The 57671-nt window shown below is 35.9% G+C and carries 51 protein-coding genes and 3 pseudogenes (1 of these 54 running past the window's edge); 44 read left to right on the top strand and 10 right to left on the bottom strand.

Going from position 1 to position 57671, the window contains the following annotated elements:
- The 11 genes from CBF30_RS11890 to CBF30_RS03110 all read left to right on the top strand — a co-directional run.
- Window positions 1-490 carry the 3' portion of a PTS sugar transporter subunit IIB gene (locus CBF30_RS11890; RefSeq protein WP_245974992.1) on the top strand. Its footprint begins 2 nt before the window's first position, so 490 of the gene's 492 nt are visible here — the last part of the coding sequence; the start codon is cut by the window's left edge — 1 of its three bases falls inside, at window position 1; its stop codon occupies window positions 488-490.
- Window positions 491-518: 28 nt separating this feature from the next.
- The gene (locus CBF30_RS03155; RefSeq protein WP_126822681.1) at window positions 519-1340 is read left to right on the top strand and encodes a PTS mannose/fructose/sorbose/N-acetylgalactosamine transporter subunit IIC; all 822 of its coding nucleotides are present in this window, start codon (window positions 519-521) and stop codon (window positions 1338-1340) included.
- A 12-nt stretch (window positions 1341-1352) separates the two neighbouring features.
- Entirely contained in the window at window positions 1353-2180 is an 828-nt protein-coding gene (locus CBF30_RS03150; protein ID WP_126822679.1) for a PTS system mannose/fructose/sorbose family transporter subunit IID, read from the top strand.
- Window positions 2181-2205: 25 nt separating this feature from the next.
- Window positions 2206-3870: a glycoside hydrolase family 13 protein gene (locus tag CBF30_RS03145; RefSeq protein ID WP_126822677.1), complete on the top strand. Its 1665-nt coding sequence runs from the start codon at window positions 2206-2208 to the stop codon at window positions 3868-3870.
- A gap of 133 nt (window positions 3871-4003) precedes the next feature.
- A complete protein-coding gene (locus CBF30_RS03140) occupies window positions 4004-4204 on the top strand; it encodes a CsbD family protein (RefSeq protein ID WP_126822675.1) in 201 nt (66 codons plus the stop codon).
- A 25-nt stretch (window positions 4205-4229) separates the two neighbouring features.
- Window positions 4230-4481, top strand: coding sequence for a GlsB/YeaQ/YmgE family stress response membrane protein (locus CBF30_RS03135; protein ID WP_126822673.1), 252 nt, complete (start codon window positions 4230-4232; stop codon window positions 4479-4481).
- Window positions 4482-4612: 131 nt separating this feature from the next.
- The gene (locus tag CBF30_RS03130; protein ID WP_170168918.1) at window positions 4613-5053 is read left to right on the top strand and encodes a CopY/TcrY family copper transport repressor; all 441 of its coding nucleotides are present in this window, start codon (window positions 4613-4615) and stop codon (window positions 5051-5053) included.
- Window positions 5054-5076: 23 nt separating this feature from the next.
- Window positions 5077-5289, top strand: a complete 213-nt coding sequence (locus tag CBF30_RS03125; RefSeq protein ID WP_126822669.1) for a heavy-metal-associated domain-containing protein — start codon at window positions 5077-5079, stop codon at window positions 5287-5289.
- 3 nt (window positions 5290-5292) lie between these two features.
- Window positions 5293-7488 carry a heavy metal translocating P-type ATPase gene (locus CBF30_RS03120; RefSeq protein WP_126822668.1) on the top strand — a complete coding sequence of 732 codons (2196 nt, stop codon included), beginning with the start codon at window positions 5293-5295 and terminating at the stop codon, window positions 7486-7488.
- A gap of 104 nt (window positions 7489-7592) precedes the next feature.
- The gene (locus CBF30_RS03115; protein WP_126822666.1) at window positions 7593-8327 is read left to right on the top strand and encodes a MerR family transcriptional regulator; all 735 of its coding nucleotides are present in this window, start codon (window positions 7593-7595) and stop codon (window positions 8325-8327) included.
- Window positions 8328-8413: 86 nt separating this feature from the next.
- Window positions 8414-8755 carry a heavy metal-binding domain-containing protein gene (locus tag CBF30_RS03110; RefSeq protein WP_126822664.1) on the top strand — a complete coding sequence of 114 codons (342 nt, stop codon included), beginning with the start codon at window positions 8414-8416 and terminating at the stop codon, window positions 8753-8755.
- Between the two features lie 35 nt (window positions 8756-8790).
- Here the strand turns inward: CBF30_RS03110 and hisC are convergent, their stop codons facing one another.
- The gene (gene hisC, locus CBF30_RS03105; RefSeq protein ID WP_126822662.1) at window positions 8791-9849 is read right to left on the bottom strand and encodes a histidinol-phosphate transaminase; all 1059 of its coding nucleotides are present in this window, start codon (window positions 9847-9849) and stop codon (window positions 8791-8793) included.
- A gap of 142 nt (window positions 9850-9991) precedes the next feature.
- Here hisC and CBF30_RS03100 point away from each other — a divergent pair, with 142 nt between their 5' ends.
- Window positions 9992-11173, top strand: a complete 1182-nt coding sequence (locus CBF30_RS03100) for a pyridoxal phosphate-dependent aminotransferase (protein ID WP_126822660.1) — start codon at window positions 9992-9994, stop codon at window positions 11171-11173.
- 51 nt (window positions 11174-11224) lie between these two features.
- On the opposite strand, the gene lexA is transcribed toward CBF30_RS03100, so the two are convergent.
- The gene (gene lexA, locus CBF30_RS03095; protein ID WP_126822658.1) at window positions 11225-11845 is read right to left on the bottom strand and encodes a transcriptional repressor LexA; all 621 of its coding nucleotides are present in this window, start codon (window positions 11843-11845) and stop codon (window positions 11225-11227) included.
- A gap of 139 nt (window positions 11846-11984) precedes the next feature.
- On the opposite strand from lexA, the gene CBF30_RS03090 reads away from it, so the two are divergent.
- From CBF30_RS03090 to lepB, 4 genes are all read left to right on the top strand, one after another.
- Entirely contained in the window at window positions 11985-12227 is a 243-nt protein-coding gene (locus tag CBF30_RS03090; protein WP_126822656.1) for a DUF896 family protein, read from the top strand.
- Between the two features lie 105 nt (window positions 12228-12332).
- Window positions 12333-14327 (top strand): transketolase, encoded by a 1995-nt coding sequence (tkt, locus tag CBF30_RS03085; protein WP_126822654.1) that lies wholly within the window; start codon window positions 12333-12335, stop codon window positions 14325-14327.
- 100 nt (window positions 14328-14427) lie between these two features.
- On the top strand, window positions 14428-16572 hold the full coding sequence (locus CBF30_RS03080) for a DUF5057 domain-containing protein (protein WP_126822652.1): 2145 nt from the start codon (window positions 14428-14430) through the stop codon (window positions 16570-16572).
- A 95-nt stretch (window positions 16573-16667) separates the two neighbouring features.
- Window positions 16668-17210, top strand: coding sequence for a signal peptidase I (gene lepB, locus CBF30_RS03075; RefSeq protein ID WP_126822650.1), 543 nt, complete (start codon window positions 16668-16670; stop codon window positions 17208-17210).
- An 80-nt stretch (window positions 17211-17290) separates the two neighbouring features.
- Here the strand turns inward: lepB and CBF30_RS03070 are convergent, their stop codons facing one another.
- Entirely contained in the window at window positions 17291-18913 is a 1623-nt protein-coding gene (locus CBF30_RS03070) for a peptide ABC transporter substrate-binding protein (RefSeq protein ID WP_170168917.1), read from the bottom strand.
- A gap of 210 nt (window positions 18914-19123) precedes the next feature.
- Between CBF30_RS03070 and CBF30_RS03065 the strand changes: the two genes are divergently transcribed.
- From CBF30_RS03065 to CBF30_RS03035, 6 genes and pseudogenes are all read left to right on the top strand, one after another.
- Complete coding sequence (locus CBF30_RS03065; protein ID WP_126822647.1) at window positions 19124-19459, top strand: metal-sulfur cluster assembly factor; 336 nt, start codon at window positions 19124-19126, stop codon at window positions 19457-19459.
- A 169-nt stretch (window positions 19460-19628) separates the two neighbouring features.
- Window positions 19629-19808, top strand: a pseudogene (locus CBF30_RS12120) (tyrosine-type recombinase/integrase); the annotation flags it as partial.
- Window positions 19809-20187: 379 nt separating this feature from the next.
- Window positions 20188-21201 (top strand): hypothetical protein, encoded by a 1014-nt coding sequence (locus CBF30_RS03055; RefSeq protein WP_126822644.1) that lies wholly within the window; start codon window positions 20188-20190, stop codon window positions 21199-21201.
- A gap of 470 nt (window positions 21202-21671) precedes the next feature.
- Window positions 21672-22853, top strand: coding sequence for a protein kinase family protein (locus CBF30_RS03045; RefSeq protein WP_126822642.1), 1182 nt, complete (start codon window positions 21672-21674; stop codon window positions 22851-22853).
- Between the two features lie 145 nt (window positions 22854-22998).
- A pseudogene (locus CBF30_RS03040) lies at window positions 22999-23181 on the top strand (metal-sulfur cluster assembly factor); the annotation flags it as partial.
- 332 nt (window positions 23182-23513) lie between these two features.
- Entirely contained in the window at window positions 23514-26225 is a 2712-nt protein-coding gene (locus tag CBF30_RS03035) for an ATP-dependent DNA helicase (RefSeq protein ID WP_170168916.1), read from the top strand.
- 61 nt (window positions 26226-26286) lie between these two features.
- Here the strand turns inward: CBF30_RS03035 and CBF30_RS03030 are convergent, their stop codons facing one another.
- A complete protein-coding gene (locus tag CBF30_RS03030; RefSeq protein WP_245974991.1) occupies window positions 26287-26766 on the bottom strand; it encodes an ASCH domain-containing protein in 480 nt (159 codons plus the stop codon).
- 194 nt (window positions 26767-26960) lie between these two features.
- Here CBF30_RS03030 and CBF30_RS03025 point away from each other — a divergent pair, with 194 nt between their 5' ends.
- Window positions 26961-27656 (top strand): CPBP family intramembrane glutamic endopeptidase, encoded by a 696-nt coding sequence (locus CBF30_RS03025; RefSeq protein ID WP_126822640.1) that lies wholly within the window; start codon window positions 26961-26963, stop codon window positions 27654-27656.
- Between the two features lie 126 nt (window positions 27657-27782).
- On the opposite strand, the gene CBF30_RS03020 is transcribed toward CBF30_RS03025, so the two are convergent.
- Genes CBF30_RS03020 through CBF30_RS03010 form a run of 3 tightly spaced genes read right to left on the bottom strand, consistent with a single transcriptional unit; the run spans window position 27783 to window position 30269 of the window.
- Window positions 27783-28991, bottom strand: a complete 1209-nt coding sequence (locus CBF30_RS03020) for a hypothetical protein (RefSeq protein WP_126822638.1) — start codon at window positions 28989-28991, stop codon at window positions 27783-27785.
- An 11-nt stretch (window positions 28992-29002) separates the two neighbouring features.
- Window positions 29003-29890 (bottom strand): ATP-binding cassette domain-containing protein, encoded by an 888-nt coding sequence (locus tag CBF30_RS03015; protein WP_126822635.1) that lies wholly within the window; start codon window positions 29888-29890, stop codon window positions 29003-29005.
- Complete coding sequence (locus CBF30_RS03010; RefSeq protein ID WP_126822633.1) at window positions 29877-30269, bottom strand: GntR family transcriptional regulator; 393 nt, start codon at window positions 30267-30269, stop codon at window positions 29877-29879. The genes CBF30_RS03015 and CBF30_RS03010 overlap by 14 nt, the downstream gene beginning before the upstream one ends.
- A 205-nt stretch (window positions 30270-30474) precedes the next feature.
- Here CBF30_RS03010 and CBF30_RS03005 point away from each other — a divergent pair, with 205 nt between their 5' ends.
- The 9 genes from CBF30_RS03005 (at window position 30475) to CBF30_RS02965 (ending at window position 39933) form a co-directional block, all read left to right on the top strand.
- Window positions 30475-31881: an NCS2 family permease gene (locus tag CBF30_RS03005; protein ID WP_126822631.1), complete on the top strand. Its 1407-nt coding sequence runs from the start codon at window positions 30475-30477 to the stop codon at window positions 31879-31881.
- A gap of 136 nt (window positions 31882-32017) precedes the next feature.
- Window positions 32018-32653 (top strand): TetR/AcrR family transcriptional regulator, encoded by a 636-nt coding sequence (locus CBF30_RS03000; RefSeq protein ID WP_126822629.1) that lies wholly within the window; start codon window positions 32018-32020, stop codon window positions 32651-32653.
- A gap of 150 nt (window positions 32654-32803) precedes the next feature.
- Entirely contained in the window at window positions 32804-33889 is a 1086-nt protein-coding gene (locus tag CBF30_RS02995; RefSeq protein ID WP_126822627.1) for an ABC transporter permease, read from the top strand.
- Between the two features lie 2 nt (window positions 33890-33891).
- Window positions 33892-34566 (top strand): ABC transporter ATP-binding protein, encoded by a 675-nt coding sequence (locus tag CBF30_RS02990; RefSeq protein WP_126822625.1) that lies wholly within the window; start codon window positions 33892-33894, stop codon window positions 34564-34566.
- 361 nt (window positions 34567-34927) lie between these two features.
- A complete protein-coding gene (locus CBF30_RS02985) occupies window positions 34928-35857 on the top strand; it encodes a phosphate/phosphite/phosphonate ABC transporter substrate-binding protein (RefSeq protein WP_126822623.1) in 930 nt (309 codons plus the stop codon).
- Window positions 35858-35970: 113 nt separating this feature from the next.
- Window positions 35971-36759, top strand: a complete 789-nt coding sequence (gene phnC, locus CBF30_RS02980; RefSeq protein ID WP_126822622.1) for a phosphonate ABC transporter ATP-binding protein — start codon at window positions 35971-35973, stop codon at window positions 36757-36759.
- Window positions 36756-37538 carry a phosphonate ABC transporter, permease protein PhnE gene (gene phnE, locus CBF30_RS02975; RefSeq protein ID WP_126822620.1) on the top strand — a complete coding sequence of 261 codons (783 nt, stop codon included), beginning with the start codon at window positions 36756-36758 and terminating at the stop codon, window positions 37536-37538. Before phnC ends, phnE (CBF30_RS02975) begins: the two co-directional genes overlap by 4 nt.
- Window positions 37535-38341 carry a phosphonate ABC transporter, permease protein PhnE gene (gene phnE / locus CBF30_RS02970; protein ID WP_126822618.1) on the top strand — a complete coding sequence of 269 codons (807 nt, stop codon included), beginning with the start codon at window positions 37535-37537 and terminating at the stop codon, window positions 38339-38341. The genes phnE (CBF30_RS02975) and phnE (CBF30_RS02970) overlap by 4 nt, the downstream gene beginning before the upstream one ends.
- Before the next feature lie 14 nt (window positions 38342-38355).
- Window positions 38356-39933, top strand: coding sequence for a bifunctional metallophosphatase/5'-nucleotidase (locus tag CBF30_RS02965; RefSeq protein ID WP_126822616.1), 1578 nt, complete (start codon window positions 38356-38358; stop codon window positions 39931-39933).
- 83 nt (window positions 39934-40016) lie between these two features.
- Here CBF30_RS02965 and CBF30_RS02960 read toward each other — a convergent pair whose 3' ends face one another.
- The gene (locus CBF30_RS02960) at window positions 40017-40409 is read right to left on the bottom strand and encodes a helix-turn-helix domain-containing protein (protein ID WP_126822614.1); all 393 of its coding nucleotides are present in this window, start codon (window positions 40407-40409) and stop codon (window positions 40017-40019) included.
- 208 nt (window positions 40410-40617) lie between these two features.
- Here CBF30_RS02960 and CBF30_RS02955 point away from each other — a divergent pair, with 208 nt between their 5' ends.
- From CBF30_RS02955 to asnS, 7 genes are all read left to right on the top strand, one after another.
- The gene (locus CBF30_RS02955; RefSeq protein ID WP_126822612.1) at window positions 40618-41445 is read left to right on the top strand and encodes an NUDIX domain-containing protein; all 828 of its coding nucleotides are present in this window, start codon (window positions 40618-40620) and stop codon (window positions 41443-41445) included.
- Window positions 41446-41454: 9 nt separating this feature from the next.
- Window positions 41455-42585 carry an AAA family ATPase gene (locus CBF30_RS02950; protein WP_126822609.1) on the top strand — a complete coding sequence of 377 codons (1131 nt, stop codon included), beginning with the start codon at window positions 41455-41457 and terminating at the stop codon, window positions 42583-42585.
- On the top strand, window positions 42582-43307 hold the full coding sequence (gene pnuC, locus CBF30_RS02945; RefSeq protein WP_126822607.1) for a nicotinamide riboside transporter PnuC: 726 nt from the start codon (window positions 42582-42584) through the stop codon (window positions 43305-43307). Before CBF30_RS02950 ends, pnuC begins: the two co-directional genes overlap by 4 nt.
- 277 nt (window positions 43308-43584) lie before the next feature.
- Window positions 43585-46365 (top strand): helicase C-terminal domain-containing protein, encoded by a 2781-nt coding sequence (locus CBF30_RS02940; protein WP_170168915.1) that lies wholly within the window; start codon window positions 43585-43587, stop codon window positions 46363-46365.
- 82 nt (window positions 46366-46447) lie between these two features.
- Window positions 46448-46924, top strand: a complete 477-nt coding sequence (locus CBF30_RS02935) for a cell wall elongation regulator TseB-like domain-containing protein (RefSeq protein WP_126822603.1) — start codon at window positions 46448-46450, stop codon at window positions 46922-46924.
- Window positions 46925-46941: 17 nt separating this feature from the next.
- On the top strand, window positions 46942-48138 hold the full coding sequence (locus tag CBF30_RS02930; protein WP_126822601.1) for a pyridoxal phosphate-dependent aminotransferase: 1197 nt from the start codon (window positions 46942-46944) through the stop codon (window positions 48136-48138).
- 33 nt (window positions 48139-48171) lie between these two features.
- The gene (asnS, locus tag CBF30_RS02925) at window positions 48172-49470 is read left to right on the top strand and encodes an asparagine--tRNA ligase (RefSeq protein WP_126822599.1); all 1299 of its coding nucleotides are present in this window, start codon (window positions 48172-48174) and stop codon (window positions 49468-49470) included.
- A 49-nt stretch (window positions 49471-49519) separates the two neighbouring features.
- Here the strand turns inward: asnS and CBF30_RS02920 are convergent, their stop codons facing one another.
- Window positions 49520-50449, bottom strand: coding sequence for a dipeptidase (locus CBF30_RS02920; protein WP_126822596.1), 930 nt, complete (start codon window positions 50447-50449; stop codon window positions 49520-49522).
- A gap of 153 nt (window positions 50450-50602) precedes the next feature.
- Here CBF30_RS02920 and CBF30_RS02915 point away from each other — a divergent pair, with 153 nt between their 5' ends.
- Both CBF30_RS02915 and CBF30_RS02910 read left to right on the top strand, forming a co-directional pair.
- A complete protein-coding gene (locus tag CBF30_RS02915) occupies window positions 50603-51550 on the top strand; it encodes a LysR family transcriptional regulator (protein ID WP_126822594.1) in 948 nt (315 codons plus the stop codon).
- Window positions 51551-51577: 27 nt separating this feature from the next.
- The gene (locus CBF30_RS02910) at window positions 51578-52504 is read left to right on the top strand and encodes a manganese-dependent inorganic pyrophosphatase (protein ID WP_126822592.1); all 927 of its coding nucleotides are present in this window, start codon (window positions 51578-51580) and stop codon (window positions 52502-52504) included.
- A 118-nt stretch (window positions 52505-52622) separates the two neighbouring features.
- Here CBF30_RS02910 and CBF30_RS02905 read toward each other — a convergent pair whose 3' ends face one another.
- Window positions 52623-53567 (bottom strand): ROK family protein, encoded by a 945-nt coding sequence (locus CBF30_RS02905; protein WP_126822590.1) that lies wholly within the window; start codon window positions 53565-53567, stop codon window positions 52623-52625.
- Between the two features lie 211 nt (window positions 53568-53778).
- Here CBF30_RS02905 and CBF30_RS02900 point away from each other — a divergent pair, with 211 nt between their 5' ends.
- The 3 genes and pseudogenes from CBF30_RS02900 to CBF30_RS11865 all read left to right on the top strand — a co-directional run bounded on the left by CBF30_RS02900 (window position 53779) and on the right by CBF30_RS11865 (window position 57555).
- Window positions 53779-54423, top strand: a complete 645-nt coding sequence (locus tag CBF30_RS02900) for a GntR family transcriptional regulator (protein ID WP_126822588.1) — start codon at window positions 53779-53781, stop codon at window positions 54421-54423.
- Window positions 54424-54610: 187 nt separating this feature from the next.
- A complete protein-coding gene (locus CBF30_RS02895) occupies window positions 54611-55804 on the top strand; it encodes a quaternary amine ABC transporter ATP-binding protein (protein WP_126822586.1) in 1194 nt (397 codons plus the stop codon).
- Window positions 55797-57555, top strand: a pseudogene (locus CBF30_RS11865) (ABC transporter permease/substrate binding protein). The gene CBF30_RS02895 and the pseudogene CBF30_RS11865 overlap by 8 nt, the downstream one beginning before the upstream one ends.
- The last annotated feature ends 116 nt before the right edge of the window (window positions 57556-57671 follow it).

Below are 57671 nucleotides of genomic sequence, written 5' to 3'. Positions count from 1 at the left end.
GATTAAAGCACTAAGAGTAGACGAAAGATTGATTCACGGACAAATTGCGATGGTATGGTCAAAAGAATTGGGGATTGATGGCATTGTAGTAGCAAATGATGAAACTGCCGCAAATGAAACTCAACAAATGGCTTTGAAGATGGCTGTTCCAAGTGGAATTAAGGTGATTATTAAGACAGTTGCAGGGGCGATTGAGCTCGTTCAGGACCCTCGAGCAGAAAAAATGAAACTGTTAATCTTGGTAAGAACTGTACATGACGCTGTCTCAATTGCTAAAAGTGTATCCAATATTTTATATATGAACATTGGAAATGTTGGGAAAGCTGTTCAAGCTAACAAGACAACCTTTACTCAATTTGTAATGTTAACCGACGAGGAAATCGCTAGCCTTAAAGAATTAGTACAACTTTATCCAGAAACTGCCTTACAAAATGTTCCTGGAGACAAGCGTGAATTAGCTAGTAGTAGCCTTAAAAAAATGAATTTGTAATGAAATGACAGGTTAGGAGGAAAAAAGTATGCTATATCAAGCGTTAATTGTTGCTCTTATCGTATTTATCACAGTAGGAGGGCAAGAGCTACTCGGGTTTACAATGCTCGGCAGACCAATTGTGATTGGTCCATTAGTTGGTCTTGCGTTAGGTGACATTCAAACTGGCTTATTGATTGGGGCTTCTCTTGAAACAATCTTTATGGGCGTCGTTAATATTGGTGGGGCGAGTTCAGCAGAGCCAGGTCTAGCAACAGCTCTTGCAGTTGCCTTTGCCATCCATTTACACGGGGGATTAGGGATTGCTTTACCGATTGCCATCCCACTTGGAATTATTGGACTACAAATCAAAACGTTGTTATACGTTGGTGTTGTAGGACCATTTGCAAGCAAATTTGATTCTTTAGCTAGCCAAGGAGATCAAAAAGGCATCACTCGACTTCACTTTGGACTTTGGACACTACAATGGTTCATCTATGCGTTGATTCCATTCTTTGCGATTTTGGTTGGTTCCTCTGCTACACAAAAACTTTTAGAAATGATTCCAACAGTCATCACAAATGGACTAACTGTTGCAGGAAATCTATTGCCCGCAGTCGGCATGGCAATGTTAATGAAAATATTATGGGAAAATAACATTTCTGTCTTTTATTTCTTAGGATTTTTAATTGTTGCGTATTTCAAAGTACCCTTGATTGCAATCGCGGTTCTAGCAATCATTATTGCAGTTCTAACCGCTCAACGTGATTATCAGCTAAAAAAAATGAACCAAGATATTATGCAACGTCCTGCTCTAACAGATAATTCAGGCAGTCAAGAAGAATTAGAAGAAGACGATTTCTTTAGTTAGGAGATAAAAACAATGGCAAATAAACAAAATGATTTAAGCAAACAAGAAAAGAAATTACTAAAACAAATGTATTGGCGCTCCTTTACCCTCTTCTCGGCAGTAACGCCTGCAAAACAAGGGGCATCAGGTTTTGAATATACAATGCTACCTTTTATCAACGCTTTTTACAAAGAGGATGAAGCAAGAAAAGAAGCGATGGTCCGTCAAATGTCGTATTTCAATTCCAATGTTGCACTAGCTCCATTTGTAATGGGTATCACTGCATCAATGGAAAAAGAAAACAGTCTAAAACCTGGCTTTAATGCCGATTCAATCAACGCCATCAAAACAAGTCTGATGGGACCATTAGCAGGAATTGGGGACTCAGTTTTTTGGGGAGTGTTAAGAGTGATAGCAGCAGGAATTGCTGTTAGTTTAGCGAAGTCAGGAAATATTTTTGCTCCACTTGTTTTCTTACTCCTTTTCAATGTACCCATTCAAATGATTCGTTGGTACGGTGGTCGTTTAGGCTACACCTTGGGCTCTTCTTATATATCAAAATTATACGAAAATGGGTTAATTAACATTTTGACAAAAGCTGCAAGTATTGTGGGGTTAACCATGGTTGGTGCAATGACTGCACAAATGGTAATTTTTAAAGTAAAGTGGAACATGGTAGTCGCAGGGAAAACGATTCTCAAGACTCAGAATATGCTTGACCAAATTTTTATTGGCTTAGTTCCACTACTTATTACATTGTTTTGTTTTTACTTGCTCAAAAAGAAAAATGTTTCAATTAACTATTTAATTTTTGGCATTATCCTCATTGGGATTGTTCTTTCAATGTTAGGAATTGCCTAAATATCAAGCTGAAAGGAGAAGAATCATGACAGAAAAATGGTGGAAAAATGCAGTAATCTATCAAATTTATCCCAAAAGTTTTGCAGATAGCAATCAAGATGGCATTGGGGATTTAGAAGGGATCATTGAGAAACTACCTTATTTAAAAAAACTCGGGGTTGACGCACTATGGATTAGTCCAGTTTATCTCTCCCCACAAGTTGATAACGGATATGACATTACGGATTATCGCAAAATTGATCCTATTTTTGGGGATAATGAAACGATGTATCGGCTAATAGCAAAAGCTCATTCAGTTGGAATCAAAATCATTATGGACTTTGTTGCAAATCATACTTCTGACCAAGCATTATGGTTTAAAGAAAGTCGCAAATCAAAAGAGAACTTTTTTAGCGATTTTTATATCTGGAAAGACGCGTTACCAGACGGAAGTGCTCCTAACAACTGGGGCTCCAACTTCGGTGGCTCTGCGTGGACGTGGGATGACATGCGACAACAATATTATTTGCATTATTATGCCAAAGAACAACCTGACTTAAATTGGGAAAACCCAAGAGTTCGCCAATATATTTATGACATGATGCGTTTTTGGAAAGCGAAAGGAGTAGATGGCTGGCGGATGGATGTTATCACCTCTATTTCAAAAGATTTAGACTTTCCAAATAATCCCCAAAGTTACAGCACTTCAAACCAACAAAATGGGCCAAGAATGCACGAATTTATCCACGAAATGCACAAAGAAGTTTTGGCTCCTTTTGGTATGATGAGTGTAGGTGAGTCGCCTGCATCGACTTCTAAGGATGCTCCGCTACTAGTCGATCCACAGCGCGAAGAGCTAGATATGATTTTTACTTTTGAGCACATGCATGTTGACCGTAAAAAAAATGATATCAATGGGCGTTGGGCCTTACAAAAAATGGACTTAGTGGAGTTGAAACGAATTCTTTCAAATTGGCAAGTTGACTTAGAAGGAAAAGGTTGGAATGCACTGTACTTTGAAAATCATGACCGGGCACGTGTGATTTCAAGATTTGGTAACGACACTAATTATCGCTACTCTTGTGCAACAGCTTTTGCTACGATTCTTCACGGGATGAAAGGTACTCCTTTTATCTACCAAGGAGAAGAAATCGGCATGACCAACCCAAAATTTGAGCTATCTGACTATGTTGATATTGAGTTAAAAGGAAACTACGAAGAAGTGGTTAAGAAAAATAAAACACTATCAGAAGAAGAATTCTTAAAAGCCGTTCATAAAGTCAGCCGTGATAATGCTCGGACTCCAATGCAGTGGTCGTCTGGGCCCCATGCTGGATTTTCGACAGTCAAACCATGGTTTAAGGTTAATCCTAATTACAAAAAAATAAATGTTGAGACAGACTTATCTAGCAATCAGTCTATTTTTAACTATTATCAAAAACTAATTCAACTTAGACACAATGAACAATTATTGTTGGATGGAAACTATACATTACTTCTTGAAAAGGATCCTAATTTATTTCTCTATAAAAGAGAGAGCCAACAATCAGCTTGGTATGTCCTGGCCAATTTAAGTGATACACCGCAAGAGATGCCTGAAATCATTCAAAAAGAAAAAGCTGAGAGTCAATTTGTCATAAAAAACAACCCAAATCGGACCAATTTAAAAGATGCGTTAGCACCTTATGAAGCCTTCATCGTATCTATCTAGCTTTATGCAAATCAGCATGAGAGAAAACTTTTATCATTTAGTTTTCTCTTTTTTAATTGGATAAGGTATATTATTTCTATTTTTTTGCTTTTCATGTCATAATAAGAGTATAGGAAAAAGGGAGGAATGCAAAATGACAAACAAAGATGAATTAAAGGGAAAAGTAAAAGAAGGATTCGGAAAAGTTTCCGGAGATGATTCTAAAGAATTAGAAGGCAAAGCTCAAGGCTTATTTGGAAAAGCAAAAGATAAAGTAAGCGAAGTAGCAGACGACGTTGCTAAAAAAGTGAACGAAACAGTTGACGATATTAAAAATAAAAAAGAAGACAAATAGATTCTAATTACAAGGGGAGTTGTGTATGTTACATTTAATTTGGGTTTTAATCATAGGTGCAGTGATCGGAATTATCGCTGGAGCTATCACGAAACAAGACTTACCGGCTGGTTGGATTGGCAATATTGTTGGTGGGTTAGTTGGTTCATGGTTAGGTGAAAAATTACTTGGTTCGTGGGGACCACATATTGCTGGTATGGCTCTTATTCCATCTATTATCGGCGCGGTTATTTTAGTTATCCTTGTTTCTTGGTTCTTTAAATCGAGAGCAAAATAATTACATAAATGTATTAAAAAAACAGGAAGCTTTTATGCTCCCTGTTTTTTTAATACATTTATGTTGACTTTTTTTGATTACGGTTGTAATCTTTATATATGGATTACAGTTGTAAACGAAGAGGTGAACCTATGAAAAATGAAAGAATTTCCATCAGCGATGCGGAATGGAAAGTGATGCGGACGCTTTGGACAAATCCGAACATCACTAGTCAACAACTAATCAACTTGCTAAGCTTATCAACCAATTGGAAAGCAGCAACCATTAAGACTCTATTAGGTCGTTTAGTCAAAAAAAACTTTGTCGTGGCAACCAAATCTGGAAGTAAATATACTTATATGACAACTATTAAAGAATCGGAGACGATTAGGGAAGTAGGGGAAGAATTTTTAGCTCATATTTGTCGCAAGCAAGTAGGCAAAACAATTGTTGATTGGATTCAACGCTCTGAACTCTCCTTTAACGATATTGAGGAGATTCAACAGGCTTTAACAGAAAAAAAGGCTGATGCGGTTGAGGAAGTGATGTGTCACTGTGAACCAGGGCAATGTCACTGCTGCAAATGGTCTTAAAGTCAAAGAAAGGATTTTGAAAAATGAAAAAGAAAATAAATGTAACCATTCCCAGTATCAGTTGTAAACACTGCGTACAGACGATTGAGCAGGAGTTAAAACAGTTAGAAACAGTCAAAATTCGTATCAATCTTAAGAAAAAAACGGCTAAAATTGAATTCGATGATTCCAAATTGTCAACGACTGATATTTTAGCAGCTATCGAACATAGTGGTTATACTGCAAAGGAGGTTTAAACTATGAAAACAAATGAACAGTTTGTTTTAACAGGAATGTCTTGTACAAACTGTGCGGCGCGTATTGAAAAAGAACTGAACCAACAAGCAGGCGTTGAAAATGCAACCGTCAACTTTGCTACTGAAAAAGCAAGTGTTGTTTTTGATCAGACGATAATCAATGAAAAAGAACTGGTTAATGCTGTAAAACGCATAGGCTACGGAGCCGTAATAGACTCTAAAGAGTATCAAGCGACGATTCAAAAAAAACAGGAGCATGACGCAAGGAAAATGACCATTGCACTAATATTAAGCACTGTACTAACCTTTCCGATGGTCCTTAGTATGTTTGCTATGTTGTTAGGTTTTCATTTCGCTTGGGTGATGTTTTTACACCAACCATGGGTCCAATTGCTCCTAGCAACGCCTGTGCAGTTCATCATCGGCTTTAGATTTTATAAAAATGCATTTCATGCATTAAAAAATAAAGCGCCTAATATGGACGTTTTAGTTGCAATCGGAACTTCTGCTGCTTATTTTTTAAGTATATATAATGGATTTTTTTCCAATAATACTTCCGTTCTTTATTTTGAAAGTAGCGCAGTGATCATTACCTTAATTTTACTGGGAAAGTGGTTAGAGCATAAGGCAAAAAGAAAAACAAGTGACGCAATCCGGCAATTGATGGCCTTAAAAGTCAATACTGCTGTACTAGTAAAGAACGGAAAAGAAACGGAAACGCCCATTTCTAATCTAAAAATCGGAGATGTTATCCGGATAAAGCCAGGGGGACAAATTCCTGTAGATGGAATTTTACTTAGAGGCCAAGGAACAATTAATGAGAGTATGCTAACCGGAGAAAGCATGCCTGTTGATAAGAAAGAACAAGAAGCGTTGTATTGCGGGACGCTCAACACTACCGGTAGCTTCCTAATGAAGGTTACTCAGCTCGGAGAAGAGACCGTACTCTCCAAAATTATCCATACTGTCGAAGAAGCTCAAACTAGAAAAGCACCCATCCAGGATATTGCAGATAAGATCTCTCGATATTTCGTTCCTGTAGTTCTATTCATTGCTGGAATCGTATTTATCTTGACAAGTATCTACACCCGTAATTACGAACTTGCAGCGATACATAGCGTTTCAGTCCTTGTTATTGCTTGTCCCTGTGCACTTGGACTAGCAACTCCCACTGCGATTATGGTAGGAACCGGATTAGGGGCTAAAAGAGGAATCTTAATTCGCGGAGGAGACAAGTTACAAGAGCTTGCTTCCATTTCTAGTGTGGTGCTAGACAAAACTGGGACGATTACAGAAGGCAACCCCAAAGTGACAGATTTTTCTGCGGAAGTAGCTATTCCAGAAAAAAATATTCTTCGAATTATAGGAGCTCTTGAAAAGCAATCCGAACATCCGCTTGCTAATGCAATCACAAAGTATACTGATTCTAAGGTAATGGACTATCCTGCTGTGAATAATTTTCAGGCAGAGATTGGCTTTGGTGTCCATGGAATAATTGAACAGCATGACTATTATGTTGGTTCCGTTCAATATGCACGCCAGAAAATAGCGCTTGACTTGAAAAAAATCGAGGAAATTAACCATTTGGAAGCTAGTGGAAAAACGGTGATGCTTTTATTTGACAACGATTATGTGTTAGCACAAATTTCTGTTGCCGATACAATCAAAAGCACCTCCAAATCAGCCATTAATAAGCTCCAAAAAATGGGGATTGACGTATATATGTTAAGCGGGGATACTCAGACTGTCGCTCGTACTATAGGTGAGAAAGTAGGATTAGATAGCCAGCATGTTTTTGCAGGCGTACGCCCCAATGAAAAAGCCGATTTTATCCGTAGCCACCAGACACCAAAAAAGGCGATGGCGATGGTAGGAGATGGAATCAATGATGCACCTGCTTTAGCAACAGCTGCGATTGGAGTAGCAATGGGAAACGGAGCAGATGTTGCTATTGAAACTGCTGATGTGACAATAATGAATGGCGATTTGGAGCAACTCCTAGTGGTGATTCAATTAGCTCAACACACAATGAGAAAAATTAAGCAAAACTTATTTTGGGCATTTTTTTACAATCTTATTGGTATTCCTTTTGCAGCATTGGGATTTTTGAGTCCGATTATTGCAGGGGCAGCTATGGCATTTAGCTCAGTTAGCGTATTACTCAACTCTTTAAGTTTGAATAGAATGAAAGTAAAATAATTTGTGTGAAAACCTGCAGACAAAAATAGAGTGGACTACCACTCTATTTTTGTCTTGACTGTGTGGTAACCCGACACTATACAATTGCTTTAGGAGGTCAAATAATGAAATTATTAAGCACTGGAGAGCTAGCCACATTGTTTTCCCTGTCTAAATATACGATTCGACATTATATTGAAATTGAGTTACTCATTCCTCATCAAAAAAATAAAAATGGCTATTATTGTTTTGATGAAGAAAATATTTACACACTCTATCAGATTATCGTCTTTAGAAATATTGGGTATTCTCTCAACGAAATCAAACGTATTTTAACACATGATACACTCGTGGACGCACTAGAAACAGCTAAAACCAATTTACAACAAAAAATTGACGAATTATTTGCAATAAAATCAACAGTCAATAACATTTTGGAAGCTCAAAAAAGCTATAAATTAAACGAGGTTGTTTATTTTGAGCGGACGACACGCTATTTTAAAACTTTGCCAAGTATCGCCCTTGAAAATGGTCAAGTAAATCTACTGAAAGCAGCAAAAGCAAAGATAACACCGCTAGATGAAGTATTTTATGTCACATCAAAAACACTGCCACATATCCCGTGCTTAGAATGTGAAGAAGAAGAGAGTGCGTTTGATTTTCCAAAAGGAACCTATGCTTGTAAAAGCTTTCTGGTCAAAGATGAAGCATGTATTTCGGAAAATGTTGCGCTCTTTTTATCTGATATGCTGCTTACAGTCAACGGTCTAAGTCAAAATGAACTACTTCTTTACGAAAATATTCCTTGCTCATTAGCCTATAATAATGAGACAGTTTTTTCCATGGAAATTAAATTGTGAACGGTCCTGTCACAGAAGTAAAGCAATTTGGCGCACTTGGTTTATTTGAAAATGACGAAAAAAAATAGAGAAGAGGCTTTTTCAACATGAAAATTGTGACAACTGAAACAATAGCTACACAAAAAATTTCCGAAATCAAGGGGGCAATTTTTAGCGAACAAGTAATTTCAGTCAATATTGTGAAAGATGCTTTAAGTGGAATTAAGGGTATTTTTGGAGGGAAGTCACACGCTTACTCCGCCGAATATAAAAAAGCAAGAGAGCTCGCTTTGATTGAATTAAAGGATGAAGCAAAAAAATTAGCAGCTAATGCGATTGTAGATGTTCAGCTACATTTTAATCAGTTTATAAACTCTGATATTATGCTGATTGTAGTCACAGCAAGTGGTACAGCTGCCGTAATTGCCCAAAATCAGCCTAACATTTAGCCCCCACAACTTTTTTAGCTGTAGGGGCTTACTTTTTATTTAGCTAAAAACTGCTCTAATATTTGAGTGACTCTTAGCATCTCCTGATCCGTCCCAATCGAAATCCTGAAAAATTGTTCTAAGCGCTTATTTGTAGGGAAAAAGCGAACAAAAACATGTTGCTCGTTCAGAAATTCAAATAATGCTTGCATATCAGCTTTGGGATGTGTCGTCAAAACAAAATTCGTCTTAGATGGAAGGACGACAAAACCTAACTGATTGAGCTTATGAGCAAATAGCTCTCTTGTATGTTGAATTTTTTGATTGATTTCTAGGTAGTACGTCTGGCTTTCAACCGCACTAACAGACAGTTCCTCGGATAGTGTGTCGACAGAGTAGGGATTGAACGAAGATTTGATGGACTCTAAAACCTGAATAAGATTTGGGTTACTTATGGCATAGCCAATCCTAAGACCCGCCAATGAGCGAGATTTGGAAAAGGTATGGACCACAACTAAATTCGGATACTTTTCAATTAAGGGGATAACAGAGACGCCACCAAAATCAATATAGGCCTCATCAATGATAACCACGCTATCTGAGTTATTTTTTAATAATGTTTCGATTGTGGGGCTCTCCTCATAAATTCCAGTTGGAGCATTAGGATTGGGAATTAAAATCCCCCCATTAAATCGATTATAGTCTTCAAAGTTGATACGAAAATCTTGCTTGAGAGGAACTTCTTGATAAGGAATATGAAACAAATCTGCCCAAACTTTATAAAAGCCATATGTGATATCAGGAAACAGAATAGGCTCTTTACTATTAAAAAAAGCTAACATACAAAAGGCTAGGATCTCATCTGAGCCATTCCCAATTACGAATTGATTACTCTGTAAGTGGTATTTTTTCGCTAGCGCTTCTTTTAACTTTTGATTGCTAATGGAAGAATAACGACTCAATGATTTTCCATCAAAATGTTTCAATGTATCCAAGACAGCAGGAGATGGGGGATAGGCATTCTCATTTGTGTTAATTTTTATCATGTCAGAAAAATTTGGCTGTTCGCCAGGCACGTAAGGCGAAATTGATCGAATTCCTTTCACTTGCATCACTCCTCAAATATGAATACTCTTACTATAAATAAATTTTCAGAAAATAACAAGAATTTACAAAATATTTTTAATTATTTCCCAAAAAGATGGAGCAATGAACAATTTTTATGCTAATATAGAAATCATCAAGGAGGGGAAGTATATGAAACATACGCTTTCACAAAAGTTCAATCGCCAAGTCGATCAAATTTCTGTCTCACTTATTCGGAAGTTTGATGAGCAAGTTACAAATATTGATGGCATTATCAAATTAACCCTAGGAGAACCAGATTTTAATACCCCTGAACATGTAAAACAAGCTGGTATTCAGGCCATTGAGGAAAATTATTCGCACTATAGCGGGATGTCAGGATTAATGGATGTTCGGGTAGCTGCTAGTGAATTTTTCGCAAAAAAATATGGCTTACATTACAAACCCGAAAGTGAAATTCTAGTTACAATTGGGGCAACAGAGGCAATCTCCGCTTCGTTATTGTCTATTTTAGAGGCAGGGGATAAAGTTTTGATGCCTGCTCCGATTTATCCAGGTTATGAACCCATCATTACTTTGGCAAATGCCAAACCAATATATATTGATACATCAAAAAATGATTTTGTGCTAACACCAGAAATGATTGATCAAGCAATGGTAGAGCATGGGGACGAGGTAAAAGCGATTATCTTGAATTATCCAAGTAATCCAACGGGTGTCACTTATACGAGGGAAGAAGTCCAGAAAATTGCTGAAAGTTTGAAAAAATATGACATTTTTGTGATAAGCGATGAAATATATAGTGAACTAACTTACGGTGGAGACCATGTCTCAATTGCAGAATTTATTCCTGAACAAACCATTTTGATTAATGGCTTATCCAAATCACACGCGATGACTGGCTGGAGATTAGGCTTTATTTTATCAAATGAGGCGTTCATTAAAGAACTAATGAAAGTTCACCAATATTTGGTCACTGCAGCCTCAACTGTTTCACAAAAAGCAGCAGTGAAAGCTTTGACACAAGGGATAGATGATGGTCTTGAGATGAGAGCTGAATATCAAATAAGGCGCGACTATGTTTATCAAAAAATGAACGACCTAGGCTTTTCAATTGCTCGTCCAAATGGGGCATTTTATATATTTGGAAAAATTCCAAAAGGCTTTAATCAAAATTCAATGGAATTTTGTGTCGATTTAGCTCAAAAACAAGCATTGGCTCTAATACCTGGAATTGCTTTTGGACCAGAAGCGGAAGGATACGTTCGTGTTAGCTATGCTGCTAGTATGGAAAACTTAGAAAAAGCCATGGAACGCCTTAGCAACTACATGAAAGCACATCCAGCACAATAAAAAATGAAATCATCCTCTTATCACAAGAGAGTGATTTCATTTTTTCTAAGTTTATAGATGACTACGATAAAGCCCAACAACTTTACCTAAAATCGAAACAGAAGTCAAAATGATCGGTTCCATCGTATCGTTTTCTGGCTGCAAGCGAATGCGGTTGTTTTCTTTAAAGAAACGTTTACAAGTTGCTTCATCCTCATCGGTCATCGCAATCACAATCTCTCCATTAGAAGCACTAGACTGCTTCCTCACAATCACGTAATCTCCGTCTAAAATTCCGGCATTAATCATACTTTCACCACGGATTGTCAGCATAAATAAAGAGTTTTCTTCATATTTTAAATGCGGTGGCAATGGAAAAAAATCGGAAGCTTCTTCCACTGCTAAAATAGGCTCACCAGCCGTTACAGTCCCAAGCATCGGGATGAGTTCAGATTTGACTCCAATTAGTTCTAACCCTTGTGCGGTAAGCTCGATTGCTCTTGGTTTTGTCGGATCTCTTTGAATAAGGCCTTTTTTCTCTAAACGAGATAAATGCCCATGAACAGTAGATGTAGAAGAAAGGTTAACAGCTAAGCCAATTTCTCTAACAGTGGGCGGATAGCCTCTTTTTTCTACTTCTTCATGAATATATCTTAAAACTTCTATTTGTCTGGATTCTTGCGGTTTGACCATCACTTTGCACCTCACAATTTCTCTATTAACGAAATTGTACCATACAAATGAAGCGAATTCAAACAAATGTTCGCATTTTATTTAGTTGAAAAAAATAGAAAGATACGCTACTATAAAAAGAAAAAGCTGGAGGACAATTATGTTATCTAAAGAAAAAATTGCTCGCATTAACGAATTATCCAAAAAATCAAAGGAAGAGAGTCTAACCTTATCTGAACAAAAAGAACAAAAAGAGTTGCGAGCAGAATATCTGTCAGAATTTAGAAGAGGCATGCGTAATCATATTGAGGGAGCCAAAATTGTTGATCCTGAGGGAAAAGATGTTACACCAGAAAAATTAAAACAGATTCAAAAAGAAAAAGGGTTACATGGACGTAAATAATCTTTTAAGATGAGTTGAATTCTCGATTAAAACGGTTGCAATTGTAACCTATTACAAGTAAAATATAATTAAGGTAAAAATTACCTAAAAGGGAGGACGATTATTTTGTTTGATAAAACAGACCAACTAGCAGTAAATACTATCCGCACGCTTAGCTTAGATGCAGTCCAAAAAGCAAATTCTGGACATCCCGGATTACCTCTTGGTGCAGCGCCAATGGCATACGCACTTTGGACAAAACATCTAAAAATTAACCCAACAACATCTAGAAATTGGGTGGACAGAGATCGCTTTATTTTGTCTGCTGGACACGGTTCGGCTATGCTATATAGCTTGCTCCATTTAGCTGGATACAAAGTTGGAATAGAAGACTTAAAAGCTTTCCGTCAGTGGGAAAGTAAGACGCCTGGTCATCCAGAGGTTCACCATACAGACGGGGTTGAAGCAACTACAGGACCACTCGGACAAGGAATTGCAATGAGTGTTGGTTTTGCAATGGCAGAAGCCCACCTAGGTGCAACATATAACAAGCCTGACTTTGAAATTGTCGATCACTACACCTATGCTCTTTGTGGAGATGGGGATTTGATGGAAGGAATTTCTCAAGAAGCCATTAGTCTAGCGGGGCATTTAAAATTAAACAAGTTAGTGGTCTTATATGATTCAAACGATATCTCTCTTGATGGTCCATTAGATAAATCATTCAATGAAAATGTTGGTGCACGTTTTATTGCCTCAGGTTGGCAACACATTTTGGTAAAAGATGGCAATAATCTTGAAGAAATTTCTCAAGCAATTGAGCAAGCAAAAGCCAATACCACTCAACCGACTCTTATTGAAGTCAAAACTGTGATTGGCTTTGGTGCACCTAATGAAGGGACTAATAAAGTCCACGGAGCACCACTTGGTTCTGAAGGGGTAGAAATCGCTAAAAGAGCCTATGCCTGGAAATATCCTGACTTTACAGTTCCTGAAGAAGTGGCGCAACGCTTCAAAAAAGAAATTCAAGATAAAGGAGCTCAAGCAGAAGAAAAATGGAACACATTGTTTGCAGCTTACAGCAAACAGTATCCTGACTTAGCCCAACAATTTACAGAGTCATTCAAAGAAGAATTGCCAAAAGACTGGAGCAAAAATTTACCCGTCTATAATGAAGGCGAAAGTAGTGCTAGCAGAATCACCAGTAAGGAAACCATTCAAGCGTTATCAAAATCAATTCCTTCATTTTGGGGTGGCTCCGCAGATCTTTCTTCTTCAAATAACACAATGGTGGCTCAAGAAGAGGACTTTCAGCCAGAAAGTTATGCCGGGCGCAATATTTGGTTTGGTGTACGTGAATTTGGAATGGCGGCTGCGATGAACGGGATTGCTTTACATGGAGGAACGAAGGTCTATGGTGGGACATTCTTTGTCTTTGTGGATTACTTCCGGGCTGCTCTAAGATTGGCTGCAATCCAAAAAGCACCTGTTACTTACGTCCTCACGCATGATTCAATTGCAGTTGGAGAAGATGGCCCCACACATGAACCTGTGGAACAACTATCTAGCTTGAGAGGTATTCCAAATGTTTCTGTGCTTCGTCCTGCTGATGGAAACGAAGTAGTGGCTGCATGGAAACTTGCTGTAAAGTCAAAAGATCACCCAACAGTGCTTGTACTAACTAGACAGAATTTACCTGTTTTACCTCAAACAAAAGAACTTGCTTCAACGCAAGTAGAAAAAGGAGCATACGTCCTTTCCCCACAACATGGAACGCAACCAGAAGGAATTTTGATTGCAACAGGTTCAGAAGTTGCATTAGCGATTGAAGCTCAAAAACAACTAGCCCAAGCAAATATCGATGTTTCTGTGGTTTCTATGCCTAGTATGAATCTTTTTGAAGCCCAAGATGCTGCTTACAAAGAGAGTGTCTTACCAAGTGCTATTAGAAAAAGAGTTGCCATTGAAATGGGGGCAACATTTGGTTGGGAACGCTACGTAGGATTAGATGGCGCTATAATCGGGATAGATACTTTTGGGGCAAGTGCTCCAGGCTCAACCGTTATTGAAAATTATGGTTTTACTGTCGAAAACGTAGTTGCAACATTTAATCAGTTATAATAAATAAAAGCTGAGTTCTCAAATGAGTTCTCAGTTTTTTATTGATAAAATCATCCGTTTATTATAAAATGAGTTTAATATGTGGAAGAGGGTGTAAACTATGTTTAAACAAAATTTCAATAAACGATTGTTTTTAGTTTTATTAACTTGTTTGTTTTTTTCAATTTTATTCTTTAAAAAAGCAGATGCCTCAATCGTTGTATCATCTGGACAGTTTCGATTGACTGCTGAAAATTCGTGGGATTATTCGGTAAAGAAAAACTACGCTAGATTGAATTGGGAAAAAATCAGCAATCTTTCAAGTGGCGGCTATACTCTTTATCAATCTGAAGACGGAAAAAATTGGGCTGCAAAGTCTACAAACTATGGAAAAGCCATTCGTGTCTTAAATGTCTATCCAAATACTGCCAGATCCAATACACTAAAAAGTTGGATGGATGCTCTGGGATTAAAAGATAATCAAAATCAAAATCTCATTCAGGTAACACCTATTGCATTGAGTAATTTCAATCGGAACCCTGATGCTTACCTCAAAGATAGTCAAGGAAATTTTCAATATGATGTTATCATGTTCGGCTCATGGGACTCGAACAACGGACTAGATTTAACGAGTAATAGTGTAAACAGTCTCACTCACTACATCACCAGTGGTCGAGGAGTTTTATTTGGGCATGATACTGTGACATCAAATAAGGCGAATTTCAAAAATTTTGCTGCGAAATTAGGTATTTATGTATACAATACCGGAACGAATAATCCATTTAATAAAGAACTTAGGTTGGGAAGTACAAAAGTTAAGATTATCAATAATGGCTATTTAGTAAAATATCCTTTTGAACTAAGCAATGATCAACAACTAACTATCCCACTAGCCCATTCTGGCGCACAGTTATCTTCAACAGCCGTTAGATGGATGGAATTTTTGCCACCGTTTAAAACTGTATCAGAAAATTCTACTGGTTTTATCGTTCAAAATCAATATGGAACCAATAATCACTATTTAATTACCAAAGATAATCTCGGCATGATTCAAACCGGACATAGTAACGGCGCCTCTACTGTCGATGAGCGTAAAATCTTGGCTAATACACTTTACAATTTGGCGCAGGTCACTTTAGATAGTGAAGCAAGTGACTACACGGTAAAAGATACTACGTCTCCTGAAAGTCCCACTGTTAAAGTGAAAAGCGGAAACTTAGCCAATCTCACGCTTGAAATGAACGCTAAAGATAAAGGGAAAAATTACCAATGGTACGTAGAAGCAAGTACTAAAAACCAAGGAAAGTTAAAATCCGATATTGTTTCCGAAGAGATCATCAGTGACATCCAAGGATATATCTATATGTGGGATGAAAAAGAGTCTACTATGCCAATTGTCAAAAAAAATGAGTACGGTGAGGTAACCAACCTCACAAAAAAAGTTGAACCCGAGGACTCTCGAATAATTGAAATTTCCGGTATAAATGGTCTAAAAGATGAAAATAAATGGTTACACGTAGTAGCAGTCGACAGAGCACACAATATCAGTACGGTTAAGCATGTCCAATTAAAAGAAATTCTCAACTCTTTTCAGATTACCGAAAAGTACTTGGATCAAGAGGGGAGAACGATCAAAAATGATACTACACGAGAAATTATTAGAAATGGCTCATACAAAGAGAGAGTCCCAACCATTTCTAACTACCAAATTACGGGATATCAAATAGATAACCAACCAAGTATTGTAGCTAATGAAAATACGAGTGTTACCCTGAATAAGATTGCCGCACATCATAACATTACCTATTTTTATAAGAAAAAAATCTCGATTTCTCTTCGTCAAACGATTGAAAATCCTCATCAAGATTTAGCTTTACCTAAAAATGGCTATGCTTTTGCTAATCTGGTCGGAACAAATTTTACTCTTTCGACCATTTCTGAGCATTACTCATTTTCTTTTCCATCCTATCTGTCCCACCCTTCTAGTCAAGGGAGCGTTTATACACTTTTTCTAAAAAAAGGAAGACAAAATCTAAGAGTCGAAACAATTATTCCAGAATATTACATTTTCAAGGAAATGCGGATTTCCACCAAATCATTTTCAGATAATCAACCTTTCATCCAAAAAGACAAAGTTGCCAAACTTGACTTTACCTCTACCAGTCATTTCTTCTTGACCATTTCTCTTCAGCCTAAGATATCATCTGTCCAGTATCCAGCAAATTATAGCTGGCAGAAGAATGAAAAGTTAAATTTTTTAAAATAAAAAATAAAAATATCGTTAGATTAAGAGGATTTTTTCGTTTTTTGTCTATTTTGTGCTAGAATATTGATGTAGGCATTATTTTAGGAGGAAACAGATTGAAACAAAAAGAACTAATAAAAAATGTAATATGGTTTGTTGGACTTATCGCCGTTTTGTGGGGGCTTAGAGCATTTGTTTTTTCACCGGTAGTTGTTTCAGGAGATTCTATGAAACCAACTCTTGTAGACGGCGAACGAGTAATCGCATTAAAAAATGTTAAAATTAAACGATTTGATATTGTCACATTTCCTGCACCAGATGAAGCAGGGAGAGACTATATCAAGCGAGTAATTGGTCTTCCAGGAGATACGATTGAATATAAAGATGACACGCTGTACATCAATGGGAAAAAATATAGCGAACCTTATTTAAATGAGTATAAAGCTAAATTAGCTAACGGAGCAAAATTAACCGATGATTTCACTTTAGAGAACAAATTAAATGTGACAAAAGTACCCGAGGGCCAGCTCTTTGTTTTGGGGGACAACCGTCAAATCTCCAAAGATAGCCGCTACATCGGATTTATCTCTGAATCAAAAATTTTAGGGGATGTTCGCTTTAGCATTTGGCCAATCAGCAAATTCGGCACTATTGATTAATTATCCAGAAAACTTAAGCAAAGAAAAACAGCTAGAAAGAGGCTCTAGCTGTTTTTTCTTTTGTCTGCAAACTAATTCATTTAGTTTAAACTCACATATTTGTAACTGTCTGGACCAAATACTGGGATCACCAGATCTTTGACATAGGGGCGCAATAAATAAGTACGAGCAGGTTGGTAAAGTGGAATCAGCGCCATATCTTGTCCAATAGCAATTTGTTCTGCTTTGATCAAGTCTTGCCAACGTTTGTCCTTGTCCAAGACATCTGTGGTTTTAGAGGCTGTTAATAATTGATTCACCGTTTCATTTTGATACGTAAATTTCCCATCGAGACGTTCCAAAAAGTTGATTGGATCCGTAAAATCTGCATACCAACTACTTACAGCAATCTGATAGTTCTTACTTGAAATACTTTCCAATAAACTTTTCAGTGGCAGAGTACTAATAGTTACTTTCATACCGGGTAAGTTTTGTAGCTCTGATTGCAGGAACTCAGCTAGTTTTTTGGTTTCTTCAGAATCTTTTACCGAAAGATTGAGCTCAAGAGAAGTAAGACCCGCTTCTTTTAGACCTTGTTTCCATTCACTCAACGCTTGCTTTTTGTCGTAATAAGAAAGTTTCCCCGACTCTTTACGGAAGTCTTCTCCTGTTTTAGGGTTTGCTGCCATATTCGCTGGAACATACCCTGTGAGGGCTTTGGCGCTGTTTTTCATAACGTTTTTTACGTAGGCTTCTTTATTGATTATATAGGACATTGCCTTTCTGATATGAACATTATCAAGTCCTTTAACTGTTTGATTTATGGGGATATAAATAGATGCAGCCTCATTTACACTATGGTAATTTTTGTCGGATTGATATTGACTAATAAAATCACCAGACAAAGAGGCATAGTCAATTTGTTCGCTTTCATATAGATTCATCTCAGTCGAAGAATCTTTTAACACATTCACCTTGACTGAAGAAAGTTTGACATTCTTTTTATCCCAATAAGCTGGATTTTTCTTATAAGTCCAGGTTGTATCTCCTTGTTTCCAATTTGAAAGGACAAATGGTCCATTATAGATCAAATGACTCTGATCATTCCCATATTGATCTTTTTGTGAGGTAACATATGCTTTATTTTGTGGCGCAAAACAAGGAAGTGTTAACAAGTTGACTAGATACGGTGTCGGAGTTTCCAATTCGACTTTTAACGTATGGTCATCAACTGCGACAACCCCTAACTCTTCAACAGGTAGTTTCCCGTTAATAATTTGTTCTGCATTTTTAAACATTGTAAACATATAGCTTGCACTACTAGCAGTTGAGGGATTGATCAACTTTTGCCAAGCAAAGACAAAATCTTGCGCAGTCACAGGCGTTCCATTTGACCATTTGGCTCTTGTATTTAACTTAAATGTATAAATCTTTCCATCTGAGCTGACCTTAGGCTGACTTGCTGCTACACCGAGTGCGGTTTTTCCATTTTTATCGAGTGTAAATAACCCTTCAAAAACGTTATTCATGGCCGTATAACTAACCAAATCGGTGGTACCAGAAGTATCCATAGAAGAAATTTCTGACCCCGTTGTCACAACTAATTGCGTTTTGGTTGTTTTACTAGTGGAGGAATCATTTTTTTTGGTTGTTGTTGAGCAACCACCTATGAACAAGATTCCTACTAGTAGTACTCCCATCAGCCAAACGTCTTTTCTTTTCATATTTTCCAACCCCTTTTCTATGTAATAAAAAATAACATAAAAAAGAGCTTTTGTCATTTTTTAAGATGAAAACGGATTATAAACGCTCAAAATATAACATATGCTGATTGGTAACTTTATAATGATTTTATGAGAAAGAAGAGTTATAGTTTACAAATCTCTCAAGAAACGCTACTATTAATTCAGAATAATTTTAAGGAGAGAAGTATTATGTCCGAAGAAAACGAGATGAACCAAGCCGTCGAAGCAACCAAAGAAAAAATCCTAACTGCACTAGAAACTGTCATCGATCCTGAACTGGGCATTGACATTGTAAATCTAGGTTTAATATACGAAGTAGAATTAGATGAAGCTGGAAAATGCACCATCAAGATGACCCTAACCACAATGGGTTGTCCCTTAGCAGATGTATTGACAGAGCAAATCCACGAAGCTTTAAGTGACGTGCCAGAAGTCGTGGAGCCAGAAGTTAAACTTGTTTGGTACCCGGCATGGACGACAGATCGAATGAGCCGTTATGCAAGAATTGCATTAGGGATTCGTTAAGGATTCGTGTTGATTTAACAGGATTTCTGCCGCATTTAGTATGTAGAATTGGACATCGGGTATCTACACTAAATGAGGGTGTTTCCGATATGGATACCAGACAGAATGAGATAACAAGTTGAAACTCTTTTATTAGCTTTTAGAAAAAGTTGATAAAAGAGTTTTTGTTTTGCAAAATTTCAGGTTAGAGGAACTACTAGAAGAAATGTTATTAAACGAAAAAGCCAAAGGAATCTCACAAAAAACGATAAAGAAGCGTCAGAAGTTTTTGAAACTGTTCTTTGAATTTTTGAAAAAAGAGCATATATACTTTATTGAAGACGTGATACCAAAAAGCATTCGGCAATTTCGGTGCTGATGGAATATTCTGGTGTTTAGTTACTTTTAGGAAAATTTGCTAAGAATTTCATAATAGTTGATTGCATATTCCGTATGGAAATCAATATCTTCAGTAAATAATTGACAGTATTTCATACTATTGTTGATAATTATAATCAAACAATTACAATTTGAAGAAATCTCATATCTACCAACTTTTAGAAAATACTTTTTAATCTGAACAGGTGGTATATTACTATAACTAAATTCTTATTCAATATCTGCTTTAACCCTAAAATTTAAATGTTTTTTATTTTTTAAAACTGTACTATATACTCATTTTGACTCTTTAATGATATAATGAATATAATAATTTAGTGATTTAGTAATTTAGTAATGGAGGCTACGAGTTGGAAGATTTCGAAATTGATTTACCTAAAGAAACATCGTTATTAGTAAATGTTACCGATAAAAACTTATACAATTATGATTTTTCATCTTATTCATTATTGCCATTGCAAAAAATAGCTTCAAAATCGATAACGGCAAAAATTAAAGATAGTTTATTTTCAAATATTTCACAAATAAGTTTGATTGAAAAATTGTCTAATCAGAAAGAAACAGAATATGTAGCTAGGATATCTAATTTTGCAAAAGACAAGATAAATTCAGGAGAATGGTCGTTTGGTATAAGAAAAGAAACAGGTGAAACTTACGCTGTCATTAAGGATAATTTAAGTGGGAAAAATAAAAGTTTTGTTACTCTTGACAAGAGGATTATAAAAGATTTGGGTGTTTTACCAGAGTTATCGGCAATCCAAGGTCAGTTAGCATCCATTTCAGAGCAAATTGAAGGATTAAATCAAATTATACAAAGAGTAGAGAAAGGACAGTATAACGATAGGTATGCTGGATTTTTCTCAGCTAGACAATTAGTTGTTGAAGGATTAGCTTCAGAGAATGAATCAAACAAAAGAGAGCTATTGATTAGTGCTATCAAAATCGCTAATGAAACAATTAGTAAGCTAATGATTTCTATTCACGAAGATTCAGCTCTTCTAATTGATTCAAAAACAAAGTCTAAAGATGCACGTAGAATTGATAATTTATTGCAAACCTCTTTAGGTTATTTAAACTCTACAGTCCAATTAAACTTGATTGCATATACAGCTTTGGGAGAAAAACAGGCTTTGTTTGCAACAATGACGAACTATCATTCATTTATTGAGCAAGTATTGATGAATAAAAATGAAAATGGAAAAACTGTTGCGTGGTTATTAGATAATGCTCATATGGGGGATGACGGAAGAATCCAGGAATTAACCAATGCTATGTCTGCAAATATTGAGGTGCTTTTAGCAACTTATAACAAGGAAAGGGTAGACGTAATTGAAAATGAAAAAATCGAAAATAAAGACTTGTAAATATCCGAATTGTAATAAAGAAGTTCCATCTGATAACTCTTTATTTTGTATGGAACATCGGCGTAGTTTGAAGGAAAAAAGACATGTAGTTGGAACTGCTATAGGGAGCTTAGCATTTCTAGGAGCGACTACACTAGCAAACAGTATTAAGAAGAAAAAGATATAGCTGGCTTTTTTACTGTCCGATAGTTATGGAAAAACTGTCATAATGTCATAATTAGATAGAATACTTATTTAAACAGAAAAATAATAATATTTGATGAACTTATTCAATTAGCAAGGGAGCAATCAAGTAAAATTTAAAGTGGTAAGGGAACTCTCTTTGAAAAAAATGCTCAAATTTATTTCAAAAACGAACTGACATACAAAAACTTGTCTTTAGATGTTTGGTTAGTAAATGAAGTTCCAAAGGAATAGGCACCCTCTACGTTAGAGATAATTATTGATAATGATGTTTGGAAGTGAAACTTATGAATATAGACTATATTCTAGATGAAAATGTTAAATTTTTAATGAGCTTTTCTAATAAGGAAATTGGACAATTAACGGAAGAACGGTTATATGAAAATGTAGCAGATGACCGCCTAAGATTTTGTTTCGCAGTATTTCAAAATCAGTTTAATTCTCTATTTTCTTTATTGAATAAAAAGGCAAATTATAATAATCATTTTAATGCAGACCCTAGTAGAGAATTGATAGCATTAATTGAGAAATATGAAGAGTTTGAATATTCTTTATCTAAAACACATGATGCTTTTAAAATAATGGATGATTATGTAGAGGCGATGCGATTTATTCAACCACATCTTAGTAATTCTGGTGGGTCACCTATTCCAGAAGATTATCAGTTATTAAACATAGTTAAATATGAACCAATTATTTTTTTTGAAAAGAAAATTGAAATTGTAAAGGAGAATAACCGTTTATACTCTTCTTTAAAATTGGTCAATTCAGGTTCTTATGCAATGGTTTATAAATTTAAGGATACTTTTTATAATCAAATTTTTGCTTTAAAAAGAGCAAGAAAAGAACTAACATCTACTGAGTTACTACGATTAAAAAAAGAGTTTGAAAATATGAGAAATATGGATTCTTTATATGTTTTGAAAGTTTATAAATATAATGATGATGCGAATGAATTTATTATGGAATATGTGAAACAAACTCTTAAAGAGTATATTGATTCGAACAACACAAAATTACAATTATTTGAAAGAAAAAGGTTGGTTACTCAATTATTTAATGCTTTTAAATACATTCATTCTAAAAGGATTTTTCATAGAGATATTTCACTGAGCAATATATTAGTAAAGGAATACGATGACAAAACCGTTATCTTAAAAGTCTGTGATTTTGGCTACCTTAAAGAATCTGATAGTACATTGACTCGCCAAAATACTGAATTTCAGGGTAGTTTGAATGACCCACAGTTAAAAATTATGGGCGCGGATAAATACACTATTCAACATGAGATTTATGCGTTAACTCAGGTGATTTTTTATATAATGACTGGAAGAAAGAATGTGAATAGTAATAAAAATAAAGAAGTAGAGAAGTTCATTTATTTTGGTATGAATGCAGATTTATCTAAAAGAGTAAAAACTTTAGAGGAATTGAAAAAAATATTTTTGAAAATAGATTGGGGTAAATAAGTTTGAATATCCAAAAATCTTTATTAAACTTTCTTACAGATGCAGTTGTTTTTCGAAGCAGAGGGACACTTAAAGAAGTTTAATAAAAAGATTAATATTCTGGTATCTGAAATCCATTAGGATTGAGCGAATTCAAACGTGAACATTCGATAGAAATACTGATATAACAAAAATGACCCTAACCACAACGGGTTGTCCCTTAGCAGATGTACTAACAGAGCAAATCCACGAAGCTTTAAGTGACGTGCCAGAAGTCAAATTTATTTGGTATCCGGCATGGACGACAGATCGAATGAGTAGATATGCAAGAATAGCACTTAAGATGAAAGTAGGGAATAGTATTTATTTAATAATGTTTATCACTCATAGTGATTTTCTATATAGCGATTCAAAGAAAAAATCTAAATAATATCATAGAAAAGACCCATTACTAAATAAAGTAATACTGCTAGCAGTAATAACTATAAATTGATAAACTTTCTTGTATATAGACATTTTCTTTTTTTATTTATAATTAAATATATACTTAATATAAAAGCAAATGTCCAATTTAAAAGAACTTTTGCTACATTCTATTGAACTACTCAATCCAAATAAAAAAATTGTTTATCAGTAGTGAGAGTTTGTATGTTATTTTTTAAATGAAAGGTTATATAAACTATGAAAAAAATCGATGAGAAGATATCAGCTATTGATACAAACATATGCCAAAATATTGATAAAAATCAAGATAATAGAGGTTTTTTAGCACAAAATATATTGGCTCAATTAAGAAATTTTGTAGAATATATATCAATTAAATACTATGTTAATTCGATTAGTGGAGACATAAGTGGTATTCCAGAGGATATGTACGATGAAATTAACCAGGGATTAAACTTTATCAAAGGTAATTCTAAATTATATTTCTTAGCTAAATTCCACCAAATGCTTCAAAAATCTGTTTCACATTACACTATGAGTGAAGAAAACTCTGAACGTTTAATGTTAAAGTATTATGAATACCTTTTGAAAATAAAGAAAAATTTGAAAACAGATTTTAATTTAAATGTTCTTTCGAATATTGATAAGTTTCCAGTTAATTTAGATAATCAGTTGAGTGATTATTATGAAAAAATAGTTGATAAATTAGAAATGACATATGTCTCTGAAATATCTGAGGATAGATACTATATACAGAAGACAAAACCTTTTTTTATTGACAATGAAATTTACTATGAAATTACATTTAGGGAAGCAAATGACAAAACAAGTAAATTTGAAAGAAATATTGCGTTCACTAACCAAGACATCCTATCAAATTATGCTGTGAAATTATCAATTAAGCATGACACAGTAAATATGTATGGTAAACATATGCCAATTCTTATTATTAATAACTGGGAAGTTTCCATTCGTCCATGCGAATTAAATGTTTTTTCACAAATTTTAAATAATTTCACGCAAATTCAATCAAATCATAATGAATACAGAAGGTTAATGGAATTCATAAAAAAAAGTAGATTTAATATATTAGATATTCTTTTATTAGAGACGAGTAGTTACGAAAAAGTAAAAAAATATGTGACTTCCAAATCAAAAAAAGTCTATTTATTTAAAACACTTGATACATGTAGAGAAATCATCCTTAATAATCGTCCTGGTTGTAATGTGTTAAGATATCTATCCTACCATTTCAATAACAAAATTATGAAGTTGCAAAAAAATAGGTATGGAAATTCTTGTGAAAGATTATCAAATTTGAGAGTAGAATATGGATGTATACCTTTTGATGAAATGCCATTTGTCAGTTCACTATTGGGTCATAATCCTAAGATATATGATTTATTATGGTGCATAGATACAAATGGTAGAGAACATGAGCTATTAGCTAGAAAAATTCAAATCAATTCTCAAACTAATGGTAAACTATACACTTCAATCGATGAACTTGAATCTTTTGAAGATATCCATTTGTTGATAGAGAAGTATAATTCCAATCTATATTGGAAGCAAAGGGAAACTAGAGAAATAGGCAATGTTGGAAAAAACTACTATATCAAAGGTTTTGAAGATGATGTTATTAATATATTAGAGAAATTAAAAGAAATTTCGAAAGAAGGAATAGAGAATTATGAAAACTCAGTTGAATCTTGGCTAAACACAGGAAGCTACATTATTGATTGTAAGGATAAAAAGGAAATTTTGAAGACGATGTTTTCTAATTCTAAGGTATCTTTAATTTATGGTGCAGCAGGTACAGGGAAATCAACAATGATTAACCATGCTAGTAATTTTTTTGGACTTCAAAAAAAATTACTTTTAGCTAATACAAATCCGGCAGTGGATAATCTGAAAAGGAAAGTTTCTGCTCCTAATTGTGAATTTAAAACTATTGCAAAATATTTATACAGCAAAGAGAAACAAGATTGTGATTTGTTGATAATAGACGAGTGTAGTACTGTCAGTAATTCTGATATGATTAAAATTTTATCAAAGGCAGACTTTAAATTGTTAATCCTTGTAGGTGATATTTATCAAATTGAATCAATTACTTTTGGAAACTGGTTTAAATTGGCAAAGACTAATGTGTCAAGAACGTCTGTGTTTGAATTGACAGAACCCTATAGAACAAAAGATAAGCCTTTATTAAACTTATGGACAAAAGTAAGAAAAAATGAAGATGATTTGATTGAATATCTAACTGCGAATAATTACTCTGTTAGACTAGATGAAAGTGTATTTTTAACTGATGATTTAGATGAAATAATTTTGTGTTTAAATTATGATGGTTTATACGGAATAAATAATATTAATTGTTTTCTGCAAAGCAATAACCCTAATAAATTAGTGAATTGGGGAGTTGTATCATATAAAATTGGTGACCCTGTGCTATTTAATGAAACATCAAGATTTTCTCCAGTACTGTTCAATAATTTAAAAGGTAAAATTTCTAATATTGAGAAATTAGATACTGGAATTATTTTTGATATTGAAATAGAAACGGTAATTAACGAGATTGATATTGTAGATTTAGATTTGGAATTGATTTCATCAACCCAAAATAGCTCAATAGTTCGATTAAGTGTTTATAAGTATCCAAATATGAGTGATAATGATAATGATAGTGATGATACAGTTGTTCCATTCCAAATAGCTTATGCTATTTCTATTCATAAAGCTCAAGGCTTAGAATTTAATTCGGTAAAATTAATAATAACTGACGAAATTGACGAATTAATAACGCATAATATTTTGTATACAGCTATTACAAGGACTAAAAAGAATTTAAAAATATATTGGACTCCAGAAACAGAAAAGAAAGTAATAGAACATATTAGGATAGACGAGAGTAGAAAAGATGAATCGATTTTGAAAAGAAAATTAAAGTAGGTTTAGTTGATACCTTCCACCTTATCGCAATGTATAAATATACATAAAGAAAATGAATCTCCTAACCTCTTACATGGAACTTATTCCATACATCCACAACCTTAAATTGTTGACAGACGAGTAAGATATCGGGGGTAAAGGCGCGACCATACTCTTTGAGCAGTTCAGTAAAAAATAGCTTGTGTTCTTGGTACCAGTAGTCATAACTGCGATTTCCTTCACCTTCGGCATAAGCAAAATCTTTTGAGACGTTTTTCATCGGTACGATTTCAACTGACGTAGTTTGAATAATTGCTAAAGGTTGATGATTGCCAGATAAAACAATGTCATATTGACCGATTTTTGGGAGCGGTTCTTTCTCCATTTCGAATAAGAAGTGCGCAGAGCAAGTAGCCGTTTTTATCCCTTCAACGACGAGTTTCCCAAGCTCATTGCCCATTTTTTCTGAGCCATTGCCAAACATCCAGGCATCTGGAATTTCCTCTTGAACAGAGGGATGCGTGGAGGCATAGGTTTTCCAATAATTTTGGATTGTAGTCAATTTAGTAACCTCATTTCTACTTTTACGATTGTTTATTTGAAGTTTAGCATGAATTACTCGGGGTGAAAAGTCATCGGTTGCCAACACATGATGCATTTTGTATTGTTTCGCCAAATTTCCCATGTTAAAATTGAAATTGTCTGCCAGATTGTTACCCAACTAAATAAGTTAAAAAAAGATATCGGAGGAGTAAGATGAACAAAGATGAAAATACGTTTGTAAGCTATTTGACAAAGATTGGGGAAGTTGCACTAAAAGTGGTATTAATTGCATTATTAATTTTGTTGATTCAATTGCCTCTTAGTTTTACTGTAGGTTATATGCAGAAGGGTTCAAGTCAAGATCTGTTGGTTCCAGCCTTCATTTTCTTAGGAACAGCCGGTTTACTCTGTGGAGTTTGGCTTCTCTACAAGAAAGTTTCCTATGATTTGCCTGTTCAGTGGACAAGTAAAGATATTATGAAAGATATCGGGTTATTTTTTGCTATGAGAATTCTTGTTGCTCTTATATCGATTATTTTTATTTCTGGACAAACAAAAAACGATACTGCGATTGCTAGCTTTATCCCCAAAGACAAGAGTTCTTTGTATTTTATTTTATTTGTCCTCATTTTAATGTTTGTGGGGCCTATTTTAGAAGAATTAGTGTTTAGAGGGATTTTAATTAATTTATTCTTTAAAGACCGCTTCAAATGGTTGGCAATTTTAGTGTCAGGGCTTGTATTTTCTTCAATGCATTTGAGTGACAGTATCGCTTCCTTTTTACTGTATTTTCTAATGGGCGCAATTTTTGCTTTTGCCTACATAAGAAGACGCAACATCCGAGATTCTATTTTGATTCATATCTTGAATAATATGTTAGCAGCATATGCTTTGTTATTTCTTATCTAGTAAAAAACAGGGGGGAAATAAGTAGGTAATTTCAGCTTATTTAATCTGTTGCCTCTGTTTATTGAATACTTAGAGCCTAGAACATCACTTAAGAGTGATGTTCTAGGCTCTTTTTTTACGCTTTATTTATTTTTTTTTAAATGAATAGTATCTTGAAATCAAGGGGAACTTTTTATATAAAACCATATGTCCAATAAGTAAGCTAGTAAGGAAGACACCGACGATGTTTAGTCCGTAAACTACCCAATCAGCTTGAAACGAAAGATTCGTTGGAATGGCCCCTCCAAAAGGGATGCCTTGGACCCCTAGAGAAAACGTGGTGTAAAAGACAAATACTATATAAACGGGGACATTCAATTGTTTCAGCGTCAAATAGTTATCTTGTTGCTCTAAAGAAATACGCTTAAAGACCCAGTATGTAGCTAAAGAGAGTATAACCAGGAGTAAAAATGGTATCAACAATAATAATACTTTGTTGCGATAGAGTAGATAAGTAAAAGCCTCATAAGGAACAGAGGTATATCTCCAAAAAGACTGAGCAGTGCCACTGAAATTAGGGTTAAACAGAACCAGAATGTCTGCAATGCTTGCGGTAAAGAGCGTAAACGAAAACACCAACCCAATAGAAGTGACAATACCCAAACTTACTTTATTAACCAACGAGGCCATTAGGATTCCTGATGCACTAAAAACAAGACAGAAAAGACAGGTGTAACAAATTTTCCAAATCAGAATGGCTAAAGGAATATTAAAATAAAAGGCAGGAACAGAATAGGCAACAATTAAGTAAAATAGCGTACTCCCGATTATAGAAGTGAATAGGACCGTTCCCATTATCGCAAACAATTTTGTTAAAAGAATTTCTAATCGCGAGAATTTACTTTTTAGTAACAGTCGATTAAATTGACTTTGATTGTCAAACGAAAGCAATAAGAAAGCAAACAGAAAACTTAGACAAAGCAACATATAGAGGGGATTGCTGCCGTGTTGAAGCGTATAAGAGCTGGCAGTTTTTGCCGTTTTTTTAACCAAGAAGAACTGCATGCTGCTCTTTTCATACTCTTCAAAATTTTTATAATCTTTATAACTATTTATAAAAGAGGGGACTCCTGTTTTTGTATTTTCACTCTCTATTATTTCAATCTTTTTACCCTCATTATAGCTTTTTTTACCTTCTTTTTTATACTCAGGCGTCTTATGATAATCTATTGTATCTTGCCAAGTTGAAACAGAACTTTTTCCTGATATAAAACTTGTGCCTACACCCAAGATAAATAGACACAGCAATAAAGGCCAATACTTTTTCAAAATTACACGCACTAATTCTCTTTTCAATTTATTCACTCCTAGTCAAATAATTTATAATCAAGTTCTTCTGTTAATTCAGTGACAAACAAGTCTTCTAAATTTAAAGGTAGTTCTTCAAATAAAACGGGATGTTCGTTATCAATTTTTTCTTGCAGATACTCTGTGATCTCTGGGAAAATGCCAATGACTACTCGACCTTGAACTTGAACAATCTTACAATTTTCTTTCACGATAGCAGGGATTTTTTTCTGAGAGAAAACCATTTGGACTTTTTTCATTTTTTCTTTTGTTTGATCAAGTGTGTAATCCTTGATGATTTGATTTCCTTTTAAAATAAGCACACGGTCAATCAGCGCTTCAAGTTCCACTAGGTTGTGTGAAGAGATCACAATTGACTTTTCCCCTGTGCTCGCTTCTTTTAAAAGCAATTGAATGACACTTTTTTTGACAAGCACGTCAAGACCATCAAAAGGTTCGTCAAAAAAATAATAGGTGGCATTAGTTGAAAAAGCTAAAATCATGTTGAATAATCCTTGCGTCCCTTTAGAAAGGTGTTTATATTTACTATTTATATCCAGCTTATAAATATCTAGCAACTCAAAAAACTTAGTTGAATCAAAAGAAGAATAGAGTTCCTGGTAAAAAGATGCGATTTTTTTGGGGGTGAGCGGATTTAATGCATGATACTGTGTATCCAAATAAAAATATTTTTCTTTCAGAATACGATTTACTTCTAAAGAGCGATTCGCAATCTTTATTGTACCCGTATCTGGTAAATACTCTCCTGTAATTGTCCGAAAGAGTGTCGTTTTTCCGGTACCATTTCGTCCTAACAGACCAACGATTTGGCCTTTTTCTAGTGTAAAATTTATTTTTGACAACACTATTTTGTCCTCAATTTTTTTAGATAAATCAATAATTTCCATTTATTTCCCCTCCAAATTCCTGTATTGTTTGTTTCACCCATGACTGTATTTCTTCCAAAGGAACCTCGAAATAGAGGGCTTCCACAACTGCTTCTTGTAGTTTCGTTTTTATTTTATCCATCTGTTTACTAGAGGGACTGGAGGTTGCGCTATCTTTAACAAACGTTCCTCTTCCTCGCACTGTTAAAATAACATCTTGCGCTTCCAACTCCTTATATGCTTTACTCACCGTATTAGGATTAGTTAGAAGTAACGCCGCCATGTCTCGAACTGAGGGTATTTTATCTCCTGGGATTAAGATTCCTTTTAAGATATCCTCCTTAATGCCGAAAACAATTTGTTCATAGTAAGGCTTGTTGCTTTGTTTGTTAATCTGCATGCTGATCGACTCCTATCTCTATGTGTACTAGTATACATAGTACACATAGAGATGTAAAGTTTTTTCGCATCGCTTAAAACACGAACGTTATCCGTATAAAAATGAAAAATATACACTTTTACATTGTGCTTAATAAAATCTTGACCTATAATAAAGACGGAAATGATGAAATCGTTAAGAACATTGAGAAAAGAAAGGGATTATTATGGAAAAGTTTTTTAAATTAAAGGAGAATAACACGGATATTGGAACTGAAATCACTGCTGGTGTAACAACATTCTTTGCTATGAGTTATATTTTATTTGTCAATCCAGCTGTTTTATCACTAACAGGAATGCCGTTTCAAGCTGTTTTCTTAGCTACCATTATTGCGGCGGTAATCGGTACTCTTGTGATGGGACTTTTTGCCAATGTACCCTATGCTCAAGCTCCGGGTATGGGCTTGAATGCATTTTTTACTTATACTGTTGTCAAAGGCTTAGGCTATTCTTTTGAGGAAGCACTCGCGATGGTATTTTTATGTGGATTAATTAATATTTTTATTACAGTTACAAGCATTCGAAAGTTAATTATTCGCTCAATTCCAGAAACCTTACAGCATGCGATTGGCGGAGGAATTGGCATATTTGTTGCGTATGTGGGCCTAAAAAATGCTGGCTTATTAAGTTTTACAATTGAAGCCAAGCCAGTAAATGGTGCCGTAAATGGAAATAGTATTGTTCCTGCACTTGCAAATTTTAATAATCCTGCTATTATTCTTGCTGTAATTGGATTGGTTCTAACGACTACTTTGGTTATCTTAAATGTTCGAGGCGGTATTTTGATTGGGATTTTGGCGACCACAATTATCGGAATCCCAATGGGCGTCGTTGATTTGAGCCAAGTTGGTAATTCCTCCAGCAGTTTGGGGCAATCTTTTAAAGATTTAGGCACAACATTTGGCGCCGCTTTTGGTTCGAATGGCCTTTTATCACTGTTTAGTGACAGTTCAAAAATTCCACAGGTGCTGATGACCATTTTAGCATTTAGTTTATCTGATACCTTCGATACAATCGGTACTTTCATCGGAACAGGTCGCAGAACGGGTATTTTTAGTAAAGAAGATGAATTGGCTCTTGAAAATAGCCATGGCATGCGTTCAAAAATGGATAAAGCTCTATTTGCAGATGCGATTGCGACTTCAGTTGGGGCTGTTTTTGGAACATCCAATACAACCACATATGTTGAAAGTGCTGCTGGAATTGGCGTAGGAGGAAGAACGGGTCTTACTTCTGTAGTCGTTGCCATCTTGTTCTTACTAAGCAGCTTCTTGGCTCCCTTTATTAGTATTGTCCCAGCACAAGCAACTGCGCCCGCACTTATCTTAGTCGGCATCATGATGTTGTCCTCGTTTAAAGAAATTGAATGGTCAAATTTAGAAGAAGCAGTTCCAGCATTTTTCATCTCAATCTTTATGGGGATTTGCTATAGTATTTCATATGGTATAGCCGCTGGTTTTATTTTCTTTGTACTGGTCAAAGTAATTAAAGGAAAGAGCAAGGATGTTTCCCCAATCCTTTGGGTCGTAACTGGCTTATTTATTTTAAATTTCGTTATTTTAGCCATTTTGTAGAAGAAAAGGGAAAGTAATTCCAATAAGCAATAAATAGGAGCATAGAGACCCCGATAGAAGGGATCTCTGGCTTTTTTTATGTATTCTTAATTTTTTTATGCTAGAATAGAGCGAGAATAAAGGGGGAGAAGGAGCCATGACGGAAAAAGGAAATTCTAGAAAAAAAGATTGGGAAAGAACGCATCAAACCATTCTAGCTGTTGCCTCTTCTTTATTTATGGAAAAAGGCTATCGCTTGACATCTACTCGAGAAATTGCCAAAAAATGTGATATTACACAGCCCAATCTCTATCATCATTTTTCAAATAAGAAAGAAATTTACCTAGCAGTTATAGAAGCACTCACAAAAGAAGTGAAAACTGCACTCCTAACCATATTAAACAAAGGCTTAACATTAGAGAATAGTTTGCGGGAAATGATTGATATTTTACTAGAAAAACATCCAACTAACCTATTTAAAATGTTACAAGATATGTCAAACGAATTAGATACAAGCGAGCAAAAACTAATGTATCTTTGGTTTCATGAAACCTATATTTCTAGTTTTATTCAGCTGTTTGCGCAGGTAAAAACAAGCCCTAAATTAAAACAGCGTGTCAGCGATGAGCAAGCCGCAAGTTTTTTATTATATAACGTGAGCGCTCTTATGGAAGTGCAGCAGACGTATCAAAAAAAGCAAAGTCAGCAAAAAATTAATGAAATGATTGATATGATGCTGTACGGACTATATCAAACAAGTGAAAACCACGAAAGCGAAAGAGTGAATCCCTGATTTTGCTGTCAAAGATCTAATTAATCCACCTAGTTTTGACTACATCAATCAACAGATAAAAACGAGTGAATTTTTCTTCACTTTTCCTTCATACTTCACTTATCAGTTGATAAGTGATATTATAAACGAAAGAATAAAGGAGTGAACACTATGTTTTTAGGAATCAATGAAATGAAGTACACAAAAGCCAAGTATGTGCTCATCATCTTAGTGATTGTTATGATCACTTGGTTAATTGCTATTCTCTCAGGGTTAGCCAATGGACTGCAGCAAGGAAATCGCTTGGCTGTAGACCAGTGGCAAGCCAAAACGGTCATTGTCACAAAGGAGTCGAATAAAAACTTAAATGCTTCTTCACTAACGGAAAAAGAGGCTTCCAGTCTTCTCAACAACCAAAACATTGCTGCTGTTGCACAAGCTGCTTTGGCCATTAGAAATGACTCGAGTAAAGACTCAACGAGAACCAATACCAGCTTCTTTGGTGTAAGTAATCAAAGCTTTTTAAGACCAAAGGTGACATCGGGTAATCTCTATCAAAAGAAGAATGAAGTTGTTCTTTCAGCAGATTTAAAAGAGCAAGGATACAAAATTGGGGATAAAATTTATGCTGGGACCTATAAAACGCCGCTAGAAATAGTCGGTTGGACCAAAAAAAGCACCTACAATATTGTACCGGTAATTTATACATCTATCGAGACCATCCAGGCAATCAAAGGGCAAGACACTCTTACTCAAGAAAATAAAACCATTAACGGACTAGTAGTCCGTAAAAATGGCGTCACACTTTCCTCTTCTTTAAAAGAAAAAGTCGTACAGCTTGATGTAAAAAGCTTCATTGAAGCGCTCCCGGGTTATCAGGCACAAAATCTAACTCTTGATACCATGATTTACTTTTTAATTATCATTGCTTCTTTTGTGATTGGAATCTTTATCTATATTATGACTTTACAAAAAACAGCAATGTTTGGTGTCTTAAAGGTTCAAGGAGTTCCAACCAACTATCTTGTAAAATCGGTAATTAGTCAAACAGGGATATTGGCTGTTTTAGGGGTAGCCATTGGCTTAATTTTAACTGCAATTACCGTTCAGTTTTTACCAAATAGCATGCCCTACACCACGAATTACCTAGCACTTGGATTAAACAGTCTTTTGCTCATTATCATTGCACTACTTGGAGGGTTTATCTCCACAAGAACGATCAAAAATATTGACCCACTTGTTGCGATAGGAGGATAATCATGACAAATGTCTTAAACATACGAAATATTTCAAAAGTATACGGAAAAGGGCACACTGAGGTACAGGCGTTAAAACAAGGTGACTTTTCAATGAAGCAAGGAGAATTTGTGGCATTGATTGGACCATCTGGTTCTGGTAAAAGTACATTTTTATCTCTTGTGGCCGGACTGGAACAACCAACAACTGGACATGTTGAAATTGGAAGCACTGATTTAGCTAAAATAAAAGAAAAAGAGCGTGTTCGCTTACGTTTTCAACAAATTGGCTTTATTTTACAAAATGCCAACTTAGTCCCTTTTCTAAAAGTGAAAGACCAACTTCATTTGATTGAAAAAATTGATGCTACTAAAAAAAATCCGAACAAAAAAGAAGAATTGATCCAAAGCTTAGAGATTGCTCATCTGCTTGAGAGTTATCCTCGTGATTTATCTGGGGGCGAAAAACAACGAGTGGCAATCGCTTGTTCTTTATATCATGACCCTAAAATCATATTAGCCGATGAACCTACGGCAAGTTTGGATACAGATCGAGCTTTTGAGGTGGTCAATATTTTAGCTAAGGAAGCAAAAACACAAAATAAGGCGATTCTAATGGTCACACATGACGAACGACTCCTAAAATTTTGTGATCGTGTAGTCAAAATTGAAGATGGCACACTTAAAAACAGCAATTAATATTTAAAAAAAAGAAGTTTTGGCTACGGTCAAAACTTCTTTTTTCTACTTCCAAACATTCGTTATTTCAACTCTATCCAATAAGAATAAAAAGCGAACAATGACGTAAATTATTCGTAAATCGTTTTTATTTTTATAAAAATTTAGAATCTGTTTTTAAATAAAAAGATAACCACTTAGCTCAAAACCCTTTTAAAACAGCTTTTTTAGAGATTTACTTATGATTATAAACAAATTAACCAAAAATTTACTCTTTTTTAATGTCGATAAATCGTTGCGAAATCCGAATTTTTTTACTATAATTGACCATGGACTTACTTACCGAGTGAGTTACATTAGAACGAGGGGATACATGTAAAAAATGAAGAGCTGGAAAAGAGTGGCTTTATTAGGTTTAGGTGTTTTATTAACTGCAGGATTAGTTGCTTGCGGAGGTAGTTCATCAAGTAGTAAAAAAAGTAGTGCTTCTTACACACCAAAAGAGTTGACTGTACAATTTGTACCATCTCAATCTGCTGAAACATTAGAAGCAAAAGCAAAACCACTTGAAAAACTATTGAAAAAAGAATTAGGAATTCCGGTTAAAGTAAGTGTTTCTACTGACTACAACACAATTGTTGAAGCATTAGGCTCTAAAACAGTTGATGTCGGCTTCTTACCACCAAACGCTTATGTCCTAGCACATAAAGAAAACGGTGCGAAAGTGCTACTCCAAGCACAACGTTATGGAATTTCACAACCTGGAGGGAAGAAAACTACTGAATTAGTTGACTCTTATCGTTCAATGATTGTTGTTAAAAAAGGTAGCAACATCAAGAGTGTTAGCGACTTAAAAGGGAAAAAAGTTGCTACACAAGATGTTACATCATCTGCAGGATATGTTTGGCCAGTTGCTGAAATGAAGAAAAAAGGCATTGACGTAACAAAAGACATGACCACTGTTTTGGTTAAGGGTCACGACCAAGCTATCTTATCCGTTTTAAATGGAGATGTTGATGCAGCATTTGTCTTTGAAGATGCTCGTAATACTTTAGTTAAAGACCAACCAAATATTTTCAATCAAGTAGAACCAATGTACTTTACAAAAGCAATTCCAAACGATACAATCACGGTTCGTTCTGATATGAGTGCTGCTTGGCAAAAGAAAATTCAAGACGCCTTTATCAAAGTTGGAAAATCAACAGAAGGACATGAAATTATTTCATCAATTTACTCTCACGAAGGCTACGAAAAATCTTCTGATAGCAAATTTGATATTGTAAGAGAATACGCAAAAGAAGTTGGACAATAAAAATAACCGAGATTAGCACTCGATCATTTTTAATTAGAAAACAGGGTGTCTTTGGACTATTCCAAGATGCCCATTTTCTATGTATATATGCAAAAAGAAAGTAGGGGAGCAAAATGGGGAACAGCGAAAAGCCGATTATCTCATTTAAGAATGTAAACAAAGTCTATCCGAATGGTACGCAAGGATTAAAAGATTTGAATATTGAGATTCATCCAGGAGAATTTGTGATTGTAGTAGGGCTATCTGGAGCTGGAAAGAGTACTATGCTTCGTTCAATCAATCGCCTACACGAAATTTCAAGTGGAGAGATTGTCATTGATGGAAAATCAATCACGCATGCTAAAGGAAAAAATTTACGTTTAATCCGTCGAGATATTGGCATGATTTTCCAAAGTTTCAACCTAATCAAACGTTCTACAGTGTTAAAAAATGTTCTTACAGGACGAGTTGCTTATCACTCGACTTTCAAAACATTCTTCGGTCTATTTCCAAAAGAAGATAAAGAACTGGCCTATGAATCGTTACAACGGGTGAATCTCGCTGAAAAAGTCTATGCAAGAGCAGATGAACTTTCAGGTGGACAACAACAGCGTGTTTCCATCGCTCGTGCACTTGCGCAGCGTCCCAAAATTTTCCTTGCTGATGAGCCAGTTGCTTCTCTAGATCCAATTACGACTGAAAAAGTCATGGATGATTTAAAGCGCATTAATCAAGATTTAGGTATTACCATCGTTGTTAACTTGCACTCGGTAGCACTTGCACGGGAATACGGAACAAGAATTATTGGACTTAGAGCTGGAGAACTGGTTTTTGATGGTCCTGTTGAAGAAGCAACAGATGAAACTCTCCAAGCAATCTATGGAAAAGAGATCATCGAAGCCCAAGAGGAGGTCGCACAATGACATCTTCCTCATTACCTAAAGGAAAAAGTAAATTAGGAAGTCTTTTCCTCTTTGTTTTATTTATCGTCTGTCTTTATGGTAGTGCGGTAATTTCAGAAGTGGACTTAGCCCAATTTTTTACAAATTTTACGCAAATGAATGTGATTCTTCAAAAAATGATACACCCAGACTGGACGTATCTGTCCATTGTGATTGATCCACTACTTGAAACCATTCGTATGGCAATTATCGGCACAACATTTGGCGCCATCGTGGCGTTGCCTTTTGCTTTACTAGTCTCTAGAAATGTTGTAAAAAACCGCATCGTCAATGGAGTGTTACGTTTTATTTTAAATATTATTCGGACAATTCCTGATTTAATGTTAGCAGCTGTTTTTGTCGCAATCGTTGGGATCGGACCAGTCGCTGGGATTATCAGTTTAGCAATCTTTTCATTTGGTATGATTACAAAACTGTTTTATGAAGCCATTGAAACAATTGACGAAGGACCAATCGAAGCTATTACTGCTTCTGGTGGGAATAAGCTGGATATTGTACGCTACGCCGTTTTGCCACAAGTATCCAGTCATTTCCTCAGTTACTTATTGTATGCGTTTGAAATCAATATTCGTGCTTCAACAGTACTAGGATACATTGGGGCCGGGGGGATTGGGGTTTATCTACAACGCTCACTCAGCCAATTCCGTTATGACCAAACATCAATCATTGTCATCATTATTTTTGCAGTTGTCTTGGTGATTGATTTAGTTAGTAATCAACTAAGGGAGAGATTATTATGAGATTACCTGCTGAACCAAAACAAAATAAAATTAAAGTTTTCGCATTAGTTGTGTTTTTTATCGCTGTATACTGGTGGGCTTTTAGTGCCATTTCGTTTGGAGGGGTAAAACCCACTGCAGGCGAAATCGTAAAATCCATTTTTTCTGGTATCATTCATCCCGATTGGAACTATGTTTATACTGGAGATGGAGAAGACTTAGTGACCTTGCTATTTATTACGGTTGCCATAGCCTTTTTAGGAACGTTTATCTCTGCTATTTTAAGTTTGCCGTTTGCCTTTTGGGCAGCTAGAAGCAAGAGACTGCAGAACGTTTTATCTGCACGGATTTTTTCAGGCAGTGGAAAAATTGTCCTAACAGCCATTCGGACGTTTCCAGAGATTGTCCTAGCCATTATGTTTATTAAAACGGTTGGTCCTGGTTCCTTTGCCGGGGTTCTTGCGGTCAGTGTCCACTCAATCGGAATGTTAGCCAAATTGTATAGTGAAGCCATTGAAAACATGGATCAAGGGCCAGCAGAATCGGTTATCAGTGCGGGGGGAAATAAAGCAAATGTCTTATCACTTGCGACCCTGCCACAACTTGTTCCAGAATTTGTTTCTTATACACTTTACCGCTTCGAATTAGCCGTTCGTTCTGCTTCTATTTTGGGAATGGTCGGTGCTGGTGGGATCGGAACGCCATTAATTTTTGCAATCAATGGTCGTTCTTGGAGTCGTGTTGGGATCATCTTACTCGGTATCATCGTGATGGTTACTGTGATTGACTTTATCTCAGGTAGCCTTAGAAAACGCTTAGTCTAAAGGAGTTATGAGAGATGAAACTCACTATTTTAGCTACTAGTGACATGCATGGTTATATTTATCCAACAAACTTTGGCTCTACTAATCAAAACCAACCTTTTGGGGCGGCAAAAGCTGCAACTGTCATTGAAAGAATTCAACAAGAAACAAAAAATCCTGTGATTACTATTGAAAATGGCGATTTTATCCAAGGATCACCACTTAGTTTTTTCTTGGCGAAGCAATTAGAAGATTTTAAACCAAGTGAACTGATGAATGTTTTAAATCTTATCCAATATGATGTTGGTTTGCTTGGCAATCATGAATTTAATTACGGGCTGAACTATCTCAAGATGATGGAAGACGCATGTAATCATCCTATTCTTTGCGCTAATATCTTAGGTCAAGATGGCAAGCCTTTTTACGGAAAAGCTTATGAAATTATTGAAAAACAAGGGGTCAAGATTGCGATTCTAGGGTTGACCACTCAATTTATCCCTCATTGGGAACACCCAGATCATATTAAGGGTTTGACCTTTAGAAGTATCGTGGATACAGCAAAAGAATACATCCCGCTTTTAAAAGAACAAGCAGATGTCGTCATTGTCAGCTATCACGGTGGCTTTGAACGCGACTTGGAAAGTGGTGCGCCAACTGAACGTTTGACTGGTGAAAATGAAGGGTACCAGCTTCTTCAAGAAGTTAGTGGAATTGATGCACTTGTAACGGGCCATCAGCATCGAACCCTTGCACAAAAAGTTAACGGTGTCCCCATCATTCAACCTGGCTTTCGTGGTGAATTCGTTGGACAGATTACGTTGAGGCTTGAACAAGTAGAGCAGGGATGGGTGATAACAACTAGCGAGGCAGAACTTATTCCAACTGGTAATGAAGTCGTAGCCCCTAGAGTTGCTCAAGCAATCCATCCCGTGGCCGCAGCCGTTGAAAAATGGCTGGATCAACCACTGGGAAGGGTCGAGGGATCTATGAAAATCGAAGATCCTGATCAAGCAAGAATTACAGAACATCCTTATATTGAATTTATTCAAAAGGTGCAAATGGATGCATGTGGAGTAGACATTTCTGGAACAGCTTTATTTAATAACGAAGGAAAAGGGTTTAACGAAATAATTACCATGAGAGATGTTGTGACGAATTATGTTTATCCCAATACTCTAGCAGTGCTAAAGGTCTCCGGAGCAGATTTGAAAGCGGCACTTGAAAGATGTGCAAGCTTTTTCAAACTAGAAGAAGATGGGAAGACACTAGGGATTAATTCGTTATTTATCAATCCTAAACCACAATATTATAATTATGACATGTATGAGGGAATTGAGTATACGCTTGACATATCAAAACCTATTGGAGAACGAGTGACCAAGCTAAACTATCACAAAAAAAACGTTCAAAGCGAGGATACACTTGAAATTGTTATAAACCAGTACCGAGCAGTCGGTGGGGGGGATTATTTGATGTTTAGTGCGGATAAGATCATTCGTGAAGTTCAAATTGACATGACCGAGCTGATTGCAAATTATCTTCAGCGACATCCTGTGATTGAAGCCACTGTCAATCATAACTTTAGCGTTGTAACGATTCCTGAAATAGAATAACCAAAAAAGAAATCCAGTGAGGGTTTCTTTTTTGGTTATTGCGATTTTCGTCCCGTATCCTAAAGCCAAGAAAAATGAACGCATCAACGTCTTTTCGCTGTCATTTTTTCAAGCAATAATAAATCAAATTTGAAAGACTGAGTAATCAGTTCTTTCGTGTGACAATCAAGAGGACGTCCATGAAAAATCGGATAGTCCTGTTCACTTACAATTTTAAGTAAGCTTTTAAGTTCTATCTCAATATCTTTAGCAAAATCCTCCGATAGTAATTCGCTGGGTACCTTTCTATCTAGTAAATAGTCAGTGGTCACTTGAAAAAAATCAGCAATTTGTTGTAGGGTAGATGTGTCAGGAAAACGATTTCCATTTTCGTATCCTGAAATAGAAACCTTAGAAACGTGAATGACATCTCCTAACATTTGTTGGGTCATTTTGTTTTGTAATCTCAAATTTTTTAAACGACTGCCAAAAGACATATTAATCCCTCATTTCTTAGTATAATTGTATCGTTAACGGCTTGTTAACACAAGGATAAATAACAATAATTAACTAATAGAAATGGCTAGTTTTTTAATTAATATTTAGTTAATCGTCCCATATTTGTAGAATAAGAAGAGCAGGCTTGCACTATTTAATTTTTATAGTATAATAAAAGTAAATATTACTTTAATAGGAAGTGTGACGATGAAAAGAAATTTTAAAAACAAACAAGAGGAACGACTATATTATGAACAATGTGCCTCCGAAGAAGAATTTTTAGACTGGTATCATCAACAAGAAACCAAACAATATGCACGACCAAGTGTCACAATTGATAATGTGATCTTATCTTGGGATCACGCTGAAGCAAAGCTAAAATTACTACTCATTCGTAGAAAAGCTCATCCTTTTAAAGGATATTACGCCTTTACAGGAGGGTTTGTTGAAGAGAATGAGGAAGCTGATGAAACCGTAAAAAGAGAAGTCAAAGAAGAAGTTAACTTAGCCATTAATGAAAAGCAATTTGAGCAACTGCATACATTTACTACGCCTTATCGTGACCCTCGTACATGGGTTATCACCATTGCGTACATTACTTACTTAAGAGGGGTGCCAAAGGCTGTAGCAGGCGATGATGCTGCGTTTGCTGAATGGGTAACATTAGAATGTGTACAAGAAGGGATTTATCGTTTGCATTCATTTGATCAAAAAAATGAGTTGCTGTTTAACTTAAATGGAGAAAAATTATCTGGAAATATGGATTTAGCTTATGACCATCTTGCAATTTTAGTCAAAGCGATCAATCAAATCCTAAGCTCAATCAATACCCAACCTCACATTTTAAAACTTTTACCCGAAACCTTCACTTTAAAGGAAGCCGTTCAACTTTTAAAAGAGATGCTAGGAGAAAACACGTATCTCGATAATAGTAATTTCAAGCGGACTCATGGAAAATATTTGGTAGCATGCGGAGAAGAAAGCGGCAGCAGTGTCGGGCGACCATCAAAGTTATATAAACTAAAAGAAAAATGAGGAAATAGAATGGGAAATTTATATAAAGAGAAGGTAAGAGGAGAGGACATCGCAATTATTTTTGGGACCTTTGCCCCTCTTCACCGAGCACACATTGATTTAATTAATCGCGCGAAAAGAGAGCATGATGCAGTTATTTTAGTTGTGAGTGGCTATGGGGGAGACCGTGGTGAGTCCTGTCATCTTCCTTTGAAGCGTCGTTTTCGATATCTTAGAGAAACTTTTTCGACTGATCAACTAGTCTACGTCGAACAATTGGATGAAACAAAGATACCTCGAATGCCTCAAGGGTGGGATAATTGGTTGGAAAACATGCTGTTAATTGTCGAGCGAAGTATGTATACTTCTAGCCAAGCCACTTTTACTTTTTACGTTGGCGAAGCAGAGTATGAATCGGAGTTGGCGGCTCGTTTAGACAAGCAAAAGTTTTCTGTGCAGTATACCAAGAGGGATAAAAATGGTTTGTCTGCTACGAAGATTCGGGAACGACCACTACATAACTGGGCAAGCATTAGCCATGTGTATCGCCGTGTATTTAGCAAAAACATTTTAATAACAGGGAGTTCATCTACAGGAAAGACCACCTTAGTAGAAGACTTGGCCAATTATTATAACGCACCCAAAAGTTTGGAATACGCGCGGTACTACCAAGAACATTACAATGTGCGCGATGAAGAACTGGATGTAGAAGATTATATCAACTTAATTCGAGGTCAGTTTAAACAAACAAGCAATTTAATTAACAGGATGGAAAATTCTGGGCTGATCCTTGCAGATACAGATGCTATTACCACCTATGTTTATTCAAAATTGTATTTACCAAAAGAAGAACACAACAAGCTATTGCCTTTATACCAAGAAACTATTCGCAAGAGTAACTGGGAAGCTATTTTAATTGCACCACCAGTGACCCAATATGTGGAGGACCATTTTAGAAATAAAGAATGGGGCAAACAGGAAGAACGCAAAAAGTTCCATCAAGCTCTGATAGATGCCTACATTGAGTTTGGGTATCAGGAGAAGCTCATTTTTTTAGAAGGAAAAGCTACTGCTTCGGATCCTAACGGTTTTTATGCACGCTATGAACAAGCGAAACAAATCATTGATTTCATTTTATTAGAAGAGGAGAACAAACAATGAACAAACAGAAAATGCAGTTTTTAAAAGAAGAGCTTTTTGGTGGATGGACAGCCTTTGAAGCATTTTGGGTTACGAGTCTTATCTGGCTTCAAATCGCGGTTTTTGCTAGGCATCCCGAGAGCATACCAAGCATAGTCGCTGGGATTTCTGGCATGTTTTGTGTGACTTTTGCTGCAAAAGGGAAAATTAGTAATTACTTTTTTGGTATTATTCAAGTAAGTGTTTATCTTTATCTAAGTTATCAAGCAAATCTCAAAGGTGAACAAATGCTCAATGTCTTTTATTTACTTGCAAATTTCACTGGGCTGTATACCTGGAGTAAAAATATGAGACAAAAAGAAGTACATGAAGGACAAACTCTTTTAGTTGAAGGTAAAAGTCTCAATGCCAAAACATGGTCATTTGTTGCAGTCGGACTTCTTGCTTCTTGGCTTTTATACGCTCAGGTTTTAATCTTACTTCAAAGTAACCAGCCCTACATTGATGCTTTGAGTGTGGCTTTTAGCGTACTTGGACAAATCCTTATGGTTCTTAGGTTCAAAGAACAATGGCTAATGTGGATTATTGTCAATGTGTTAAGCATTATCTTGTGGGTGAGAGTGGTACTCCATACAGGTAGTCAAGATTATTCGGTCATTGCTATGTGGATTGGTGCTCTTTTAAACAGTATCTATGGCTACATTCAGTGGAAACACTTGGAACAGTCACCTAAAAAATATTAGGTTGGACCATCGTACTTTGATTCATAGCACTACGTAGACAGAGCGAGCAGCACTCTCATGGAAGACAACAAGGATACACAAAACTTTGCAGAGCAACTTCCGTATATTCTTTCACATTTTTCTGGGTTAAACATTTCTATCCCACCCTCTTCTTTACTGAGAGGGCTTTTTTTTATTTTATAAAGCTTTGAATAACCTTGGCAAAAAATAACATTTCTTTCGCATTTTATAGTATAATTTCAACGTTGGGATGAATCAAGAGAAAGAGGGTGATTGGATGAGTCACGCACCAATCTATGCCGTTGTCGATATTGAAACAACCGGAACCGATACATACGAGGATCGAATGATTCAGTTTGGCTGTGTTTTGGTTGAAAATGGAAAGATTGTTTCTACCTTCGCAACGGACATCAATCCCGGAATTAGAATTCCAGCGCACATCGAGCAACTAACTGGAATAAAAAATAGCCGCGCCAAAAAAGCGCCTTATTTAGAAGATGTTGCCTATACGATTCATCAATTATTAGACGGTTGTATCTTTGTCGCACATAACATCAATTTTGACTATCATTTTTTAAGTAAAGAATTGGAACGCTGTGGGTTACCTAAACTGCGTCTTCCAGGCATTGACACAGTGGAACTGGCACAGATATTTTTCCCTACCTCGCCCAGTTTTCGTTTGCAAGACTTAGCCGACCAATTTGCTTTTACGCACACAAACCCGCATCAAGCAGACAGCGATGCGTATGTCACTGCAGAATTATTGATTAAAATTGAAAAAAAAATACAAACCTTACCATTAGTTACCTTAGAAAAGTTGAGTGAATTAGCTGAACCACTATCCATGAATACGGGGAGCTTTATCCAACAAATGGTTGCTGTGATAAAAGAGCAAATACCACTTCCATTAAATGAAAAACTACAGGTGGTGTCTGGCATTGCTCTCAGGAAAAAAGAACACAAACTTTTTTCGACAAAGTTATACGAGGAGACCGGTTATCCGAAAAGTAAAAAAGAAAAAGAAAAGCTGTTCCAAAGCAAAATGATGTATCGATCCGGACAGGCTAAAATGATGAATGCTGTCTATAAACACTTTCAAACAGAATCTGAAGAAAAGAATCTTGCACTTGAAGCCAGTACGGGTAGTGGAAAAACATTTGGCTATTTGCTTCCTATTAGCTACTTTGCTCGACCAGAAAACCCTGTTGTCATCAGTACAGTCTCCATTCTTTTAGAAAATCAATTGCTAAATGAGGCAATTCCGAAAATAAATCGGGTTGTTCCTAAAAAAATCCAACCTGTACTATTAAAAAGCTACTCGCACTACCTAGATTTAGAACGTTTCTACAAAACCTTGCAACAGCCTCAAAAGCAAAAAATGTTTTGTCTTTTTCAAATGAAGTTACTAGTTTGGTTATTAGAAACTGATTCTGGAGATTTAGACGAGCTCAACTTAATCAAAAGACAACATCCTTTTTGGCAAGAAGTAACTCACAAGGGAATCAGTCACTTAGAGGGAAGTTCTGCATTCTATGAAGAAGATTTCTATCTATTTTTGAAGAGAAAACTGACACAATCAAATGTTATCATTGTCAATCATGCTTTCTTATGTCAAGAGAATTTCAGGAAAGAATTCGAACTCCCCCAATCGGACTATTTAATCATTGATGAAGCGCACCATCTGCCTCGTATTATGCAAGAGTCCGGAACAGATAAAGTCTATGAAAAACAATTTTCACGTTGGGTTAGCGATACACTTGCGGTACAATCAGAACCAAAATTAATGCACATGTTACTATCAGAAAAAAAAGAATATACGGAAATTACGCTCATCAACCATGTCCTTGAAGAGCTGGAGGAGTGCTACGAAGAGTTTATTGCCTTACTTCATACAGAATTAGTTCACACATACGGAGATTTAGCTGTTGATAAAGAAAGGCCGATTAGTGCAACTTGGTTTTCACAAACCTCTCTAATCTTTCAAAAATGCTGCAAAGAATTCATAAACACATTGCTTGATGGTGAGCGTCTCGTTGAAAATTTTTCAGAACAAATCGAAAAAAACTGGGCTAAGTATACGGTAGAGGAACATTACTTACTGGAAATTTTGCTTGAAAAGCTCAGTAAAATTACATCTTACTATCAATTTTTCAAAAAATTCCTCACAGATTGGCGACTTTCGTTGGTCAAGTGGATCAATATAGAACCAAAAAAAAGAAATGCAACGTTTTATACAAGTGATTTAGCGAGTGTATCACTTGAAAATAACTCATGGTATACACGCTATAAAAAGGTTTTATATACTAGTGGTACATTGACTATTGGAAAAAGCAGTAAATATTTAGCGCGTAGTCTTGGTTTAGATAGACTTCCAATCAAAAAAATTCCTGAGATGTTTGACTATCAAGAACAGGCACGGGTCTATATTCCAACGGATGCACCCAATCGACTGGGGAACCCAGACCATGCTTACGCTCATTATCTGGCCGATTGCTTAATAAAATTGGTAGCATACGAAAAACGGCCATTATTAGGATTGTTCACTTCTCATGAAGTGTTGCAAGAAGTCTACCGCTTGATTCATCGGACACTTGAAGAACAAGGCTGGGAAATTTTAGCACAAGGAATTTCTGGGACAAATGAAAAATTACTGAAACGGTTTAAGCTAAGTGAAAAAGCGATTTTACTTGGTGCAGATAGTTTTTGGGATGGCATTGATTTGCCTAGCTCCACCGTCCAGATTATGGTGATGACACGTCTGCCATTTGATGCGCCAAACCGTCCCTTTGTCAAAGCAAAGTATCATTATTTAGAAGCATTAGGACAATCCTCTTTTTACAATGAAGCACTGCCTAAAGCAACGATGCGTCTAAGACAAGGGCTGGGAAGGCTCATTCGAACACCTCAAGATAAAGGGGTCTTACTAATTTTGGACCAAAGAATCATTCAAAAAAAATATGGCCAGAAAATGCTAAAAGCCTTCCCAGAGTCCTTACCAGTAATTGATACTCCATTTGAGAACATCCTCAGTGAAATCCATTGTTTTCTTGATCTTTAAACAAAATCAAGGTTGATTCTAGAAAAAGATAAAAATTCTGATATAATGAATAGTGATAAACATCAAAGAGGAGTACCGACAGATGAAAAATAGATGGAAGATCATACTGATTATTTTGTTAAGTGCCCTTATTTTATTTTCAATTATCTTTTATGTCCGCGCTTCACGTCCAGCAAATACAGCTAAGAGGGAGGCTGTTGCACTAGCCAAAAAATATGCGGATATGGAAGAAGTAGACCGTTTTTATTGGTTTTCCAGAAAAAAAACTTACTTTAGTCTAGTTGGAAAAGACAATAAGAAAAACAATATTGTAGTCATCATACCTAAATCTGGTGAAAAAGTAACAGTCTATAACCAGTCTGAGGGATTAACAGAGACACAAGCTTTAAAAAAAGTGATTGATTCTGATCATCCAAAGACCATCAAAAAAATTACTTTAGGGATGTACAATGACGAAGCTGCCTGGGAGATTATGACAGCAAACAAAAATGGAGAGTTGAGCTATTATTTGATCAGCTTCAAAACGGGAAAAACGATCAACATAATAAAAAATATATAATTACGTGGAGGGACAACATGAAAATCTCACAAAGAGCACAAAAAATCGCACCATCCATCACTTTAGCAACTTCCGCTAAAGCAAAAGCTTTAAAAGAGTCTGGTTTAGATGTTTTAAGTCTAACGGTAGGAGAACCTGATTTTACAACGCCTAAGAATATTGGGGCTGCGGCGAAAAAAGCAATTGATAATGGAACTGCGAGTTTTTATAAACCATCCGCGGGAATTATGGAATTACGTCAAGCAATCATTGAAAGAACAAAAAAAGATTACGGGTTGACTTATCATCAAAACCAAGTAATGGTAACAGAAGGGGCAAAATTTGCAACGTTTTGCTTGTTCCAAGTCTTGCTTGATGCAGGAGATGAAGTCCTTATTCCAACACCTTATTGGGTTAGTTACTCTGAACAAGTCAAATTAGCTCAAGGAAAATCGGTTTTTGTTGGCGGAAAAGAAGCCAATGGCTACAAAGTGACCGTCGAAGAGCTTGAGGCAGCAAGAACTACTAAAACTCAGGCTTTATTGTTGAATTCACCGTGTAATCCTACTGGTGCAGTATACACCACAGAAGAACTCCAAAAAATAGGAGAATGGGCTGTAGCACATGATATCGTGATACTTTCAGATGATATCTACGGCAAACTTGTTTATAACAAAAATAAATTTACCCCGATTGCAACACTTTCAGAAAAAATTCGTAAGCAAACCATCATTATCAATGGTGTATCTAAAAGCTACTCGATGACCGGTTGGAGAATCGGCTATGTCTTAGGAGATGAGCAAATCATTCAAGCAATGATTGCTTTTGCATCACAATCTACCAGTAACTGTGCAGCTGTCAGTCAATACGCCGCAGTAGAAGCACTAACTGGAACCCAAGAAACAGTTGAAGAAATGCGTCAAGCGTTTGAAAACCGCTTGAACACTATTTATCCAAAATTTTCTGCGTTACCTGGATTCAAATTGACCAAACCACAAGGGGCCTTTTATCTATTTCCTAATATTAGAGAAACCCTTACGCTTTGTGGTTATGAGCATGTCACAGATTGGGTTCAAGATTTATTAGAAGAAGTTCAAGTAGCTGTTGTAACAGGCGAAGGTTTTGGGGCACCAGATAATATCCGTATTAGCTATGCCACGGATTTGGAAACACTAGAAAAAGCGGTAGCAAGAATGAAAACATTTATCGAAAGCAAAATTGCTTTAAAAGTATAAAAAGAATTGATGACTAGAAATGGAGAATTTTGAATGAAAACTATTCAAATTATTGATGCAAAAAATCATGTTGGAGAAGTAGTAAAAATTGGTGCGTGGGTGGCCAATAAACGATCAAGCGGGAAAATTGCTTTCTTACAATTAAGAGATGGAACAGCATATTTTCAAGGAGTAGTGGTGAAAAATGAGGTTAGTGAAGAGCTATTCCATACAGCCAAAAACCTTACTCAAGAAACATCAGTAATAATTACTGGAGAAATTCGTGAGGACAGTCGTTCTAAGTTTGGTTACGAAATTGGTGTTTCAGGGATTGAAGTTGTAGGAGAAAGTCATGATTATCCGATTACTCCCAAAGAACACGGGACTGACTTTTTAATGGATCATCGTCATTTATGGCTTCGTTCAAGCAAGCAACATGCAATCATGATGATTCGGAATGAGATTATCCGTGCGACTTATGAGTTTTTTAACAACAACGGTTTTGTCAAAGTGGATCCACCAATCTTGACAGGAAGCGCACCAGAAGGAACAACAGAGTTATTCCATACAGAGTACTTTGATCAAGAAGCTTATCTTTCCCAAAGTGGGCAATTATATATGGAAGCAGCCGCAATGGCCTTTAACAAAGTCTTTTCTTTTGGCCCAACTTTTAGAGCAGAAAAATCAAAAACAAGACGTCACTTGATTGAATTCTGGATGATTGAACCTGAAATGGCCTATACGCACCAGGAAGAAAGCTTAGAAGTTCAAGAAGCTTACGTTGCTTATCTGGTCCAAAATGTCTTAGAACATTGCGAGTATGCATTAGATGTGTTAGGACGTGACAAAGAATTGCTCAAGAAGTACACACAATTACCTTTCCCAAGAATTTCTTATGATGATGCCGTACAATTGTTAAAAGATAATGGATTTGAAGATATTGAGTGGGGCGATGATTTTGGCTCACCGCATGAAACTTTTATTGCCAATTCATTTGAGAAACCAGTATTCATTTTAAACTATCCCAAAGCAATCAAACCATTTTACATGAAACCACATCCAACACGTGAAGATATTGTGATATGTGCGGATATGATTGCACCAGAAGGATACGGCGAAATCATCGGTGGTAGTGAACGTGCAACTGACTATGAGTTTTTACTTGAACAAATCCAAAAGCATGGTTTGGATGAAAATGAATATTCTTGGTATTTAGATCTTAGAAAATATGGTTCCGTTCCACATTCAGGCTTTGGTTTGGGCCTTGAAAGAACCGTTACTTGGTTGTCAGGAATTGATCACGTACGTGAGTCAATCCCATTCCCAAGACTTTTAAACAGAATTTATCCATAATAAAAAGAACCAGAAACATAACTGGAAAGTTACGTTTCTGGCTCTTTTTTTATTTAGGTAAATGATTCAGAAAGTTTTGATAGGCTATTTTTTGAACGATTTCTTTCGCATAGATTTCTTCCAAAGTTTCTATCAGCTTAGGGTAATCCGCACTTGTTTTTAAATCAGAAAAATGGTCCATCACACCATCAAAATCCGAACCAAAACCGATAATGTTTTCAGCACCTAATGCAAGTAGATGGTCAATATGAGGAAGTAAATCTTGAATAGAGGCAGTTTTAGTATTTTCATGTGTAAATCTTGGACAAAAAACAACATGAATCAAGCCTTCTTTTTCAATCATTTTTTTTATTTGCTCATCATCCAAATTCCTTCTGTGATTCCAAATAGCTTTAGCATTTGAATGACTCGCAATTGGATACTTGGCAACCTCCATAACATCCCAAAAACCGTTCACACTAAGGTGAGAGACATCCGTAAAGCAATGACGTTCGTTTAAAAGCTGAACAATTTGGTAGCCAAACTCGGTCAAACCAGCCCCGCGTGGTTCGCCCACACCATCAGCAGCATAATTTGCGTTATTCCATGTCAATCCTACTGATAGGACCCCTAAATCTAATAATTTTTCTAGTTTGCTTAAATCATCCCCAATAGCATCGACGCCTTCTAACGTCAAAAAAGTGCCAATTTCTCCCTCTTTGAGCTCTTTTATTTGTTCCCAGGCCGTAATGGGATGAAGCCGCTTGTTCCTTGCCAAAATATGTGAGTGATAAAACTTAATCTGCTCAAGAGCAGCCTCAAATTTTTTTTCTAAAGGTATTTCAGGATCAATGAAAATAGCAAATGCTTGAATCCAAATATTTCCTTTTTTTATATTTTGGTAATTAACATCTAAGCGGGGACTGTTCTCAAAATTTAACCGCCCCTTACTAAGTTGGAATTTCATTAGGGCATCACAATGTAAATCGACAATTTTCATATGTTTGCTCCTCCTTTATTTCTTTTATTAAGTATAGTCTTTTTTTGTCTATTTTCCTAATATTTCTGTGATTTTTAAGGCTTGATTCCCATAAAGAAAATTTTTTATGCTATAATACTACCAGATATCTTAAAGAATTCAGGTGAGTAAGAAGTGAAACCGCAGTTAGATAAATTATTATCCTCAAAGTCATTCTTATATTTCTTACAATTGGTTGAAACAATGAATTACACGCAAGCAGCACAGCGTATCGGAATTTCACAGCCAGCACTGACTCAACAAATTAAAAAACTAGAAAACAATGTTGGGGCAGAACTATTTTACAGCGTTGGGAAAAAGCTTTACCTCACTAATGCCGGAAAAATCATGCAAAAAACCATTGAAGAAATATATGATTCACTCCTAATTGCCACAGAATCTATTCAACAAGATACCAATGAAGTAAGTGGAAAAATCACTCTCGGTATTTCTGCTTCAATTGAAGATAAAGTTTTTACAGACTTTATTGTTAACTATTTTAAAAAATATCCATCTGTAGAAATTACTATTTTGATGGTTAACCGAAAGGAAGTTTGGAACAGTCTAGAAACTGGAAAAATAGATTTAGCTGTTTTATACGTGCCAGAGCAGCTCATTGATAACTGGCGTGCTTATGCCACGAAAAGTATTTTAAAAGATGAAATTCTATTTTTGCACCATAATTCTGATTTTATAGGAAAGACTGAAATTTCTTATTCTGAAACCTTGAAACAACCTTGGGTTACTTATCCGAAAGCTTACTTTGTTTCACAAGTAATTTTAAATGCTTTCAAACGTAAGCAGCTACCAGTTCCAGAAAGTGTGGCTTACTTTACAAAACCAGCGCAGATGTTTAAATTTAGCAATGAAACTGGAACCTATACTGCACTTCCAAAATCTTTTTTTCAAGCTCATGAGTGCGAGGGAAACCTTAGCGCAATTCCCTTCAATCCACCTTTAGAAATGGATCTAACATTTGTTTTGAGAAAAGAAAAAGAGAAAATCCCTAGGATTAAACACTTTTTGGAAATGTTTGACCACTATTTAGAAGACGAGGACTATATATCCCGTTTAAAAAAATAAACCATATCATCTAAGGAGAGACGATACATGTCAAAAGTACTAATTTTCGGACACCAAAATCCAGATACCGATGCCATTACGGCAGCAATTTCTTTTGCACATTTGCAAAAACAATTAGGAGTAGAGGCTGAGGCGGTTGCACTTGGTACAGTCAATGAAGAAACAGCCTATGCCCTGAATACATTTAAAACAGAAGCACCACGTGTCATTACAGCTGCTTTGAAAGAAACAAAGCAAGTAATGCTTGTTGACCACAATGAAGCGCAACAAAGTGTTACAGATATTAAAGATCTAGACGTACTTGCTGTAGTGGATCATCACAGAATTGCTAATTTTGAAACGGCTAATCCTTTATATTACAGAGCAGAGCCTGTTGGATGCAGCAACACCATTATCTTAAAATTATATAAAGAGCATGCTATCACTATTCCACAAAATATTGCAGGATTAATGCTTTCAGCAATTATTTCTGACACGTTACTTTTCAAATCACCTACTTGTACGGAAGAAGATATTCGTGCGGCCAAAGAACTAGCTGCTATCGCTGAGGTTGACTTGGAAGCTTACGGCCTTGAAATGCTAAAGGCTGGAACCAACTTAAGCGATAAAACAGAAGAAGAATTACTTAACTCTGATGCAAAAAGTTTCCCAATGGGGAACAAAAATGTTCGTATCGGACAAGTAAATACGGTTGATGTCGCTGAAGTCTTAGCTAGACAAGCTGCTCTAGAAACAGCCATGGAAGCGCAAAACAAGCAAAATGGCTATGATTTATTTGTTTTAGTTATTACAAATATTTTAGATAGTGATTCAGAAATACTTGTAGTCGGTCAAGACAAAGAGAAGGTCGAAAAAGCCTTCCAAACTGAATTAACTAATAATACCGCTACATTAAAAGGCGTAGTTTCACGTAAAAAGCAAGTGGTTCCTCAACTAACAGAAGCTTTTAAATAAAAAAGAGCGAAGCAGAAGAGGTCATTTCTACTTCCTCCGTTTCTGTTAAATACTAAGGGCCTAGAACATAACTTTTATGTTCTAGGCTCTTTTTTTAGGTTTGTCTTGGACTAATCATTCATGCCTTTTCTGGATACTTTTCTTCAAAGTGAAGAGCCGCTCCAATAAGATTGGCCTGGTTTTTAAATTGACAAATTTTGACAATAGGGAAATCTTCCTTTTGTAATGATTCTTTTTTATCACTACTGGTGAAAAAATTTTTAAACCATTCAGCTATTCCAGCTTGATTGTCAATCGTTTCTGCCAACGCTTGTTGGATATTTTCTAAAAAGCCTTCTTGTTGGCTCACTCCACCACCTAGGGCAATAAATTCAGGGTGATACGACAAATTAAGTGATAATAATACTTCTGCGAGTGACTGATACAATTTGTTGACCTCTTTTTTGGCAATGGGATCATCTACTTCAGCTAGCTTAAACACATCTTTGCCGTCAATACTTGAAGGTAGTTTGAATTTCTTCAACGAAACTCGGCGCCCAATCTGAACAGGGGAGACGTTCGAATTATTTAAATTTTTAATGCTTCTGGCAACCAAATCTTTGAGTTCTGGCTGTTTGGCATCAGTAGGAGAGACCACCTGACCGTCTTTTGCAAAGGCAATACCCAAACCACTGCCTATAATTAAGAATAACGGGTTATCTGCATTTTTAGCAACGCCCATCCGAAGCTCAGCAAGGGCTGCACAATCTGCATCATTCATCATTGAAATTGGCAAGTTCAGCTGTTGCTCCATTTGAGGGATAATCGGGCCTAAGTGTAAGAAGGGGACAAAACTCACGCCATTTACAGAGCCAGATTCCTCATCAACATCCCCAGGAGAACTGATAGCAACTCCTTTTAGAGTCTTTTCTTTTGTAAATTTTTCTTTGATTTCCTGCAGTTGATCATAAAAACTACCACGTGTGAGCGGAGTGGGAACTTCATCAGTATGGTGAAGTTCCTTATTTTCCCACAATCCGTATTTAATCGCAGAGCCTCCAATATCAATTACTAATAGTGTCATTTTTTCACCTTCTTTAATTTTATACTTCTATCATAAAGCAACCATTTTAAATATGCAATCCCAAGTAGTTCATAATTTTATTATGTTAACTAAAAAAGACTTGAAATTTTTCTTTTCTTCGCTATGATAATAAGTAAACGACTGATTAGTGTGGCACTTATATATTAAGCAATGAAAAATCAGGTGTATAGAAATGGAGTGGATGGAATAATTGAACGGGAATAAACAAAAATTAAAAGTATCACGTCCAAGATACCAACAAATTGCCGCCGATTTAGCGGCTAAAATTGTAGATAATAAATATAAGTTAGGCGACAAACTCTCTGCGCGTTCAACCATTGCCGGACAATACAGTGTTTCTCCTGAAACAGCAAGAAGGGCCATACAAGTGCTCGTTGATTTAGATATTGTCGCATCTAGACATGGAAGTGGTGCGTATATTACTTCTTACACAAATGCCCAAAACTTCGTCAAACAATTCAGCGATATTCAAACTTTAGATGAATTAAAAAAAGAAATTAATGATAGTGTCATACGACAGCGAAATGAGCTCGCTTCTTTCAATAACAGTTTAAATAAATTAATCGATCAGACAGAACGGTTTAGATATCTCAATCCACTCAATCCATATCAGTTAGAAATCACAGATAATATGCTTTATTTAAATCAAACTATTCAGGAGATTAACTTTTGGCATAATACAACTGCAACACTAGTTGCCATTAAACGAGGACCTGACTTCTTTATCTCTCCTGGTCCTTATGCGCAACTTTTTTCAGGAGATATCATTTATTTTGTGGGAAATTCATCCGCATTACAATTTGTTCAAAACTTTCTCTATCCACAAGAAAATTAAAATTTAATGAGAAAAAAACAGATTAGGATTTTTCTAATCTGTTTTTTGTATTGCTATAACAGTCAATAGAACGTTTTCTTTATAAGTTTGAGTTATTTGACTCATGTGACAACTTTGTGTTAATGTTGTGTAGTCACTTTTAAGTGAGGAGTTTTCGTTACACTAAAAATAGAAAGGGAGTTTTTATTTGAGTAAAGTTACAGTCAAACATGTAACAAAAGTTTTTGGGAAAAAAACAAAACAAGCGCTTGATATGATTCAAGAGAATCGTTCTAAAATTGAAATTTTGAAAAAGACTGGCGCTACAGTAGGTGTTTATGACGCAAATTTCGAGGTGAATGAGGGTGAAATTTTCGTTATAATGGGCCTTTCTGGTAGTGGAAAATCAACCTTGATTCGTTTACTAAATCGCCTCATTCAACCGACTAGTGGGAATATTTTTATAGACGGAGTTGATATTGCCAATATCGACAAAAAAGAATTACGCGAAGTAAGACGTACAAAAATGAGCATGGTCTTTCAAAATTTTGGGTTATTTCCACAAAGAACTATTTTTGAAAATACCGAGTTTGGATTAGAGATCCGAGGGGTCGACAAAGCTGAAAGAGAAAAGAGAGTTTTAAAAGCGCTAGAAAACTCAAGCTTGCTTCCTTACAAAGATCAATATCCTAATCAGCTTTCTGGAGGAATGCAACAACGGGTTGGTTTGGCTCGCGCATTAGCAAATGATCCTGAAATCTTATTAATGGACGAAGCTTTTTCTGCGTTAGATCCGCTTATCCGTAGAGAAATGCAAGATGAATTATTGGAATTACAAGAAAAAGTGCAAAAAACCATCATCTTCATCACACATGATCTAAATGAAGCTCTTAGAATCGGAGATCGAATTGCATTGATGAAAGATGGTCAAGTGGTTCAAGTTGGAACAGGAGAAGAAATCTTGACAAATCCTGCAAATGATTACGTTGAATCCTTTGTGGAAGATGTCGATCGTTCGAAAGTTTTGACGGCCGAGAACATCATGGTTCCTGCAATTACATTAAACATCAATAATGACGGACCAAATGTTGCGCTAAATCGAATGCGAAAAGAGGAAGTGAGTCTTCTGGTAGCCGTTAGCAAAGGACGAAAACTACATGGTTATATCACCGCTGACGATGCGCTCCAAGCGAAAAAAGAAGACAAACCGCTTGCCTCATTTGTTCGTACAGATATCCCTACAGTTGAAAAAGATACATTAGTAAATGATATTTTCAATGTCATCCATGACGCCACTACGCCAGTTGCAGTGGTAGAAGACGGCAAAGTCCTAGGAGTAATTATCCGCGGAATCATCTTACAATCTTTAGCAACGGAAAGTGAGGGAAACACAAATGAGTAACTTCATATTTGGTACGAATCAATTACCAGTAGCAAGTTGGGTAGAGACGTTTACAGCTTGGTTAACCACCAATTTTTCAGGTTTGTTTAATTTCTTCCAATCTGTTGGTGGCTCGCTCATGGACGGTATTACGAATTTTCTAGTATGGATTCCACCGTTTGCCTTTATTGCAATTGTAGCTATTGCTGCATTTGTCGCATCTAAGAGAAAAATAGGCTTCACAGTATTTACGTTAATTGGATTGCTTTATATCTATAATCAAGGATTATGGCAGCCTCTGATGAACACAATCACCTTAGTCATTGTTTCAAGCTTGACTGCGGTCATCCTCGGAATCCCTTTGGGAATTTTGATGGCAAAAAGTCAAATTGCTAAAAATATTATCACACCAATTTTAGACTTTATGCAAACAATGCCTGGTTTTGTTTACTTGATTCCAGCTGTTGCTTTCTTTGGAATTGGTGTCGTGTCTGGGGTATTTGCTTCCGTAATTTTTGCACTTGCACCCACTGTTCGCTTTACGAACTTAGCCATTCGTCAAGTTCCAAAAGAGTTGGTAGAAGCTTCTGATTCGTTTGGGAGCACAGGTTGGCAAAAACTAATTAAAGTCGAATTGCCATTAGCGCGTTCTACTATTATGGCGGGGGTTAACCAAACTGTTATGCTTTCTCTTTCAATGGTAGTCATCGCGTCTATGATCGGTGCACCTGGACTAGGACGCCAAGTTTTATCTGCACTTCAAAGAGCACAAGTTGGAAATGGCTTTGTTGCAGGACTTTCTCTAGTGATCTTGGCGATTATCCTAGATCGATTTACACAAATATCTAAACATTAAAAATGAAAAATCTCAACAAAATGCTCAAAAAGTTAAGGTTCGCCGCATCACTACGTTTGTAGTAGGAGCACTTGCACTTATTGGAATCGTTGTTGGTGTGTATCAAAGTTCCTTTAGCTCTTCAAGTTCTTCCGCTGCTAAAGGAAAGTCAATCAATATTGCTTACGTTGAGTGGGATACAGAGGTTGCATCTTCAAATGTAATTGGTCAAGTACTAGAAGATTTGGGGTATAAAGTATCACTAACCCCACTAGACAATGCAGTTATGTGGGAATCATTATCCAAGAGCCAAACAGATGCAATGGTATCGGCTTGGTTGCCAAATACACATGCATCCCAATACGAAAAATATAAAAAAGACATTGAAAACCTTGGTCCTAACCTAAAAGGGGTTAAAGTTGGTTTAGTTGTTCCTGCTTATATGAACGTTAATTCTATTGCTGATTTAAAAAATGAAGCAGGTAAGACCATTACGGGGATTGAGCCTGGAGCTGGAGAAATGATTACCACAGAAAAGGGACTTAAAATTTATAACAATCTTTCCGATTGGAAACTAAGTTCATCTTCTACTGGAGCGATGGCTGTTGAGCTGGGCCAAGCCTACAAAAACAAAAAAGAAATTGTAGTCACTGGATGGGCCCCTCATTGGATGTTTACTAAGTACAAACTGAAATTCTTAGAAGATCCACAAAATATCTATGGAAGTTCGGAAAGTATTAACACAATGGTTCGGAAAGGTCTTAAAAAAGATGCACCTGAAGCATATAAAGTGTTAGACAAATTTAATTGGACCGAAAAAGATATCAATGAGGTCATGCTTGAAATCCATGATGGTAAAGATCCAAAACAAGCAGCCAAAGATTGGATTGCAAAAAATCCTGGTAAAGTCAAAGAGTGGACAAAAGGGATTAACTAAACAAAAAAGATTCTTGATTTTTCAAGAATCTTTTTTGTTTATAAAAATAAAAGCTTTTAAAGTTGTTATTTGGAGTAAATATGGGTAGAATATAAAGGGAATTGACTTGGCTGTTG

This window comes from Vagococcus entomophilus (genome assembly GCF_003987595.1).
In the GTDB taxonomy this organism is placed as follows: domain Bacteria; phylum Bacillota; class Bacilli; order Lactobacillales; family Vagococcaceae; genus Vagococcus_E; species Vagococcus_E entomophilus.
The sequence above is the reverse complement of the archived record's forward strand: the minus strand, read 5'-3'. Positions and strand labels throughout refer to the sequence as shown.

Excerpts from the sequence above, each read along its gene's own strand:
- CBF30_RS03155 (WP_126822681.1), top strand. The coding sequence starts at position 519 with ATGCTATATCAAGCGTTAATTGTTGCTCTTATCGTATTTATCACAGTA.
- CBF30_RS03150 (WP_126822679.1), top strand. The coding sequence starts at position 1,353 with ATGGCAAATAAACAAAATGATTTAAGCAAACAAGAAAAGAAATTACTA.
- CBF30_RS03145 (WP_126822677.1), top strand. The coding sequence starts at position 2,206 with ATGACAGAAAAATGGTGGAAAAATGCAGTAATCTATCAAATTTATCCC.
- CBF30_RS03140 (WP_126822675.1), top strand. The coding sequence starts at position 4,004 with ATGACAAACAAAGATGAATTAAAGGGAAAAGTAAAAGAAGGATTCGGA.
- CBF30_RS03135 (WP_126822673.1), top strand. The coding sequence starts at position 4,230 with ATGTTACATTTAATTTGGGTTTTAATCATAGGTGCAGTGATCGGAATT.
- CBF30_RS03130 (WP_170168918.1), top strand. The coding sequence starts at position 4,613 with ATGAAAAATGAAAGAATTTCCATCAGCGATGCGGAATGGAAAGTGATG.
- CBF30_RS03125 (WP_126822669.1), top strand. The coding sequence starts at position 5,077 with ATGAAAAAGAAAATAAATGTAACCATTCCCAGTATCAGTTGTAAACAC.
- CBF30_RS03120 (WP_126822668.1), top strand. The coding sequence starts at position 5,293 with ATGAAAACAAATGAACAGTTTGTTTTAACAGGAATGTCTTGTACAAAC.
- CBF30_RS03115 (WP_126822666.1), top strand. The coding sequence starts at position 7,593 with ATGAAATTATTAAGCACTGGAGAGCTAGCCACATTGTTTTCCCTGTCT.
- CBF30_RS03110 (WP_126822664.1), top strand. The coding sequence starts at position 8,414 with ATGAAAATTGTGACAACTGAAACAATAGCTACACAAAAAATTTCCGAA.
- CBF30_RS03100 (WP_126822660.1), top strand. The coding sequence starts at position 9,992 with ATGAAACATACGCTTTCACAAAAGTTCAATCGCCAAGTCGATCAAATT.
- lexA (WP_126822658.1), bottom strand. The coding sequence starts at position 11,845 with ATGGTCAAACCGCAAGAATCCAGACAAATAGAAGTTTTAAGATATATT.
- CBF30_RS03090 (WP_126822656.1), top strand. The coding sequence starts at position 11,985 with ATGTTATCTAAAGAAAAAATTGCTCGCATTAACGAATTATCCAAAAAA.
- CBF30_RS03080 (WP_126822652.1), top strand. The coding sequence starts at position 14,428 with ATGTTTAAACAAAATTTCAATAAACGATTGTTTTTAGTTTTATTAACT.
- CBF30_RS03070 (WP_170168917.1), bottom strand. The coding sequence starts at position 18,913 with ATGAAAAGAAAAGACGTTTGGCTGATGGGAGTACTACTAGTAGGAATC.
- CBF30_RS03065 (WP_126822647.1), top strand. The coding sequence starts at position 19,124 with ATGTCCGAAGAAAACGAGATGAACCAAGCCGTCGAAGCAACCAAAGAA.
- CBF30_RS03045 (WP_126822642.1), top strand. The coding sequence starts at position 21,672 with ATGAATATAGACTATATTCTAGATGAAAATGTTAAATTTTTAATGAGC.
- CBF30_RS03035 (WP_170168916.1), top strand. The coding sequence starts at position 23,514 with ATGAAAAAAATCGATGAGAAGATATCAGCTATTGATACAAACATATGC.
- CBF30_RS03025 (WP_126822640.1), top strand. The coding sequence starts at position 26,961 with ATGAACAAAGATGAAAATACGTTTGTAAGCTATTTGACAAAGATTGGG.
- CBF30_RS03015 (WP_126822635.1), bottom strand. The coding sequence starts at position 29,890 with ATGGAAATTATTGATTTATCTAAAAAAATTGAGGACAAAATAGTGTTG.
- CBF30_RS03010 (WP_126822633.1), bottom strand. The coding sequence starts at position 30,269 with ATGCAGATTAACAAACAAAGCAACAAGCCTTACTATGAACAAATTGTT.
- CBF30_RS03005 (WP_126822631.1), top strand. The coding sequence starts at position 30,475 with ATGGAAAAGTTTTTTAAATTAAAGGAGAATAACACGGATATTGGAACT.
- CBF30_RS03000 (WP_126822629.1), top strand. The coding sequence starts at position 32,018 with ATGACGGAAAAAGGAAATTCTAGAAAAAAAGATTGGGAAAGAACGCAT.
- CBF30_RS02995 (WP_126822627.1), top strand. The coding sequence starts at position 32,804 with ATGTTTTTAGGAATCAATGAAATGAAGTACACAAAAGCCAAGTATGTG.
- CBF30_RS02990 (WP_126822625.1), top strand. The coding sequence starts at position 33,892 with ATGACAAATGTCTTAAACATACGAAATATTTCAAAAGTATACGGAAAA.
- CBF30_RS02985 (WP_126822623.1), top strand. The coding sequence starts at position 34,928 with ATGAAGAGCTGGAAAAGAGTGGCTTTATTAGGTTTAGGTGTTTTATTA.
- phnC (WP_126822622.1), top strand. The coding sequence starts at position 35,971 with ATGGGGAACAGCGAAAAGCCGATTATCTCATTTAAGAATGTAAACAAA.
- phnE (WP_126822620.1), top strand. The coding sequence starts at position 36,756 with ATGACATCTTCCTCATTACCTAAAGGAAAAAGTAAATTAGGAAGTCTT.
- phnE (WP_126822618.1), top strand. The coding sequence starts at position 37,535 with ATGAGATTACCTGCTGAACCAAAACAAAATAAAATTAAAGTTTTCGCA.
- CBF30_RS02965 (WP_126822616.1), top strand. The coding sequence starts at position 38,356 with ATGAAACTCACTATTTTAGCTACTAGTGACATGCATGGTTATATTTAT.
- CBF30_RS02960 (WP_126822614.1), bottom strand. The coding sequence starts at position 40,409 with ATGTCTTTTGGCAGTCGTTTAAAAAATTTGAGATTACAAAACAAAATG.
- CBF30_RS02955 (WP_126822612.1), top strand. The coding sequence starts at position 40,618 with ATGAAAAGAAATTTTAAAAACAAACAAGAGGAACGACTATATTATGAA.
- CBF30_RS02950 (WP_126822609.1), top strand. The coding sequence starts at position 41,455 with ATGGGAAATTTATATAAAGAGAAGGTAAGAGGAGAGGACATCGCAATT.
- pnuC (WP_126822607.1), top strand. The coding sequence starts at position 42,582 with ATGAACAAACAGAAAATGCAGTTTTTAAAAGAAGAGCTTTTTGGTGGA.
- CBF30_RS02940 (WP_170168915.1), top strand. The coding sequence starts at position 43,585 with ATGAGTCACGCACCAATCTATGCCGTTGTCGATATTGAAACAACCGGA.
- CBF30_RS02935 (WP_126822603.1), top strand. The coding sequence starts at position 46,448 with ATGAAAAATAGATGGAAGATCATACTGATTATTTTGTTAAGTGCCCTT.
- CBF30_RS02930 (WP_126822601.1), top strand. The coding sequence starts at position 46,942 with ATGAAAATCTCACAAAGAGCACAAAAAATCGCACCATCCATCACTTTA.
- asnS (WP_126822599.1), top strand. The coding sequence starts at position 48,172 with ATGAAAACTATTCAAATTATTGATGCAAAAAATCATGTTGGAGAAGTA.
- CBF30_RS02920 (WP_126822596.1), bottom strand. The coding sequence starts at position 50,449 with ATGAAAATTGTCGATTTACATTGTGATGCCCTAATGAAATTCCAACTT.
- CBF30_RS02910 (WP_126822592.1), top strand. The coding sequence starts at position 51,578 with ATGTCAAAAGTACTAATTTTCGGACACCAAAATCCAGATACCGATGCC.
- CBF30_RS02905 (WP_126822590.1), bottom strand. The coding sequence starts at position 53,567 with ATGACACTATTAGTAATTGATATTGGAGGCTCTGCGATTAAATACGGA.